This window comes from Arthrobacter sp. ES3-54 (assembly GCF_029504395.1).
Lineage (GTDB): Bacteria > Actinomycetota > Actinomycetes > Actinomycetales > Micrococcaceae > Arthrobacter.
In genome coordinates this window covers 1-56817 of record NZ_JAQFIF010000004.1, presented here as the reverse complement: position 1 = coordinate 56817, position 56817 = coordinate 1, and the positions used below count along the sequence as shown (strand labels likewise).

Annotated in this window: 55 protein-coding genes, 1 tRNA gene and 1 other RNA gene (1 of these 57 only partly in view); 29 read left to right on the top strand and 28 right to left on the bottom strand. The window is 65.0% G+C overall.

Going from position 1 to position 56817, the window contains the following annotated elements; all coding sequences use genetic code 11:
- Both M2428_RS08755 and def read left to right on the top strand, forming a co-directional pair.
- On the top strand, positions 1 to 370 hold the 3' portion of the coding sequence (locus M2428_RS08755; protein ID WP_277525584.1) for an acyl-CoA dehydrogenase family protein. The gene continues 785 nt to the left of window position 1, outside the view; 370 of the gene's 1155 nt are visible here — the last part of the coding sequence; its start codon lies off the left edge, out of view; its stop codon occupies positions 368 to 370.
- 40 nt (positions 371 to 410) lie between these two features.
- Positions 411 to 983 carry a peptide deformylase gene (gene def / locus M2428_RS08750; RefSeq protein WP_277525583.1) on the top strand — a complete coding sequence of 191 codons (573 nt, stop codon included), beginning with the start codon at positions 411 to 413 and terminating at the stop codon, positions 981 to 983.
- A 153-nt stretch (positions 984 to 1136) separates the two neighbouring features.
- Here the strand turns inward: def and M2428_RS08745 are convergent, their stop codons facing one another.
- The 7 genes from M2428_RS08745 to rnpB form a co-directional block, all read right to left on the bottom strand.
- Entirely contained in the window at positions 1137 to 1847 is a 711-nt protein-coding gene (locus M2428_RS08745; RefSeq protein WP_277525582.1) for an alpha/beta hydrolase, read from the bottom strand.
- 9 nt (positions 1848 to 1856) lie between these two features.
- Complete coding sequence (locus tag M2428_RS08740; RefSeq protein ID WP_277525581.1) at positions 1857 to 2315, bottom strand: DUF1579 family protein; 459 nt, start codon at positions 2313 to 2315, stop codon at positions 1857 to 1859.
- An 82-nt stretch (positions 2316 to 2397) separates the two neighbouring features.
- A complete protein-coding gene (locus M2428_RS08735) occupies positions 2398 to 3204 on the bottom strand; it encodes an HNH endonuclease family protein (protein WP_277525580.1) in 807 nt (268 codons plus the stop codon).
- Positions 3205 to 3313: 109 nt separating this feature from the next.
- Positions 3314 to 3523 (bottom strand): hypothetical protein, encoded by a 210-nt coding sequence (locus M2428_RS08730; protein ID WP_277525579.1) that lies wholly within the window; start codon positions 3521 to 3523, stop codon positions 3314 to 3316.
- Positions 3524 to 3625: 102 nt separating this feature from the next.
- Positions 3626 to 5116, bottom strand: a complete 1491-nt coding sequence (locus tag M2428_RS08725; protein WP_277525578.1) for a glyceraldehyde-3-phosphate dehydrogenase — start codon at positions 5114 to 5116, stop codon at positions 3626 to 3628.
- A 297-nt stretch (positions 5117 to 5413) separates the two neighbouring features.
- A complete protein-coding gene (locus M2428_RS08720; protein WP_277525577.1) occupies positions 5414 to 7027 on the bottom strand; it encodes a GMC family oxidoreductase N-terminal domain-containing protein in 1614 nt (537 codons plus the stop codon).
- Positions 7028 to 7175: 148 nt separating this feature from the next.
- Positions 7176 to 7570, bottom strand: an RNA gene (gene rnpB, locus M2428_RS08715) — RNase P RNA component class A.
- A gap of 109 nt (positions 7571 to 7679) precedes the next feature.
- On the opposite strand from rnpB, the gene M2428_RS08710 reads away from it, so the two are divergent.
- The 3 genes from M2428_RS08710 to M2428_RS08700 all read left to right on the top strand — a co-directional run bounded on the left by M2428_RS08710 (position 7680) and on the right by M2428_RS08700 (position 10299).
- Complete coding sequence (locus tag M2428_RS08710) at positions 7680 to 8537, top strand: slipin family protein (RefSeq protein ID WP_277525576.1); 858 nt, start codon at positions 7680 to 7682, stop codon at positions 8535 to 8537.
- 29 nt (positions 8538 to 8566) lie between these two features.
- Positions 8567 to 9460, top strand: a complete 894-nt coding sequence (locus M2428_RS08705; protein ID WP_277525575.1) for an alpha/beta hydrolase-fold protein — start codon at positions 8567 to 8569, stop codon at positions 9458 to 9460.
- Between the two features lie 74 nt (positions 9461 to 9534).
- Complete coding sequence (locus tag M2428_RS08700; RefSeq protein ID WP_277525574.1) at positions 9535 to 10299, top strand: peroxide stress protein YaaA; 765 nt, start codon at positions 9535 to 9537, stop codon at positions 10297 to 10299.
- Here M2428_RS08700 and M2428_RS08695 read toward each other — a convergent pair.
- Together M2428_RS08695 and M2428_RS08690 are read right to left on the bottom strand one after the other, a co-directional pair.
- Entirely contained in the window at positions 10283 to 11044 is a 762-nt protein-coding gene (locus tag M2428_RS08695; RefSeq protein ID WP_277525573.1) for a C4-type zinc ribbon domain-containing protein, read from the bottom strand. The two genes, M2428_RS08700 and M2428_RS08695, sit on opposite strands and share 17 nt — an antisense overlap.
- Before the next feature lie 62 nt (positions 11045 to 11106).
- Positions 11107 to 12036 carry a Nif3-like dinuclear metal center hexameric protein gene (locus tag M2428_RS08690; RefSeq protein WP_277525572.1) on the bottom strand — a complete coding sequence of 310 codons (930 nt, stop codon included), beginning with the start codon at positions 12034 to 12036 and terminating at the stop codon, positions 11107 to 11109.
- Between the two features lie 99 nt (positions 12037 to 12135).
- On the opposite strand from M2428_RS08690, the gene msrA reads away from it, so the two are divergent.
- The 3 genes from msrA (at position 12136) to epsC (ending at position 14285) form a co-directional block, all read left to right on the top strand.
- A complete protein-coding gene (gene msrA, locus M2428_RS08685; RefSeq protein WP_277525571.1) occupies positions 12136 to 12660 on the top strand; it encodes a peptide-methionine (S)-S-oxide reductase MsrA in 525 nt (174 codons plus the stop codon).
- A 65-nt stretch (positions 12661 to 12725) separates the two neighbouring features.
- The gene (gene cysK, locus M2428_RS08680; RefSeq protein ID WP_277525570.1) at positions 12726 to 13661 is read left to right on the top strand and encodes a cysteine synthase A; all 936 of its coding nucleotides are present in this window, start codon (positions 12726 to 12728) and stop codon (positions 13659 to 13661) included.
- A 39-nt stretch (positions 13662 to 13700) separates the two neighbouring features.
- A complete protein-coding gene (epsC, locus tag M2428_RS08675) occupies positions 13701 to 14285 on the top strand; it encodes a serine O-acetyltransferase EpsC (RefSeq protein WP_090953239.1) in 585 nt (194 codons plus the stop codon).
- A 6-nt stretch (positions 14286 to 14291) separates the two neighbouring features.
- Here the strand turns inward: epsC and M2428_RS08670 are convergent, their stop codons facing one another.
- Complete coding sequence (locus M2428_RS08670) at positions 14292 to 15125, bottom strand: oxidoreductase (RefSeq protein WP_277525569.1); 834 nt, start codon at positions 15123 to 15125, stop codon at positions 14292 to 14294.
- Between the two features lie 106 nt (positions 15126 to 15231).
- On the bottom strand, positions 15232 to 16668 hold the full coding sequence (gene gndA, locus M2428_RS08665; protein ID WP_018773415.1) for an NADP-dependent phosphogluconate dehydrogenase: 1437 nt from the start codon (positions 16666 to 16668) through the stop codon (positions 15232 to 15234).
- Positions 16669 to 16944: 276 nt separating this feature from the next.
- Between gndA and M2428_RS08660 the strand changes: the two genes are divergently transcribed.
- Positions 16945 to 17673, top strand: coding sequence for an FCD domain-containing protein (locus M2428_RS08660; RefSeq protein WP_277525568.1), 729 nt, complete (start codon positions 16945 to 16947; stop codon positions 17671 to 17673).
- 68 nt (positions 17674 to 17741) lie between these two features.
- Here the strand turns inward: M2428_RS08660 and M2428_RS08655 are convergent, their stop codons facing one another.
- From M2428_RS08655 to M2428_RS08645, 3 genes are read right to left on the bottom strand one after another with little or no spacing between them, the layout of a single operon-like run.
- The gene (locus tag M2428_RS08655; protein ID WP_277525567.1) at positions 17742 to 18806 is read right to left on the bottom strand and encodes an L-idonate 5-dehydrogenase; all 1065 of its coding nucleotides are present in this window, start codon (positions 18804 to 18806) and stop codon (positions 17742 to 17744) included.
- A complete protein-coding gene (locus tag M2428_RS08650; RefSeq protein ID WP_277525566.1) occupies positions 18806 to 19576 on the bottom strand; it encodes an SDR family oxidoreductase in 771 nt (256 codons plus the stop codon). Before M2428_RS08650 ends, M2428_RS08655 begins: the two co-directional genes overlap by 1 nt.
- A gap of 13 nt (positions 19577 to 19589) precedes the next feature.
- Positions 19590 to 20513, bottom strand: a complete 924-nt coding sequence (locus M2428_RS08645; RefSeq protein WP_277525932.1) for an NAD(P)-dependent oxidoreductase — start codon at positions 20511 to 20513, stop codon at positions 19590 to 19592.
- 83 nt (positions 20514 to 20596) lie between these two features.
- Here M2428_RS08645 and M2428_RS08640 point away from each other — a divergent pair, with 83 nt between their 5' ends.
- Positions 20597 to 21661, top strand: a complete 1065-nt coding sequence (locus tag M2428_RS08640; RefSeq protein ID WP_346780732.1) for a D-2-hydroxyacid dehydrogenase — start codon at positions 20597 to 20599, stop codon at positions 21659 to 21661.
- Positions 21662 to 22027: 366 nt separating this feature from the next.
- Here M2428_RS08640 and M2428_RS08635 read toward each other — a convergent pair whose 3' ends face one another.
- From M2428_RS08635 to M2428_RS08600, 8 genes are all read right to left on the bottom strand, one after another.
- The gene (locus tag M2428_RS08635; protein ID WP_277525564.1) at positions 22028 to 23377 is read right to left on the bottom strand and encodes an MFS transporter; all 1350 of its coding nucleotides are present in this window, start codon (positions 23375 to 23377) and stop codon (positions 22028 to 22030) included.
- Positions 23378 to 23543: 166 nt separating this feature from the next.
- Positions 23544 to 24341 (bottom strand): IclR family transcriptional regulator, encoded by a 798-nt coding sequence (locus M2428_RS08630; RefSeq protein ID WP_277525563.1) that lies wholly within the window; start codon positions 24339 to 24341, stop codon positions 23544 to 23546.
- 169 nt (positions 24342 to 24510) lie between these two features.
- Entirely contained in the window at positions 24511 to 25341 is an 831-nt protein-coding gene (locus tag M2428_RS08625) for a fumarylacetoacetate hydrolase family protein (protein WP_277525562.1), read from the bottom strand.
- Between the two features lie 260 nt (positions 25342 to 25601).
- Positions 25602 to 25892, bottom strand: coding sequence for a hypothetical protein (locus M2428_RS08620; protein ID WP_277525561.1), 291 nt, complete (start codon positions 25890 to 25892; stop codon positions 25602 to 25604).
- 194 nt (positions 25893 to 26086) lie between these two features.
- Positions 26087 to 26162: transfer RNA gene (locus tag M2428_RS08615), tRNA-Val, on the bottom strand.
- Positions 26163 to 26252: 90 nt separating this feature from the next.
- Positions 26253 to 27197, bottom strand: coding sequence for an NAD-dependent protein deacetylase (locus tag M2428_RS08610; protein ID WP_277525560.1), 945 nt, complete (start codon positions 27195 to 27197; stop codon positions 26253 to 26255).
- A gap of 4 nt (positions 27198 to 27201) precedes the next feature.
- Positions 27202 to 27699, bottom strand: a complete 498-nt coding sequence (locus M2428_RS08605) for a peroxiredoxin (RefSeq protein WP_277525931.1) — start codon at positions 27697 to 27699, stop codon at positions 27202 to 27204.
- A 29-nt stretch (positions 27700 to 27728) separates the two neighbouring features.
- Positions 27729 to 28148 carry a DUF3052 domain-containing protein gene (locus M2428_RS08600; protein ID WP_018773429.1) on the bottom strand — a complete coding sequence of 140 codons (420 nt, stop codon included), beginning with the start codon at positions 28146 to 28148 and terminating at the stop codon, positions 27729 to 27731.
- Positions 28149 to 28559: 411 nt separating this feature from the next.
- Here M2428_RS08600 and aceE point away from each other — a divergent pair, with 411 nt between their 5' ends.
- From aceE to fabF, 6 genes are all read left to right on the top strand, one after another.
- A complete protein-coding gene (aceE, locus tag M2428_RS08595; protein ID WP_277525559.1) occupies positions 28560 to 31340 on the top strand; it encodes a pyruvate dehydrogenase (acetyl-transferring), homodimeric type in 2781 nt (926 codons plus the stop codon).
- Positions 31341 to 31581: 241 nt separating this feature from the next.
- The gene (locus tag M2428_RS08590) at positions 31582 to 32826 is read left to right on the top strand and encodes a helix-turn-helix domain-containing protein (protein ID WP_229996014.1); all 1245 of its coding nucleotides are present in this window, start codon (positions 31582 to 31584) and stop codon (positions 32824 to 32826) included.
- 87 nt (positions 32827 to 32913) lie between these two features.
- Complete coding sequence (locus M2428_RS08585) at positions 32914 to 33843, top strand: ACP S-malonyltransferase (protein ID WP_277525558.1); 930 nt, start codon at positions 32914 to 32916, stop codon at positions 33841 to 33843.
- Positions 33840 to 34901 carry a beta-ketoacyl-ACP synthase III gene (locus M2428_RS08580; protein ID WP_277525557.1) on the top strand — a complete coding sequence of 354 codons (1062 nt, stop codon included), beginning with the start codon at positions 33840 to 33842 and terminating at the stop codon, positions 34899 to 34901. Before M2428_RS08585 ends, M2428_RS08580 begins: the two co-directional genes overlap by 4 nt.
- Before the next feature lie 202 nt (positions 34902 to 35103).
- Positions 35104 to 35349 (top strand): acyl carrier protein, encoded by a 246-nt coding sequence (locus M2428_RS08575; protein WP_079554778.1) that lies wholly within the window; start codon positions 35104 to 35106, stop codon positions 35347 to 35349.
- A 168-nt stretch (positions 35350 to 35517) separates the two neighbouring features.
- Positions 35518 to 36753 carry a beta-ketoacyl-ACP synthase II gene (gene fabF, locus M2428_RS08570; RefSeq protein WP_277525556.1) on the top strand — a complete coding sequence of 412 codons (1236 nt, stop codon included), beginning with the start codon at positions 35518 to 35520 and terminating at the stop codon, positions 36751 to 36753.
- A 121-nt stretch (positions 36754 to 36874) separates the two neighbouring features.
- On the opposite strand, the gene M2428_RS08565 is transcribed toward fabF, so the two are convergent.
- From M2428_RS08565 to dprA, 3 genes are all read right to left on the bottom strand, one after another.
- On the bottom strand, positions 36875 to 37378 hold the full coding sequence (locus tag M2428_RS08565; RefSeq protein WP_091561164.1) for a DUF3145 domain-containing protein: 504 nt from the start codon (positions 37376 to 37378) through the stop codon (positions 36875 to 36877).
- Between the two features lie 303 nt (positions 37379 to 37681).
- Positions 37682 to 38581: a tyrosine recombinase XerC gene (locus M2428_RS08560; protein WP_277525930.1), complete on the bottom strand. Its 900-nt coding sequence runs from the start codon at positions 38579 to 38581 to the stop codon at positions 37682 to 37684.
- 117 nt (positions 38582 to 38698) lie between these two features.
- Positions 38699 to 39886, bottom strand: a complete 1188-nt coding sequence (dprA, locus tag M2428_RS08555) for a DNA-processing protein DprA (protein ID WP_277525555.1) — start codon at positions 39884 to 39886, stop codon at positions 38699 to 38701.
- Positions 39887 to 40067: 181 nt separating this feature from the next.
- Between dprA and M2428_RS08550 the strand changes: the two genes are divergently transcribed.
- The 4 genes from M2428_RS08550 to M2428_RS08535 all read left to right on the top strand — a co-directional run bounded on the left by M2428_RS08550 (position 40068) and on the right by M2428_RS08535 (position 44281).
- Positions 40068 to 41498, top strand: a complete 1431-nt coding sequence (locus tag M2428_RS08550; RefSeq protein WP_277525554.1) for a recombinase family protein — start codon at positions 40068 to 40070, stop codon at positions 41496 to 41498.
- Positions 41499 to 41898: 400 nt separating this feature from the next.
- Complete coding sequence (locus tag M2428_RS08545) at positions 41899 to 42210, top strand: helix-turn-helix domain-containing protein (RefSeq protein ID WP_277525553.1); 312 nt, start codon at positions 41899 to 41901, stop codon at positions 42208 to 42210.
- Between the two features lie 178 nt (positions 42211 to 42388).
- Positions 42389 to 42832, top strand: a complete 444-nt coding sequence (locus M2428_RS08540; RefSeq protein WP_277525552.1) for a hypothetical protein — start codon at positions 42389 to 42391, stop codon at positions 42830 to 42832.
- A 954-nt stretch (positions 42833 to 43786) separates the two neighbouring features.
- Positions 43787 to 44281: a hypothetical protein gene (locus M2428_RS08535; protein WP_277525551.1), complete on the top strand. Its 495-nt coding sequence runs from the start codon at positions 43787 to 43789 to the stop codon at positions 44279 to 44281.
- 312 nt (positions 44282 to 44593) lie between these two features.
- Here the strand turns inward: M2428_RS08535 and M2428_RS08530 are convergent, their stop codons facing one another.
- Entirely contained in the window at positions 44594 to 45661 is a 1068-nt protein-coding gene (locus M2428_RS08530) for an IPT/TIG domain-containing protein (RefSeq protein WP_277525550.1), read from the bottom strand.
- 93 nt (positions 45662 to 45754) lie between these two features.
- On the opposite strand from M2428_RS08530, the gene M2428_RS08525 reads away from it, so the two are divergent.
- The 7 genes from M2428_RS08525 (at position 45755) to mobC (ending at position 52259) form a co-directional block, all read left to right on the top strand.
- The gene (locus tag M2428_RS08525; protein WP_277525549.1) at positions 45755 to 46537 is read left to right on the top strand and encodes a hypothetical protein; all 783 of its coding nucleotides are present in this window, start codon (positions 45755 to 45757) and stop codon (positions 46535 to 46537) included.
- A gap of 337 nt (positions 46538 to 46874) precedes the next feature.
- Positions 46875 to 47933: an HNH endonuclease gene (locus M2428_RS08520; protein ID WP_277525548.1), complete on the top strand. Its 1059-nt coding sequence runs from the start codon at positions 46875 to 46877 to the stop codon at positions 47931 to 47933.
- Between the two features lie 125 nt (positions 47934 to 48058).
- The gene (locus M2428_RS08515) at positions 48059 to 49174 is read left to right on the top strand and encodes a hypothetical protein (protein WP_277525547.1); all 1116 of its coding nucleotides are present in this window, start codon (positions 48059 to 48061) and stop codon (positions 49172 to 49174) included.
- Between the two features lie 49 nt (positions 49175 to 49223).
- Positions 49224 to 49562 (top strand): hypothetical protein, encoded by a 339-nt coding sequence (locus tag M2428_RS08510; protein WP_277525546.1) that lies wholly within the window; start codon positions 49224 to 49226, stop codon positions 49560 to 49562.
- Complete coding sequence (locus M2428_RS08505; protein WP_277525545.1) at positions 49562 to 49876, top strand: hypothetical protein; 315 nt, start codon at positions 49562 to 49564, stop codon at positions 49874 to 49876. The genes M2428_RS08510 and M2428_RS08505 overlap by 1 nt, the downstream gene beginning before the upstream one ends.
- A gap of 190 nt (positions 49877 to 50066) precedes the next feature.
- Positions 50067 to 51527, top strand: coding sequence for a hypothetical protein (locus tag M2428_RS08500; protein ID WP_277525544.1), 1461 nt, complete (start codon positions 50067 to 50069; stop codon positions 51525 to 51527).
- 570 nt (positions 51528 to 52097) lie between these two features.
- Positions 52098 to 52259: a plasmid mobilization relaxosome protein MobC gene (gene mobC / locus M2428_RS08495; protein ID WP_277525543.1), complete on the top strand. Its 162-nt coding sequence runs from the start codon at positions 52098 to 52100 to the stop codon at positions 52257 to 52259.
- Between the two features lie 42 nt (positions 52260 to 52301).
- Here the strand turns inward: mobC and M2428_RS08490 are convergent, their stop codons facing one another.
- Positions 52302 to 52688 carry a hypothetical protein gene (locus M2428_RS08490; RefSeq protein ID WP_277525542.1) on the bottom strand — a complete coding sequence of 129 codons (387 nt, stop codon included), beginning with the start codon at positions 52686 to 52688 and terminating at the stop codon, positions 52302 to 52304.
- Between the two features lie 1100 nt (positions 52689 to 53788).
- Here M2428_RS08490 and M2428_RS08485 point away from each other — a divergent pair.
- Entirely contained in the window at positions 53789 to 54658 is an 870-nt protein-coding gene (locus tag M2428_RS08485) for a G1 family glutamic endopeptidase (RefSeq protein ID WP_277525541.1), read from the top strand.
- A gap of 72 nt (positions 54659 to 54730) precedes the next feature.
- On the opposite strand, the gene M2428_RS08480 is transcribed toward M2428_RS08485, so the two are convergent.
- On the bottom strand, positions 54731 to 55999 hold the full coding sequence (locus tag M2428_RS08480) for a PASTA domain-containing protein (protein WP_277525540.1): 1269 nt from the start codon (positions 55997 to 55999) through the stop codon (positions 54731 to 54733).
- 555 nt (positions 56000 to 56554) lie between these two features.
- Here M2428_RS08480 and M2428_RS08475 point away from each other — a divergent pair.
- On the top strand, positions 56555 to 56817 hold a 263-nt coding region (locus tag M2428_RS08475; RefSeq protein ID WP_277525539.1), incomplete at its 3' end, for a hypothetical protein.

Genomic DNA, 56817 nt, shown 5'->3' with positions numbered 1-56817 from the left:
CTACGAGGCGACCGTCCGCTACACGAAGGACCGCAACGCGTTCGGCGAGCGGATCATCGACTTCCAGAACAGCCGCTTCGAACTCGCCGACATCCTCACGGAGGTCGAGGTCACCGAAACCTACGTGGACCAGGCCATGCTGGCGTTCAACGCCGGGGAGCTCGACGCGGCCGGCGCTGCCCGCGCCAAGCTGTGGGCGTCCGAGCGGGCCAAGTCCGTCACGGACCGCTGCCTCCAGCTCCACGGCGGCTACGGCTACATCATGGAATACCCGGTGGCCCAGGCCTACCTCGCCGCCCGGCTGCTGACGATCTTCGGCGGCACCAACGAAATCATGCGCGACGTCGTCGGCCGCACCATCGCCGGCTGAGCCGCCGCACCCCCAACAGCACCTGAGGAACTTTACTGACATGACCGTCCTGCCCATCACGATCTGGGGCGAGCCCGTGCTGCACCGCCGGGCCGCGGAAGTCGAAGTCTTCGACGACGAGCTCCGCACCCTGATCGCCGACATGTTCGAGACCAACGACGCCGCCAACGGCGTCGGGCTGGCTGCCCCCCAGGTAGGGGTCGGCAAACGGCTCTTCGTGTACAAGTACGACAACGACGACGGCGCCCCGCCCACCGGCGTCGTGGTCAATCCTGTCCTGACGCTCTCCAAGATCTCCGGCGCGCTGCCGGACCCCGACGAGGAAGAGGAAGGGTGCCTGTCCTTCCCGGGCGGCCAGTATCCGCTCAAGCGGGCGGAGTGGGCCAGGGTCCAAGGTTTCGACGGTGACGGGAAGCCGGTGGAATTCGAGGCAACCGGCTGGTTCGCCCGGGTCATCCAGCACGAGTACGACCACCTCGATGGCAAGCTCTACGTGAACCGGCTGATCGACCGTTATGCCCGCAAGGCCATGAAGCAGGCCAAGCGCAGCGGCTGGGGCGTTTCCGGCCTGACCTGGATGCCGGGCGTGGATCCGGACCCGTTCGGCCACTGACGGCAGGCAGTTAGGCGCGGCTGTACGCGGATTTTCCCCACCTTTGACGCCGATGCGCAGGAAATCGCCGGCGGTTTGGCGGGACGCGCCGGCGGCGGGTCCCAAAGGTGGGAATTTCGGCGGAATTTCCCCAGTTCAGAAGCTGCCCGTCGGCTAGCCGCCCGAGGTGCGGTCGACGGCGGCCAGGATGGCGGCGCCGAGCTCGGCCGGCTTGGTGAACTGCGGCCAGTGACCGGTGGGCAGGTCCACGTAGTCGACGTCGCGGATCCGTGCGAGTTCCGCCACGTACGGGTGGCCCCCGGCAATCATTTCCTTGAGCATCGAGGACGGGAATTCGCAGGCAATGACGGTGGCCGGGACGTCGAAACGGCGTTCATCCTTGAGCTGCTGCCGGTCCTGGGCCACGCCGCGGGGCTGCGGGACGGCACGGGCGCGGAACATGGCACGCAGGCTGTCGGTCAAGTCGGTGAGGTCCGCGTCCTCGAAGAGCTCCCACGGCGGCAGCGGCACGTCGTCGCCGTCGGCCGGGAGTTCGTCGTTGATGACGCCACCGTCGGCGAGCGGACCGCTGTCCACGTAGATTGCCCGGGCCACCCGGTCCGGGCGGGCATCGACGGCGCCATGGATGATGGCTCCGCCGCCGGAGTGGCCCACAAGGACCACGGGCGCATCGAAGGAATCGATCTTGGCCACGACGGCGTCGATGTGGGTGCGCAGGCCGATGCCGGCGCGCGGCGCGTCGGCCGACTCCAGGCCCGGCAGCGTCAGCGGGTAGACCTTATGCCCGGCCGCGGCGAGCGGCGGGGTGACGACCGCCCACGATGAGGCGTCCAACCAGAATCCGGGTACGAGGATGATGTCCATGCCGGTACCCTACCGTTCAAGTACCAGCTCCACCACCTGATAGGGGTCCTCAGCTGGGACGACGTTGTGCATGGTGATGCGGCCGCCCTGGCCCTCCCCCGGGTGGATGTGGATCTGCCAGCCCCAGTCCGGGCCGGTCGGTGCCGCGTAGGAGCCGTTGAGCCGGAGGACACCGTCCCCGTCCACGGTCCCGGAGAACTGCATCAGTGCCTTGCCCGTGTGCCAGGAGTCCACCCACACCGCAGCGGCGGGCTCCGCATCGGACGCTCCGCCGGCCACGAGCAACAGGCCTTCCTGCGGGCTTTCGCCGTCCGACCAGGTGTAGGCGAGGCTCGCGAAATACGCCGCGGTCACCTGCACTGCGGCGGTGGCCGCCGAATCCCTGTAGTCGTCCGTGGGCATGATCCGGGAGCGGTTCTGTCCCTGCCACGTGCCAAGCAACGGCGTCATGTATCGCACAATGTCCATGCTGCAGTCTACTGAGCAAGTCAAAGAAGCACCGTCAATGAAGCACCGCCAATGAAGCACCGTCACCCCGCTTCCCGGTCCCTCAGCGGGCCCGGCGCGGCACGATCGTCCCTTGCCCGGGGCAGGACGTGAGGATCCGTTTCATCGCCTCCTTCTCCGCGGGCGTGACCCACAGCCGGTAGGCGGCCTTGACGGAAATCTGCCGGGCCACGTAGTGGCAGCGGAACGCCTTGTTGGGCGGCAGCCAGGTGGCGGCGTCGGAAGCGCTTTTGTCCTGGTTGGCGGGACCGTCGACGGCGATCAGGTTGAGGGGATCGTTGGCCAGGTGTTCGCGCTGTTGCGCGGTGAGCTGCTGGGCGCCCTTTTGCCACGCGTCGCCCAGCGCCACGACATGGTCGATCTGCACCGCTGCGCTGGTCTCGGCGCCGCGCCGGAACGCGATCATGCGCCCGGTGTAGGGTTCCTGGAACGTGCCGCCGGCCACCTGGCACCGGGAGCCGCTGACAAATTCGGCGGCCGCCAGGTCGCGGCGGAGGATGTCGTTGCGCGTATCGCAGCCGTTGCGGTCGACGTCTAGCCAGGCCTGACCGAATGCGCCCCGGTCATAGTTGTCCTTGGCCGACCGCCCCTTGACCGCAAGGATGTCGAGCACGCCGGCGGCACTTCCCTCCGGCACGGCCCGGACGGGGTCCACCGCGTTCATCCATCTGCCGGCAAGCACGGGGGCCTCGCTGGGACCCGTGGTCCGCGGCTCCGCGGCGGCAAACTGGCCGGCCGTGAAGAACCAGGCCAGGCCGACGAGGACGGCCAGGCCGGCTGCGGCCAGGAGAATCCAGGCCTGGCGGGAGCGGCGCCGGGCGCGGCGGAATTCCGTCCAGGTGACGGTCATGAGGGCGGCCGCTGGCGGCGTTCTGGCTGCACGCCCTGAGCCTACGCGGGCGCTCCGACACCGTGGAGGTTGTCCACAGTGTTGGGGACCGGTGGCGGAAGGCCGGGGGCTATTGTTCCCGCGTGACCCGTTTCAGGTCTTCGTTGGCCAGTTCCAGCAGGTTCTGGAGCTGGGTCACCCGGTCGTTGTTGACTTCGCCGGCGTCGCGTTTAACGATCGCGTCGTCCAGCAGCCGCTTCGCTTCCTTCGCGTTGCTGCGTGCAACGTCCAGCGCGTGTTCCAGGGTGGTCTCGTGTTCAATTGCCGGGTTCTGTTCCATGGCTACATTGTGGTTCCCATTCCCGGCCGATTCCAGTGCATCGGCCGGGAATCAGCCGGGAAAAGAGAAACATGTCCCGGTCAGGGACATTGCGCCCGCGGACTAGACCTCTACGGGCAGCCCGGCGGCCTCGAGGATGGAGGCGGCGTCCTTGGCGGGGAAGGACGGCGGGTTGACCCCGGCCATTTCCTCCATGACGCGGACCACCTGGCAGCTGTAGCCGAACTCGTTGTCGTACCAGACGTACAGCACGAGGTTCTTGTCGTTGGAGATCGTGGCCAGGCCGTCGACGATCCCTGCCCGGCGCGAGCCGACGAAGTCCGTGGAGACAACCTCGGGCGAATCGATGTAGTCGATCTGCTTGCGCAGCTCGGAGTGCAGCGACATTTCCCGCAGGTAGTCGTTGACCTCGTCCTTGGTGGTGCCGTTCTCCAGGTTCAGGTTAAGGATGGCCAGCGACACGTCGGGGGTGGGGACGCGGATGGAGCTGCCCGTCAGCTTGCCGAGCAGTTCCGGCAATGCCTTGGCGACGGCCTTGGCGGCACCAGTCTCGGTGATCACCATGTTCAGCGCGGCAGAGCGTCCACGGCGGTCGCCCTTGTGGAAGTTGTCGATCAGGTTCTGGTCATTGGTGAAGGAGTGGACTGTCTCCACGTGCCCGTGCACCACGCCGTAGCGGTCGTTGATCGCCTTGAGCACGGGGGTGATGGCGTTGGTGGTGCAGGAGGCCGCCGAGACGATCGTGTCCGAGTCGGCGATGGTGCCGTGGTTGATGCCGTGCACGATGTTCTTCAGCTCACCCTTGCCCGGGGCGGTGAGGAGAACGCGGGCAACACCCTTGCTCTTCAAGTGCTGGGACAGGCCCTCGGCGTCGCGCCAGCGGCCCGTGTTGTCCACAACGAGTGCGTCGTGGATGCCGTAGGAGGTGTAGTCCACCGTGGAAGGGTTGTCCGAGTAGATGACCTGGATCTGGACGCCGTTGGCTGTGATGGTGTCGTTTTCGAGGTCCACCTTGATGGTGCCTTCGAAGGAGCCGTGGACGGAGTCGCGGCGCAGCAGGCTCGCGCGCTTGCTGAGGTCGTTGTCGGACCCGCGGCGGACCACGATGGCGCGCAGGCGCAGGCCGTGGCCGCCGCCTGCCTTTTCGATCAGGAGCCGAGCCAGGAGCCGGCCAATCCGGCCGAAGCCGTAGAGGACGACGTCGGTGCTGGTGCGGTCGTCGCCGCCGCGCTTGCCGACAACCTCGGCGAGTTCCTCGCGGAGGAACGCATCGAGGCTGGCGCCGTCGCCCTCGGCGCGGTACTTCTCGGTGAGGCGGGCAATATCGATCGCCGCTGCGCCGAGGTCCAGCTTGGTCAGGGCCTCCAGCAGCGGCGCCGTCTCCTCGAGGCGCAGTTCTTCCTTGCTCATCCGGCGGGCGAAGCGGTGGGCCTTGAGGATATTCATGGTGGACTTGTTGATCAGGCTGCGTCCGTGGATGGAGGTCACCACGTTGTTCTCGCGGTACAGCCGGCCGATCACCGGGATCATGGCCTCGGCGAGCGCCTCACGGCCCATCCACGTATCAAGACAAGAATCTGACGTCTGGCTCACAGAACTACCTTCCTAGAATCCACCCCCTACGTCCTCGTAGGGGGAAGTCGGCCGCCGGAGGGTGTCCGGTACCGGGCACCGGCAGGGATTCGGTCCACCCCGGGCGCCTCATCGAGCGCAAAGAAAATCCGCCGGCTGCGAACGCAGACCCGGCGGCAGAACTTCTACGTTCACCATCAATTCTACGGGCGACCCGGCAGGGTCAGGTGCCCTGCTGCGCGTGAAATGACTCACACACGCCCCCGGGCCCCGGAGGAACCGCGGAAACCGGGGAAGCAAATGATGCCGGGACGTCGCCTAGCGTGCGTCCTCGAGGATCATGTCAACAGCCTTTTCCGCGATCATGATGGTGGGCGCCTGGGTGTTGGCACTGATCAGGCGGGGCATGATCGAGGAGTCGACCACCCGCAGTCCCTCAAGCCCGTAGACCTTCAGCCGCGGCGAGACGACCGAATCATCAGAGATTCCCATGGCACAGGTGCCGACCGGATGGTAGGAGGTCCGTCCGTAGGAGCGCACGAAATTCACGTACTCGTCACGGGTTTTCACCCGTGAGCCGTCGCCGATGTGCTCCGCCTTGATAAACGCTGCCATCGAGGACTGCTCCATGATCTGTCGGCTCTGCTGTACGCCGACGATGGTCATCTCGAGGTCGTAGTCGTCGGCGAGGTAGTTCGGATCGATGAGGGGCGGCTTGGTCGGGTCCGAGGACGCCAGCCGAAGGGTTCCCCTGCTCCGCGGCCGCAGGAAGTACGAGTTCAACGTCGCCCCGAATCCCGGCCGCAGGGACGTCATGGCCGCCTCCGCCCGGGCTGCGGGCAGGAAGTGGAACTGCAGGTCCGGCGTCGACTCGTCCGCGTTTGCGTAGCTGAAGCCACCGGCCTCGACCAGGTTCGAAGCGAACGGTCCCGTGCGGAAAGCGAGGTATTCGAGCCCGGCAAGGGCCGTTGCCGGGCGGACGCGGTTAAAACGGTCCAGGCTGTGGCCATACGTGAGTTCGTAGATGATGTCGAGGTCGCAGTGGTCCTGCAGGTTCTTACCGACGCCGGGCAGGGCGTGGACGGTGTCGATGCCGGCGGCGGCAAGGTCCGCGGGGTCGCCGACGCCCGAAAGCTGCAGCAGCTTGGGCGATCCAAACGCGCCGCTGGCGATGAGCACCTCACGCCTGGCACTGTAGGTTCGCGCGACTCCGCGTTCAATCGTCTGGATGCCGACGGCCCGGCCATTCTTGATGATCACCTTGGAAACGGTCACGTTGACGCGGACCGTGAGATTGCGGCGCTTGCGCGCGGGTTTGAGGTAGGCCACGGCCGCGCTGCAGCGGCGTCCGTTCTTGGTGGTGGTCTGGTAGAAGCCGACGCCGTGCTGTTCGGCGCCATTGAAGTCGCTGTTGTATGGCAGCCCGAACTCCTGCCCGGCCCGCACGAAGGCCGCCGAGAGCTTGTGCGGACGCTTGGGGTCCGAGACTCCGAGCGGCCCCAGGGTTCCGTGGTGGGGTCCCGAGAGTCTGCAGTTGGACTCCGAGCGCACGAAATACTCGAGCACCTCGTCGGCGGACCAGCCGTCGCATCCGCACTCTTTAGCCCAGCTGTCGTAGTCCTGGGCCACGCCGCGGGTGAAGACCTGGGAGTTGATGGAGCCCCCGCCACCGAGCCCGCGGCCTTGGGCGAGCGGGATGCGACGGCCTTTACTGTGCTCTTGCGGGACGCTCCGGTACTGCCATTGGTACGGGCCTCCCTTTAGTCTTGGGAAGCCCGCGGGCATATGGATGAACGGATGGCGGTCGGATCGGCCTGCCTCGAGCAGCAGCACACGGACTGCTGGGTCTTCACTTAATCTCCCGGCCAGGACGCTGCCGCCCGTGCCGCCCCCGGCGATCACATAGTCGTACTCTGCATCGTCCGGCACCATGACTCCTCAACCATCGCCGAAACCGCCGCCCCAAAGCGTTGAGTGAAGTCTCTAGTTTCGCGGGGATGATGTCAAGCATCTGGATTTACCTGCAACGGCGCAGGTAGGAGGCACGCGGTAGGGAGGACAGGACTACTTGGATTGTGGGTGGATGGGTTGACCGATACGCCGGGTTCTGTGTTCCCGCGCTGTTGCCGGCGCGGGAGTAGCGGCCATCCATCTACGGACGCCGTTGCCGACGCCCTCCAGCGGCCTACCCGAACACTCGGGCGAGCAGCCCTCAAACGTGTCCTGTCTGGCCTTGCTCCGGGTGGGGTTTACCTAGCCTTCCCGGTCACCCGGGAAGCTGGTGGTCTCTTACACCACCGTTTCACCCTTACCTGCCGTGCGGCCCTGTGCAAGCACACGCCGCACGCAGGCGGTCTGTTCTCTGTGGCACTGGCCTGCGGGTTACCCCGAGTGGGCGTTACCCACCACCCTGCTCTGCGGAGCCCGGACGTTCCTCGAGCCACTTGCGTGACGCGCGGCCGCCTGGTCAACCCATCCGCTGTTCATTCTACGTTCTCCCGGCCGGCGCAGCCGCACCGGCTCTTTTGGGGCGGCCGGTGGGAGAATTGGAGCAGGATTCCTACTAGTCAAGGAAGAGATCCCGATGAACTGGACCGCCATCATCATCTGGCTGCTCGCGATCATCCTGGTGGCTGTTATCGCCAAGATGTCGATCAAGATTGTGCGCCAGTACGAACTGGGCGTCCTGTTCCGGCTGGGTCGGGTGGTCGCAGTCCGGATGCCCGGGTTACGGTTCATCATCCCGGTAGTGGACCGGCTTCAGCTGGTGAGCCTGCGGATCGTGACGATGCCGATCCAGTCGCAGGGCATCATTACCCAGGACAACGTCAGCGTCGACATCTCGGCAGTGGCCTATTACCGGGTGATTGACGCCGTGAAGTCAGTCGTGGCGATCGAAGACGTGGCGGCGGCCATCAACCAGATCGCCCAGACCACCCTGCGGAAGGTCGTGGGCCGGCACAGCCTGGACCAGACGCTGTCCGAGACCGAGCGCATCAACAGCGACATTCGGGAAATCCTGGACGCCCTGACCCTGGAATGGGGTGTCGAAGTGACGCTCGTCGAACTCAAGGACATCCAGCTTCCGGAAAGTATGAAGCGGGCGATGGCCCGGCAAGCGGAGGCCGAACGGGAGAAGCGGGCCAAGATCATCGCCGCTGAAGGCGAGGCGATCGCCGCCACGGCTCTCGGCCAGGCGTCCGACACGATGATGGCCCACCCAGTCGCCCTGCAGTTGCGGAATCTTCAGTCTCTCGTGGAAATCGGGGTGGACAAGAACTCAACCGTCGTCTTCCCGGCGCCCCTGATGAGCACAATCGCGGAGCTCGCGGCCTTCCTGGCACGCGAGGACAAGGTGGCCAGAGCCGGCACGCCGACGTCGGCGCCTGCTCCGGCAGCGCCACCGGCCGAGTCCCCGGCCCCGCCGATCAAGGCCGCGTAGGCCCCGGCCACCGCGCCTAGGCTCAGGGTATGGAGAGGCCGCTGCTGGGACGGCGCCGGCTGCTCGAGTTGGCAGGAATCGGCGTTGGCGCGTCCGCCCTCACTGCCTGCACTGACGGCATAGCGCCTCCCGAGACGCCTCGGCCCGTGCCACCTGGCCCGACGGCGACAGCACTGCCGGCTCCCGCGGCCCCGTTGACGGTCCGGACCAGCTCAGGGTCATTCGTCTCGGCTTTCCGCCCCGGGATCGCCAGCCACTGGTCGCTGGCTGCACCCGAACTGCCGCCCGGCGGCGCGCAGCCCGAATTGCCCGTGGCTGTCTTCCTCCACGGGCTCAACGGCAGCCACGCCGTCCTGCTCGAGGACTTGGCGGCCCATGAGCCTCTCCAACGGCACTTGGACGCCGGCGGCACACCCTTCGCGATCGCTGCAGTGGATGGCGGAAACACGTGGTGGCACCCACGCGCCGACGGCAGCGACGCCCAGTCGATGCTGGTGAAGGAGTTTGTTCCGTTCCTGGGCAGCCAGGGCTACGACCTTGGCAGGATCGGCCTGTTCGGCATCTCCATGGGCGGCTTCGGTTCCCTCCTGCTCGCCTCGCAGGGCCGGCTGCCCGGAGTCCGCGCCGTCGCGGCCATGAGTCCGGCGGTCTGGAACCACTACGACCCACGCCAGGACTCCGCCTTCGACGGCCCGGCCGACTTCGCGGCCCATGACGTGTTCGCGCTCCGGCCCCGGCTCGCGGCGGTGCCCAAGCGGATCGACTGCGGCACCGGGGACGACCTTGCCGCCACGGTTCGTGCCTACCGCGCAGGACTGCCGGGCGAGGTCGAAGGTGGGTTCCGGCCCGGCGGCCACGATTACAGCTATTGGCGGTCCGTCCTGCCCGAGGTGTTGTCATTTTTGGGTTACAACCTCGCCTGAACCGGTCGCCGGTAAGCCGGACTGCAGCACCACACCCCGGCGCCCGCGGCACCCGCCGCCGGTAGGATCGTACGGTGCTAATTCTGTTGCCGCCCTCCGAGGGCAAGACTCCCGCTGTCGGTGCGGACGCCGCCGACTGGAGCGCTTTAAGCTTTCCCGCCCTCAACAGCTCCCGGGCCAGGGTCCTGGAGGCGCTCGGCACCGTCAGTGCCCACGAGGACGCCCTGGCGCTGCTGGGCGTCGGCGCCTCGCTGAGTGCCGACGTCGAACGCAACACCCGGCTGCACGCGGAACCTGCCGCCCCGGCCCACCAGGTGTATTCCGGGGTGCTCTTCGACGCCCTCGGCTACGACTCCCTGACCCCGGCGCAGCGGAAGAAGGCCGACGCTTCGGTGCTGGTGGTCTCCGCCCTGTGGGGTGCCATCCGCTTCGCCGACCGCGTGCCCGCCTACCGGCTGTCGATGGGGATCTCGCTGCCCGACGTCGGACGGCTCGCCTCGTTCTGGAAGCCGCAACTGGGCGACGCCCTGGCGGCAGCCACCACAGGTGAGCTACTGGTGGACTGCCGGTCCAGCACCTACGCCGCGGCCTGGACTCCCCCGCCGGAACAGACGGTGGCCGTGAATGTCTTCACCGAGACCGCCGGCGTGCGCAAGGTGGTCAGCCACTTTGCCAAGCACACCCGCGGCGAGCTCGCCCGGCATTTGCTCAGCCGCAGGGGCAAGGCGCCCCAAACCCCGGCGCAGCTGCAGCGGGCAGCGGCGGAGAAGTGGGCTGCCGAACTCGTTGAGGGCACGGCCCGGAAGCCGCACACCCTGAACATCATCCTGCCGGGCTAGGAGCCGGTCCGGCCCACTCGGCCGAGCGGACCAGGATGCAGCCGGAGTCCGGGCAGAACACGATCTCGTCCTCGGCCGCGGCCTGGATCTCGGCCAGGTCGCCGGGGCTGAGGTGCATGCCGGAGCCCTCCGAGGTGCCGTGGAAGAGCCGGGCAGCGCCGACGCCGCGCTTGGCCAGGGTCTTCTCGTAGACGGCGAGCATTCCTGCGTCGAGTCCGGCAGCAAACTCGGCACGCTGCCCGCGCACCACGGTGGCCTCGGCGGCGATCTCGGCCAGCTGCTCGTCCAGTTCCGCACGGATGGAGCCGAAGGAGCCCTGGATGTCGTCCACGATCTGCTGCTGCGCCGCTTGGCGGGCGCGGAGCGAGTCGAGCCGTTCGAGGACTTCGAGCTCAACGTCCTCGAGGTCCGAGCGGCGCTTGTTCAGCGAGACGAGGTCCCGCTGCAGGGCCACGAGGTCCTTGGACAGGCCCGTACCGCTGTTGAGCCGCGCCTCGTCGCGTTCGATCCGCGAGGCAACCTGCTCGACGTCAGCCTCTGAGCGCTTGAGCTCGAGCTCGGCGTCGTGGACGGCCACCTTCGCGGCGCCAAGTTCGCCGTTGGCCACGCTGAGGGCGGCTTCCAGGTCGGTGATCCGGGAGTCGCTTTCAAGGCTTCGTCGGCGGTTGGACAAGGACTTGAGCTTGGCATCGAGTCCCTGCAATTCGAGCAACTTCAACTGTTCCGCCGGTGCTGCCTTGGCCACTATTTACCTCCGCTAAATCCAATCCGGCCGAAGCCGGGCACCGTATCGGCGCTCCCTAGACTCTAGTCCCCGCCCGGAGTCAGAATGAAGTCCCACGGGTCGCTGTTGGTGTTACTGACCCGGATCTCGACGTCGTGGCCCTGGTCGGTGAGCACATTGCCCAGCGCTTCGGCGGCCGCAGGCAGCCACAGCCATTCGCTGGCGAAGTGGGACACATCGATGAGGTAGGGCCGGTCGTTGACTGCCGCCTCCCGGGCTTCCGATGCCGGGTGGTGCCGCAGGTCCGCCGTCACGTAGACGTCCGCGTTGCTTGCCCGGACCTCGCCGAAGAGGGAATCGCCGGCGCCGCCGCAGACAGCCACCCGCCGGATCAGCCCGTCCCGGTCGCCCGATACCCGGACGCCGCCGGCCACCGAGGGCAGGATGCCAAACACGCGGGCAGCGAAATCACCCAGTGTCAGGACCTCTTCGAGGTCGCCGACGCGGCCGATGCCTTCCTCCGGGAGCCCGTTTGCCGCGGGGGTCAGCGGGGCCACGTTCTGCAGGCCCAGAGCGTCAGCCAGGACGTCGGAGACGCCCCCGACGGCGGAGTCACCGTTGGTGTGCACGGTCATCAGCGCGGTCCCGGACTCGATGAGCCGGTGCACGGCCTTGCCCTTGGCCGTGTTCGCGGCGACGGACGTCACGCCCTTGAGCAGCAGCGGATGGTGCGTGATGAGCAGCTCGGCACCGAAGTCGATGGCTTCCTCGATCACATCGATGGTCGGATCGACTGCGAACATGACCCGGTGCACCTCGGCGCCCGGGTGGCCCGCCACGAGGCCCACCTCGTCCCAGTCCTCGGCCAACGACTCGGGCCAGAGCTCCTCCACGGCCAGCTGGATCATGCCCAGCGTCGCGGCGCCGGAGGCCTCACCGGCGCCCGTATCGCCGTCGACGGCGGCAGCAGGGCCGTCGGATTCCGCTGAAACATCGGTGTTCACAGGTTCCATACCCCCATTTTTACCCTATCCGCGGGCGGCCCGGTCACTCGTAACACTCTCGTAAGGTGGGTGGGGAATCATCGGGGCCCTCGAACCATTGAACAGTGCATGAGAACTTTTGTGCTCGGCGGAGGCTGCTTTTGGTGCCTCGACGCTGTCTACCAGAAAACCAAGGGCGTCAGCTCGGTCGTCTCGGGCTACACCGGCGGCCATGACCACAGCCCCGACTACTACTCTGTGTGCTCCGGGACCACAGGCCACGCCGAGGTGGTGGCGGTGACGTTCGACGAGGACATCATTCCCGCCGAAGTCATCCTGGACATGTTCTTCGCCCTGCACGACCCCACCACGCTGAACCGGCAGGGCTACGACGTCGGGACCCAGTACCGGTCCTCAATGTTCTACGAGACCACCGAGGAAAAGATCCTGTTCGAGGAGGCGATCGAACGGAACCAGGCCCTGTGGAGGCACCCGATCGTCACCGAGGTCAGCCGGCTGCCGAAGTTCCATGTGGCCGAGGAAATCCACCAGGACTTCTTCGCCAAGTACCCCGAGGAGGGCTACTGCCAGGTCATCATCAACCCGAAGCTGGCTAAGGCGAGGAAATATTACTCTGCATGGCTTAATGCTTAGCTAGGGCCTGTGACCGCTCGTTAGGCTGACCTCAGTCAACCCTCTTCAAAGACAGGCATACATACATGGCACCGATCTATGACGATGTAACCCAGCTGGTGGGCGGAACTCCGCTGGTCCGGCTGAACCGGCTGACCGAAGGCCTGGACGCCACTGTGGCGGTCAAGCTGGAGTTCTACAACCCGGCCAACAGCGTCAAGGACCGGATCGGCGTCGCCATCATTGATGCTGCCGAGAAGTCGGGTGCCCTCAAGCCCGGCGGCACCATTGTCGAAGGCACGTCCGGCAACACCGGAATCGCCCTGGCCATGGTGGGCGCGGCCCGCGGCTACCGGGTCATCCTGACTATGCCGGAAACCATGTCCACCGAGCGCCGGGTCATGCTGCGCGCGTACGGCGCCGAGATTGTCCTGACCCCCGGCTCCGAGGGTATGCGCGGTGCCGTGGAGAAGGCCCAGGAGATCGTGGCCAACACGGAGAACTCCATCTGGGCCCAGCAGTTCGCCAACGAGGCCAACCCGGAGGTCCACCGCCGCACCACGGCCGAGGAAATCTGGGTCGACACCGACGGCAAGGTGGACATCTTCGTCGCCGGCGTCGGCACCGGCGGCACCGTTACCGGCGTCGGCCAGGTCCTGAAGGAACGCCGCCCGGACGTGCAGATCGTCGCCGTCGAGCCGAAGGACTCCGCCATCCTCAACGGCGGCGCCCCGGGCCCGCACAAGATCCAGGGCCTCGGCGCGAACTTCGTCCCGGAAATCCTGGACACCAATGTCTATGACGAGGTCATCGACGCCACGCTGGAAGACTCCGTCCGCGTCGCGCGCGAGCTCGGCATCAAGGAAGGCATCCTGGGCGGCATATCCTCCGGCGCCATCGTCTGGGCGGCCCTGGAGCTCGCCAAGCGCCCGGAGAACGCCGGTAAACTCATTGTTGCTGTGGTTTGCGACTTTGGTGAGCGTTACATCTCCACCGTGCTGTACGACGACATCCGCGGTTAAGTCCCTGCCGCTGTCCCACGATTCCCCAGAAAGGTCTTTGTGAGCTTCTTCGCAAGACTGAAGGAAGACCTCGACGCCGCCCGGTCCCACGACCCGGCGGCTCGAGGTTCTTTTGAGAACTTCTTTGCCTATTCCGGCCTGCACGCGATCTGGTTCCACCGCCTGACGCACCGGCTGTGGCAAAACCCGGCCCTGCGGTTCCCGGCGCGGCTCATCTCCCAGCTCGCCCGGTTCCTCACCGGCATCGAGATCCACCCCGGCGCGACCATCGGCCGGCGCTTCTTCATCGATCACGGCATGGGCGTGGTCATCGGCGAGACCGCCGAGATCGGCGAGGACGTCATGATCTACCACGGCGTGACCCTCGGCGGCCGCTCGCTTGCCAAGATCAAACGCCACCCCACCATCGAGGACCGGGTGGTGATCGGTGCCGGGGCCAAGGTTCTGGGTCCCATCACCATCGGCCGGGACAGCGCCGTCGGCGCCAACGCCGTGGTGGTCAAGGATGCCCCGGCTGAATCAATCGTCACCGGCGTGCCGGCCACCTGGCGGCACCGCGACGCGCAGCGCGAGACCAAGCCCGCCGTCGACCCGGCCGAATACCTGATCGATTACCACATCTAGGGCGTCTTAGCCGGGGAACCGCTTGTAGATGTTCCAGAGGACGGCGTCGAACGCCCGGTCCGGCAGCAGGTGGCGCAGCAGCAGGATCCCCCGGGCGCTGGCACCCACCGGGTACCGTGTCTTGGGCCGCCTCGCGGTCGCCGCGTGCAGGATGGCCTCGGCGGCGAGCTCCGGCCGCGCCGAGGTGGCAGCGTTGTCCGTGGTGGCCAGCGCGGCCGCCACCACCTTGGCCTGGGCCCCGTACGGGCCACTCCCGGAGCTGGCCAACAGCCCCTGCGCCGCAATGGCGCCCCACTCGGACTGCGTGCCGGCGGGCTCGATGATGGCCACGTCAATGCCGTGCGGCTTGAGCTCGAGCCGCAGCGAATCGCTCAGGCCCTCCACCGCAAACTTCGTCGCGTGGTACCAGGCGCCCAGCGGCTCGTACATCTTGCCGCCGATCGATGAGATGTTGATGATCCGGCCCGCCCGCGCGGCCCGCATGGCGGGGATCACTAGCTGCGTCATCCGCGCCAGGCCGAAGACGTTCACGTCGAACTGCCGCCGCCCCTCGGCCAGCTCCACCTCCTCGAGCGAACCGTACGTCCCGTAGCCGGCGTTGTTGACCAGGACGTCGATCCGGCCGTGCGCGGCCAGCACTTCCCCGACGGCGGCGCTCATCGAGGCCTCGTCCGTCACGTCCAATGCCATCACCTTGACGCCGGAGGCTTTCAACGGCTCCATTTTTTCCACCCGCCGGGCCCCGGCATAGACCGTGAAGCCGGCCGAGGCAAGCTTTTTCGCGGTTTCAAAGCCGATCCCGGTGGACGCACCGGTGACGAACGCTACTGGCTGGGGCATGAGCAAAACTCCTTGGGCGCTGAACTCCTTGGGCAGGAGCGGCCGGAGACACGGACGGCCGGCGCCTCCCAGAGTATCTGGAAAGGGCCGGCCGTCCGTGGTGCTGCTAGTGGGTGTCGACTGCCTCGATCTCGGACTTGTCCTCGCCCCAGAGGGTGTGGAACGTGCCCTCGGCATCGACGCGGCCGTAGGTGTGCGCACCGAAGAGGTCGCGCTGGCCCTGGATGACGGCGGCCGGCAGGCGCTTGCGGCGCAGGCCGTCGTAGTAGGCCAGTGAGGAGGAGAACACCGGCACCGGGATGCCGAGCTGAACCGCGGTGGACACTACCCGGCGCCAGGCCGGGAGGACCTCGGCGATCGCCTTGGTGAACGCCGGCGCGAAGAGCAGGTTGGCCGGCTTCTCCGCCGCGGCGTAAGCCTTGGTGATCTCCTTGAGCAGTTCGGCGCGGATGATGCAGCCGCCGCGCCACAGCGAGGCGATCTCATCCAGCTTCAGGTCCCAGCCGTATTCCTTGGCCGCGGAGGTGAGCATGTCGAGTCCCTGGGCGTAGGAGACCAGCTTCGAGGCGTAGAGCGCCTGGCGGACGTCTTCGACGAAGCTCTCGGGGACCTCGACGGCGGCCTCGCCGCCGGCCAGCAGTTCCTGGGCCAGCACACGCTGCTCCGCCTGGGAGGACAGGGCCCGGGCGAAGACGGACTCAGCGATGCCCGACGTCGGGGAACCGAGCTCGAGCGCGGAGATGACCGTCCAGCGGCCGGTGCCCTTCTGGCCGGCAGCATCCACCACGACGTCGACGAACGGCTTGCCGGTCTTCGCATCGACGTGGCCGAGGACCTCGGCGGAGATTTCGATCAGGAAGGAGGCGAGGTCGCCCTTGTTCCACTCTTCGAAGATCTTGGCCTGCTCGGCCGGTTCGATCCCGGCGCCGGAGCGCAGGAGGTCGAAGGCCTCGCCGATGACCTGCATGTCGGCGTATTCGATGCCGTTGTGGACCATCTTGACGAAGTGGCCGGCGCCGTCGGTGCCGATCCAGGCGCAGCAGGGCTGGCCGTCGACGTGGGCGGCGATCTTTTCCAGCAGCGGGCCGAGGGCGTCGTAGGACTCCTTGGAACCGCCCGGCATGATCGAGGGGCCGTTGAGGGCACCCTCCTCGCCACCGGAGACGCCGATCCCGACGAAATGCAGGTCCTTCTTGGCGAGCGCGGCCTCGCGGCGGCGGGTGTCCTCGTAGTGCGAGTTGCCGGCGTCGATGATGATGTCGCCCGCCTCCAGGAGCGGCTCGAGCTGCTCGATCACGGAATCGACCGGCTTGCCGGCCTTGACCATGATCAGCACGCGGCGCGGCTTCTCCAGCGAATCAACGAGTTCCTGGAGGGTCTCCGTGCGGACGAAGTCGCCCTCATCGCCGTACTTGGCGAGCAGGGTGTCTGTCTTTTCCACCGACCGGTTGTGCAGGGCAACGGTGAAGCCGTTCCGGGCCAGGTTGCGTGCGAGGTTGGCCCCCATCACGGCGAGGCCGGTAACACCGATGTGTGCTGACATCAAAACTCCAATTCATTTCTGTACACCATGATTTGTAGACCATGGATGCACGGGGGTTCATCTAAGACGTTCATCTAGGACTCGGCAGGTTGCGCCGCAAAGGGCAGAACCCGCTCTTGAGGATTTGTGGCTGTCCATAAACCATATGTATTTCCGCGGGCTGCGGGAAAGCAGCGCCCACGTAGCGGAATACTGCGCGTCATAAACAGTCTATGATCACCGGCGCCCGCCACGCCGGTCGGCCCGGAGCAGCCCCGCAGCATTATGCTTACGACTATGTCAACCAGCCTCCATCATCGTGCCATTGAGCACCTCGGGACCCGGATCGTGGCCGGCGAGCTGCCGCCCGGGCACGTCATGCTTGCCGAGCACCTTGAGGACGAACTCAAGGTCTCCCGCTCGGTGGTGCGGGAGGCGGTCCGGGTCCTCCAGTCCCTGGGCCTGGTGGAGACCATCAAGCGCGTCGGCATCCGGGTGCTGCCCTCGAACCGGTGGAACCCGTTCGATCCGCTCGTAATCCGCTGGCGCCTGGCCGGCGAGGGCCGCGGCGCCCAGCTGCGCTCCCTGGCCGAACTCCGCACCGCCGTCGAGCCGGTGGCCGCCGAACTTGCAGCGGCCAACGCCCCCCAGGCACTCCGCCGGGAGCTCGTGGAGATCTCGCACGCCATGCGCGACGCCGGGCAGGCCGGGGACGTGCCCCGGTTCCTTGAGCTGGACATCCTGTTCCATTCCCTGTTGCTGACCGGCTCCGGCAACGAGATGTTCGCCAACATGGTGGGCCAAGTGACCGAGACCCTGACCGGCCGCACCCTCCACGGCCTGATGCCGGACCACCCGCGGGAGACGGCGCTGCAGTGGCACGTGGAGGTCGCCGAGGCCATCGCCGCCGGGGATGCCGCCGCCGCGCGCGAGTCCTCCAACCGGATCATGCGGGAGACCATCTCGGAGATGGAGCCGAGCTGGAAGAACCAGCCGCGGGTGTTTGTCCCGGTCGAGCGGCACTAGCCCGCTGGTCGCCCCCTGGGCGGACCGGATCCCGACGACGGCGGATCGGATCCCGGCGACGGCGGCGCTCACTCCGTGGCCGGCCGGAAGTCCAGCAGGACCTTCCCGGAAACAGCCGCGTTCCTGGCGACGTCGAACGCTTCCAGTCCGCGGTCCAGCGTAAAGGCGTGGGTGACCACGGGATCCACCAGCAGCGATCCGTCGGCCAGTGCACCGAGAACCTCGTCGATTTCGTCGTTGAAGCGGAACGAGCCCACGAGCTCCAGCTCGCGCGTGATGGCCAAGGAGATCAGCACGGGCTGCGGGCCCGAGGGCAGGAGTCCCACCATCACCACCCTGCCGCCGCGGACCGCACCCTTGATCGCCGAGGCCAGGCCCTGGTGGCTGCCTGAGGACTCGATGACGACGTCCGCCTCCACCGCCGCGATCGCCTCGCCATCGTCCCCCTTGAGGACAGCGTCGGCTCCCACGGCACGGGCGATTTCCAGCGGCCTGTCGTGCATGTCCACCGCAACGATCCGGCCTGCGCCGGCGCGCTTGAGGACCGCCACCGCCAGGGCGCCGATGGGGCCGCTGCCGATCACCAGCACCGTCTTTCCCGCCACGTCCCCGGCCCGCAACACGGCGTGCCAGGCGACGCTGGCCGGTTCCGCCAGGGCCGCGGTCCGCAGTTCCAGCCCCGCCGGCAGCGGCCGGAGCATCCTGGCAGGCAGCGTGGCGTAGCGGCTGAAAGCCCCGTCCGTGTGCGGAAAGCGTGCGGCGCTGCCCAGGTAGGTGCACCCCGGTGACAGGTTGGGCCGGTCTTCGGGGTACCGGGCGCTGCCCGGACCGGGCGTGGCGGGATGCACCGCGACGGGCGTGCCGGGCGCGGGCCCCGAGCCGTCCGCGGCGGCCCGGACCACGGTTCCCACGATCTCGTGGCCCAGGACCAGGGGTGCCCTCAGAACGGATTCGCCTGCGGCGCCGTGCAGCCAGTAGTGCAGGTCGGAGCCGCAGATCCCGCCGAAGGCCACTTCGATGACGGCTTCATCGGGTGCCGGTGCGGGCACGGGAATGTCCTCGATCCGCAGGTCTCCCGCCGCGTGGGCCACCACCGCCGGGGCCGTGGCCGGGAGTGTTGCCAGGGCGCCCATCAGACCACCACCGTCATGCCGCCGTCGATGAAGATGGTCTGGCCGTTGACGAAGTCCGAGCCGGCAGAGGCCAGCCACACCGCGGGGCCGGCCAGGTCCTGCACGGTCCCCCACCGGTGCGCGGGGGTCCGGCCCAGGATCCAGGCGTTGAACGCCTCGTCATCGACGAGGTTCTGCGTCATCTCGGTGTGGATGTAGCCTGGCGCGATGCCGTTGATCTGTAGCCCGGAACCGGCCCATTCCGCGGTCATGGCCCGGGTCAAGTTCCGCAGCCCGCCCTTGGCCGCCACGTAGGGGGCGATGGTGGGCCGGGCGAGGTCGGTCTGGACCGAGCAGATGTTGATGATCTTGCCCCGGCCGCGGGGGATCATGTGCCGGGCCGCCGCCCGGCCCACCAGGAAGGCGCTGGTCAGGTCGGTGGCGATCACCCGGTCCCAGTCCGCGACGTCGAGCTCGAGCATGGGGACCCGGTGCTGGATGCCGGCGTTGTTCACCAGGATCTCCAGCGGCCCCACGTTTTCCTCCACCCAGGCGACGCCCCGGGCCGCCTCGGCGTCGCTGGTGACGTCGAAGGCGCAGCTGTGCACCCGCCCCGGCGGGTAGTCGGCGGCCATCGCGGCCTCGGCGGCCTTGAGCCGCTCCGGGTTGATGCCGTTGAGCACCACGGTGGCGCCGGCGTCGGCCAGGGCCCGGGCCAGGGCGTTGCCGATCCCCCGGCTGGAACCGGTCACCAGGGCTACGCGCCCTGTCAGGTCAAATAGTCCATTCATGGTTTGCTGATCCTCATTTGGTCTTGACTGTTGTGTTGACTGTTGTGTTGTCACTGAGGTTGGAGATGGTTTGCCGCACGACTGCGAGGTCCCGGTCCCCCAGCCCTTGGCGTTTGAGTTCCGCGTAGAGCTCGACGCCGGCGGCCGCCATCGGTACGGCGGCACCGGCCGCCGCGGCGCTTTCGAGCACGAAGGACAGGTCCTTGTGCATGAACCTGGCGGGTCCGGTGGGCTCGTAGTTTTTGGCGGCGAGCCGTGGCCCCACGATGTCCAGGACCCGGCTGCCGGCCAGTCCGCCCGCGAGCACTTCGTAAAGGGCGGCCACGTCCATGCCGGAGCGTTCGGCGAGCTCCGCGGCCTCGGCGAGCGCCGCCGTCGTGGTTCCCACGATCAGCTGGTTGCACGCCTTGGCGAGCGACCCCGCACCCAATGGTCCGAGCCGCCGCACGGTGCTGCCCATCGCGCTGAAGAGCGGCAGGAGCCGGCGGAAGTCCTCTTCGCTGGCGCCGGCCATGATGGCGAGGGTTCCGTCCACCGCACCTTTCGTGCCGCCGCTGACGGGCGCATCGACGACGACGGCGTAGCCGCCGCTCGCCTCCGCGACGCGCGCCCCGAATGCCTGCACCGCAGAGGGCGAGACGCTGCTCATGACCACCACGGCGGTTCCGGGGGCGGGTGGCCTGGCGGCCCAGCCGGCCAAGAGCGCGGCGCTGGCATCTTCAATGTCGGACAGATCCGGGAGCATGAAGACAATGACGGGCAGGTCGCGGAGAGCCTCGACCGCGGCCACGCTGGATCCGCCCCTGGCCTCGAAGGCATCCAGGGCCGCCGGCGACCGGTTCCAGGCGCTGACGGCCCACCCCGCCGCGAGGAGGTTGGCGGCCATCGGCGCACCCATCAGTCCGAGGCCGACAAAGCCGGCCTCCTTGCGGTCCATCTCCATGCTGCCTCACATCGTTGTGGCTTATCTTTACAGTGGTAAATATTTGAAACTGTTCAGCATTCTAGCCTCCATTCAGTATGATGAACACTATGACGACCCAAACCACCGTCGCGATCGCCGTCCCGCTCGAAGCAGAGCTGGTGGAACGCATCCGCGCCGTAGACCCGTCCGTGACCGTCCTCTACGAGCCCGAGCTCTTGCCGCCGGAACGTTTTCCCGCCGACCATGCGGGCGATCCGGACTTCCGCCGGACGCCGGAGCAGGAAGAGCGCTACTGGGACATGCTCAACAAGGCCCAGGTCCTGTACGGGCTCCCCAACGAAAACCCGGCGGGCCTCGCCAGGATCGCCGGCAGCAACCCCCGCCTTGAGTGGATCCATGCCATGGCGGCAGGTGCCGGCGGTGCCGTGAAGGCCGCAGGACTGGACGCCGCGACGCTGCAGAAGTTCAAGGTCACCACCTCCGCCGGGGTGCACGCCCTGCCGCTGGCCGAATTCGCCGCCCTCGGCATCCTCAACGGCTTCAAGCGCAGCGCGGAACTGGCACAGGACCAGGCCGCCAAGGTCTGGCCCGAGCTCCGCACCCCCACCCGCTTGGTCAACGGCTCCCGCCTGGTGGTCACCGGGCTGGGCGAGATCGGGCTCGAGACCGCACGGATTGCCCGCGCCCTGGGCATGATTGTCAGCGGCACCAAGCGGACCGTGGAGCCCATCGACGGGATCGACGTGGTCACGGACAACGACGGCCTCGCCGGCCTGCTCGGCGCCGCAGACGCCGTCGTCAACACTCTTCCCGGCACGCCGTACACCGAGAAACTCTTCGGCCGGGAGGTCTTCGCTGCCATGAAGCCCGGAACGGTCTTCGTCAACGTGGGCCGCGGCACGGTGGTGGATGAGGAGGCGCTCCTGGAGGCGCTCGAGAATGGCCAGGTCTCCTATGCCTGCCTGGATGTGTTTGCCGTGGAGCCGCTCCCGCAGGACAGCCCGCTATGGACCCACCCCAGGGTGATGGTGTCCCCGCACACCTCGGCCCTCAGCGCAGCCGAAAACCGGCTGATCGCCGAGCGCTTCTGCAGCAACCTGCGGACCTACCTCGACGGCGGCGAACTCCCCCACCTCGTGGACACGGTCCACTTCTACTAAGCCCCGCTTCCGCACCAAGCACCCAGGGCGGCCCCACCGGAAACGGTTGGGCCGCCCTTTGCTGTCCGGCGCCGCGCTGGGCCGCGTGGGGCCGCATATCCGGCTGGCGACGCGCATTCACCCTGACGCCGCACCTCCGGGTCCCGCGATGCGCATCCCTGCCGGCGAGGCGCACTCGGCTCAGCGACGCGGGTCCCGCTCAGCGACGCGCATATTGTCCCTCGACGCCGGTATTCCGGTAGCGCCGGGTATTGTGCGCGTCGCCAGGCGCTTGCCGTGTCGCAAAAGGCCGTGGCCCCTTCCTGAGCGGAAGGGGCCGCGGCCTGAAGTGTCCCGCAGGGGGCGGGCGGAGAAGGGCGGGTGCGCCTAGCTCGCGTCCTCAATGAGGAGGAGGTCGCGTCCCACCGTCTCGGGAGTGAAGAAGGTGGTGACGAACGAGATCAGTGCAAGCACCAGCGAGTAGATGGCAAGCACCAGCCAGGAATGGTCCGTGGCGGCCAGAAGCGCGGCGCCTACCAGCGGTACCAGTCCGCCGGCCAGGACGGCCGAGAACTCGCGGCTCATGGCCACGCCGGTGAAGCGGTACTGCGAGCCGAAGAGTTCAGGCAGCAGCGGGCACTGGGGGCCGAGCATAGACTGAACGCCGAGGGCGATGCCCACTACCATGACAACCCAGACGAGTGTGACGTTGCCCAGGGTGACCAGGTAGAACGCCGGCAGCGCGATGAGCGCCTGGAAGAGGGCACCGTAGCGGTAGACCGGCACGCGGCCGAACCTGTCCGAGAGCGCGCCGAACGTGATCACCATGACGGCGGCGAACCCTGCTGCAATGAGCAGGCCAACCGGACCGATGAACTTGTCGCCGGGAAAAACGCCGTCCTTTGACGCCAGGAACGCGATCAGCAGGGCGGAGTAGATCGAGGAATTGCCGTTCTCACCCATCCGCAGGCCGATGCCGATTAGCACGTTCTTCTTGGAGTGCTTCCACAGCTGGCCGATGGGGTTCTTGACCACATTCTTGTGCTTCTCCAGCTCCTGGAACACCGGCGTTTCCTTCAGCCGAAGCCGAATGAACAGGGCCACAACAACCAGGAGCACACTGGCCAGGAAGGGCACCCGCCACAGCCAGCCTTGCAGGGTGGCCTTGTCGGCCATGGCAATGAGGGCAAACGTGCCGGCGCCGAGCAGGGTACCCAGCTGGATGCCGACGAACGGGAGAGAGGCGAAGAAACCACGACGGCGACGCGGCGCGACTTCGGAGATCAACGTGGTGGCGCCCGCCTGTTCCGCACCGGCACCCAGCCCCTGGCAAATGCGCAGGAAGACCAGGAGCACGGCGCCCACCATGCCTGCCTGTTCGTAAGTCGGCAGCAGGCCGATGGCAAAGCTGGCGGTCCCCATCAGGCCGATGGTGAGGATGAGGACCATTTTGCGGCCGAACCGGTCGCCGATGTAGCCGAAGACCATTCCGCCAAAGGGCCGGGCCGCGAAACCTACGCCGTACGTGGCGAAGGAAGCGATCAGGGCTCCGTCCTCGCCGAGCGGCGCGAAGAACAGCGGGCCGAAGATCAGGGCCGAAGCCAGGCCATAGATGTAAAAGTCGTAGTACTCCAGAGCGGAGCCTACAGAGCTGGCAAGCGTTGCCCGTCGCAGCTGTTCCGGATCGACGACGGCGCCGTCCGCTTCAGCGAGCGGTGTATTAGTACGAGTTGTCACAAGCACTCCCTCAAGAACACTCCAGAACCCCGTTGGCCTGGTGGGATGTGAGCAACCCCTCAAAGGAGTCGATCATCATGCTGAACAGCGTACAGCATGATGGTCGCCTAGCCAATGAATAATCAGATTTATCGTGGCGACCCGGGACGGCCCGGCGTTACGGGCACTAGCCCATGGGATTGCCCAGGGACCGGGCGAGGTCCTGGAGTTCCTTGACCATCATGGCGCCTTGCTCCTGCGAGTACGTCGCCTTCAGTGCTGTGACCGAGAGGCCGAGGCTGGGGCCGTGTGCACCCCGCGTCGGGACGGCCACGGCCAGGCACACGACACCGGTGGTGGATTCCTCATCCTCGAACGCGTAGCCCTGCTCCCGGATGACGGCGAGTTGCGCCTTGAGCTCAGCTCCGGTGCGCAGCGACTTAGGCGTCAGGACCGGCAGTTCGGCCTCGTCGGCGAACATCTCGTCGACGTCGTGGTCATGCAGTCGCGCTATCAGCGCCTTGCCCACGGCGCAGAGGGAAACCGGCATCTTGTCGCCGATGTTGGACGTCAGGCGCACCGCCGGGTGTCCTTCGTAGCGGGCGAGATAGATGACGTTTGTTCCATCCAGCATGGCGATCCGGACCGTTTCTCCCGAAAGCGTAGGAGCCTGTTCACAGAAACGGTAGAACTCCTGGACCTCGTCGAGGCGGCTGAGGTACGCCGCACCCAGCTCAACCAATTTGCGGCCGAGCGTGAACTCCGCGCCCTGGCGGTTGATCAGCCTGGCCTCCTCGAGTGCGAGCAGGAGGTTGGAGGTTGAGGACTTCGGAATTCCTAGCTCCCTGGCCAGATCACTGAGCGTCAGGCGTCCGGTCGCAGATGCGGCCAGGGCGTCCAGCACAGCGGCGGCGCGGGTGACGGCCGGTGCGGGTGACGCGCTCCCCAATCCGTCGGAGGTTCGGGAAACTCGGGAATCGGCCATGATTCTCCTTCAGGTATCGCGCGCAAGTCGCCGCGCCACTCATTCAAATGCCGTCCAGTCAGCTGAACACTAACCATCATAATGTCTGGCGCCGCGATGCGGGACCTTGCTGGCCCTCGTCTACCCGGCGCTCCTCTGTCAGCGCTCCTCTTTGTGGACCGCCGGTCTGTCAGGCGGCGGACACAACGGGATTGGTCAGCTGGCCGATGCCTGCAATGTGGCAGGTGACAGTGTCGCCGGGAACGATTGGCGCACACTCGGCAGGGAATCCCGTCAGCACCAGGTCGCCCGGGTGAAGCGTCATGAAGGAGGTCAGATAGGCGAGTATTTCCTCCACCCTCCAGCCGAGATCGGCGGAGCTGGCCGCCTTGAGATCCACCCCGTTGTGGTTGATGCCGATCGCCAAGTCGTCCCCCGTCAGGTCCGTGACAATCCACGGCCCCACAGGCGTGAACGTGTCCTGGCTCTTGGCACTGATCCACAGGACGTCGGATTCCTGCAGGTCCCTGGCGGAGACGTCGTTTCCGATGGTGTAGCCCAGGACTGCGCTCCTGGCGTTGCCGGGCGTCAATCCGCGGACCTTGCTCCCGACGACGATTGTCAGTTCGGCCTCCGGCTCGACGCGGCCCACCCCCGGCCGGAGTTCAATTGCGTCGCCCGGGCCGACCACGCTGGTGGCCGCCTTGTGGAAGGCCTGCGGCGGAAGCTCGCGGCCCGCCCGGCCGGTATTGTGCGCCATGCCCAGGACGTTGGCGGGGGCGCTGGGGGCGAGGAACGTAAATGATGTCTCATCCACGGTCGCGCCGATTTCCCAGCCGCCGCGGGGCGGGCTGCCGGCATTAGCCGCAGAACCGGGGAAGGGGGAGGTGGTAACCGTCCACACTCTGCCGGCCGCACTGCCAAAGTCCGGTGCGTCGTTGGTGACGAAGAAGTGTTCGTCCTCGGCCGCCCGGGAAAGGGGGCGGACTCTGGCGATTCGGCGGGCAGTCGTGGCGGTCATGAAAACATCCTAGGCGGCAGGGTCCTGCGGCCCGGAATTAGGCCATCGAATAGCCTAATTCCTGGCGCGTCGAAACGCCGTCGGTGTTTCACATTTCCAATCGTTCACGGTATATTCGTAACAAGCCTTCCACCGCGGCATCCCCCAATAGTCGCGGTGGAAGGCTTTTCCAATGCCCGGGTGACGCCGGTATCCGGACCACCAACAAGAGCCGGCGGGGCCGCCCATCGACGTCGGCCCGACACCCCAGGCCCGGCACTCTATGCGGCGTCCGCAACCGCCCCCCGCAGCCGCCAGCCGCCGCCGAGGCCGTCCCGGATCAATTCCATGGTGGTCAGGGCCGATCCACGGTTACGGCCAAGCCTTGCCTGGATCTGCCAGACCTCGACGTCCACGCGGCTCAGGCCCTTGGGCATCCGGCGCTCGGCCTCCCACCAGCTGACCCGCTCGAACCAGCGCACCGGCTCGGCCCCGACCAGCCACTCCCTGCCCCCGCGGACCACGGCCAGCGGCCGCCCGTCCGGACCCATCTTCACCATCACGTGCTCCATGCCCCACACGCTAGGGTGGGGCTCGGACATTTTAGAGGCACGGACAAATTAGGGCACGGGCAAATTCGGAGAACGTACATTTAGAGGACACAGACATCTCACTGAACCGACGGCCGAAAAGCGCCCGAACGGATCACCGGACGCACAAAACCCCGCCTTGCGGGCCAGATGGTCCGACATGACGGGGTTTCTTGTGGTGGGTCCTACCGGGATCGAACCGATGACATCCACGGTGTAAACGTGGCGCTCTACCAGCTGAGCTAAAGACCCAAACCGCGGTATCCGCGCCTCAGCGCTTCAACCAACGAACAGCTACTGTACCGGATATCACCGGCCAAGCGCCAATCGGCCAGGCCATCCCTACAGTGCCGGCAGCTCGGCGGCGAGCCAGGTCAAGGCCCCGCTGACCCCTGCGTCCAACTTGATGGTGGCGAGGTTGTCCCCGCGCGTCGGTCCCCTGTTGATGATGACCACGGCTTTGCCCTGTTTCGCCGCGTGACGGGCAAAACGCAGGCCGCTCATCACGGTGAGCGACGAGCCAGCCACAAGGAGCGCCCGGGCCGCGTCAACCATGGCGTAGGAGCGCTCCACGCGGTCCTTGGGTACATTTTCCCCGAAGTAGACGAAGTCCGGTTTCAAAGTTCCCGCGCAGGCGGGGCAGCGGGCGACGACGAACGATTCGATCAGTCCAGCGTCCTCGACTGTGGCATCGGCGTCGGGGGCCATCTCAACCACCCCGGCGGCCTGCGCCCGTTCCAGGAATCCGGGGTTGAGTTCCTCCAGGACACTGGCCAGCATCCGGCGGCTGAACAGCCGGCGGCAGTCCAGGCACACAACCTGGTCGAACCGGCCGTGCAGGTCCACGACATTGACGCTGCCGGCGTCCTCGTGGAGACGGTCCACGTTCTGGGTAATGAGTCCGGTGAGCAGTCCCCGCTGTTCCAGCCGGGCTACCGCGGCATGGCCGTCATTGGGATCCGCCCGGCGCAGATGCGACCAGCCGATGTGATTGCGGGCCCAGTAGCGTTGCCGGTTTCCGGGTTCGCCGATGAATTCCTGGTAGGTCATGGGGGTCCGCGGAGCGGCGCCTGGTCCGCGGTAATCCGGGATGCCCGAATCCGTGCTCAGACCAGCACCGGTCAGCACGGCAAACTGCCGCCCGGACAGCAGGGCGTGGATGTCCTGCAGAATCCCGGTTTCGCTGTGTTGGAGCTCCGCGGCGGTCTGGGCGGCACTCTCGGCTGCCGTGGCCGGCGGGAGGCTGGCAAACCCGGTCATTCCGATTCCTGGCCGCCGCTGCCTCACCGGCTCAGTTCCCGCCGAGTCCCGCGAGGGCTGTCCGGTATTCGGCAAGGTCCCGGGCCTGGCCGCGGGGATTCACCACCACGTAGCGGACGATTCCTGCCGCATCAATGATAAAGGTGCCGCGCAGTGCCATGCCGCTTTCAGAGTCGAACACCCCGTAGGCCGAGGCCACGGCGCCGTGCGGCCAAAAGTCGGCGAGCAGGTCGAAACCGTAGCCTTCCTTCTCGGCGTAGGCCCGTTGGGCGAACTTGCTGTCCACCGAGACAGCCAGCACGGCGGCATCGGCATCTTCGAACAGAGCCAGGTTGTCCCGGATTTCGCAGAGTTCCCCGGTGCAGATGCCGGAGAAAGCGAAGGGATAAAAGACAATGACTACATTGCGGCCGCGGAAGTCTGAAAGGCGCACCGGTTCGCCGAATTGATTGGCAAGCTCGAAATCCGGGGCGGAATCGCCGACGCCGGGAACGGGCGCAGCGGCGGCGGGCAGCGCAGCGGCAGACACGGCAGTGGCCTCGTGCTGGACCGCTTGGGTCACTTGTTCTTCCGCGTAACCAGCCGGGTGGCGCTCCAGTCCTTCGAGACGCCGGCGGAAGTGGTGTAGTGGAGCCCTGCTGTGGGGGCGGCATCCTGGATGTCCGCCGGCGACACATAGCCGTCCCGGCCGGACTTGGGAGTCAGGACCCAGACAACGCCGCCCTCGGTGAGAGTGGTCAGCGAATCGACCAGCGTGTCAACAAGGTCTCCGTCACCTGCCCGCCACCAGAGAATGGCGGCATCGACCACCTCGTGGTCGTCCTCGTCGAGAAGCTCAGAGCCCGTGAGATCTTCGATATCGTCTCGCAAGTCGAAGTCGACGTCGTCGTCATAACCGAATTCCTGAATCAGGTCCCCGTCTTTGAAACCCAGTTTCTCCGCCACATTTACCGAAGTGGCGGCGTCGGCCTCGCTCACGTGTTGCTCCTATGCTTTGTGAATTGCTTCATGTTTTCAATGGCACTAGTGATTTCCATTACTCCAAGCCAACACCCTTTGGGCTCTCGCTTCAAGCTGTTGGCACCGCGATCCGCCATATTCTGCGTCACACAGGGCGATCCGAAGGCTGCCGGGCAGCGCTTCGTCACACAACCAGTATGCCCGTGAAATACGGCGGCGGGTCCATGCGGCGGCTACGCATCCATCTGCCAGCACGACTAGAGTGGCTGATGACGACTACGCCTGCCCGGGCAACCGCCCGGCTATTTACAGGCAGGCGTACCGTGATTGGACCTTTGCCCGGCGCATACGACCGGGCTGTTGTAACCGATATGTCGCACACGTCGCGTTCACGCCTGGCAGTCACCCTGCCCGGAGCTGAGGGTGCCGATGGATGCGCTCAAAGAGAGGTTGGACGTGGCTGCAGGAGAAGATACCTCCCATATCCTCAGCGGGTTGACAAACCAGCTGCCTGATCGTGATCCGGAAGAGACCGCCGAATGGCTGGAGTCCCTGGATACCCTGATTCAGGAACAGGGCACGGAACGTGCCCAGTACATCATGCGCAGTCTGCTCCAGCGGGCCGGGGCGCAGAGCGTGGGTGTTCCGATGGTCACCACCACGGACTACGTCAACACCATCCCGGTGGACCAGGAAGCGGAGTTCCCGGGCGATGAGGAGATTGAACGCAAGTATCGGGCCTGGCTGCGCTGGAATGCCGCCGTCATGGTGCACCGGGCGCAGCGGTCGGACATCGGCGTCGGCGGGCACATCTCCACCTACGCCGGTGCCGCAACGCTCTACGAGGTCGGGTTCAACCACTTCTTCCGCGGCAAGGACCACCCCGGCGGCGGCGACCAGATCTTCTTCCAGGGCCACGCCTCCCCCGGCATGTACGCCCGCGCCTTCATGGAAGGCCGGCTGAGCGAAGAGGACATGGACGGCTTCCGCCAGGAGAAGTCCAAGGAAGGCCATGCCCTTTCCTCCTACCCGCACCCGCGCCTCATGCCGGAGTTCTGGGAATTCCCCACGGTTTCCATGGGCATAGGCCCGATGAACGCGATCTACCAGGCGCAGTCCAACCGGTACCTGCACAACCGCGGCATCAAGGACACCTCGGACCAGCAGGTCTGGGCGTTCCTGGGCGACGGCGAAATGGACGAGCCCGAGTCCCGCGGCCTGCTCCAGCTCGCGGCGAACGACAAGCTCGACAACCTTAACTTCGTCATCAACTGCAACCTCCAGCGCCTCGACGGACCCGTCCGCGGCAACGGCAAGATCATGCAGGAGCTTGAGGCCTTCTTCCGCGGCGCCGGCTGGAACGTCATCAAGGTGGTCTGGGGCCGCGAGTGGGATGACCTCCTGGCCAAGGATGAGGACGGCTCGCTCGTCAAGATCATGAACGAGACCGTCGACGGCGATTACCAGACGTACAAGGCCGAGTCCGGCGCGTTCGTCCGCGAGCACTTCTTCGGCAAGACCCCGCAGACCAAGGAAATGGTCCAGGACCTGTCCGACGACCAGATCTGGAACCTCAAGCGCGGCGGCCACGACTACAACAAGGTCTACGCCGCTTACAAGGCCGCCACCGAGTTCAAGGGCAAGCCCACGGTCATCCTGGCCCACACGGTCAAGGGTTACGGTCTGGGCACCCACTTCGAGGGCCGCAACGCGACCCACCAGATGAAGAAGCTCACGATGGCCGACCTCAAGGCCTTCCGCGACCACCTGCGCATCCCGATCACGGACGAGCAGCTGGACGCGGACCTCTACCGGCCGCCGTACTACCACCCCGGCATGGACTCCCCGGAGATCCAGTACCTGATGGGCCGCCGCAAGGAACTGGGCGGATTCGTCCCCGAGCGGCGCTCCATGCACGTCGACGTCACCCTCCCGGATGAGAAAGTCTACGAAGTCGCCAACCGCGGCTCCGGCAAGCAGCACGCCGCCACCACCATGGCGTTTGTCCGCCTGCTCAAGGACCTCATGCGGGACAAGGAGTTCGGCAAGCGGATTGTGCCGATCATCCCGGATGAGGCCCGCACCTTCGGCATGGACGCGTTCTTCCCTACGGCGAAGATCTACAACCCGAACGGCCAGAACTACCTCTCCGTGGACCGCGAGCTCGTCCTGGCGTACAAGGAGTCCATCTCCGGCCAGATCGTGCACGCCGGCATCAACGAGGCCGGTTCCGTGGCAGCCTTCACCGCCGCCGGAACGTCCTACGCCACCCACGGCGAACCGCTCATCCCGGTCTACGTTTTCTACTCGATGTTCGGGTTCCAGCGCACGGGCGACTCCTTCTGGGCAGCTGCCGACCAGATGACCCGCGGGTTCATCATCGGCGCCACGGCCGGCCGCACCACGCTGACCGGCGAAGGCCTGCAGCACGCGGACGGGCACTCCCCCATGCTTGCGGCAACCAACCCGGCGGTCATCACCTACGACCCGGCATACGGCTACGAGATGGGCGTCATCGTGCGCGACGGCCTCAACCGGATGTACGGCCCCGGCCCGGCCGACAACGACCCGTCGAGGAACGTGATGTACTACATCACTGTCTACAACGAGCCGATCGTGCAGCCGCCGGCACCGGCGGAACTCGATGTCGAGGGCATCATCAAGGGCATCTACCTGCTGGCGCCGGCCAAGATTGACGGCCCGCGCACGCAGATCCTGGCCTCGGGCGTGTCTGTCCCGTGGGCCCTCGAAGCCCAGCGGGTCCTCGCCGAGGACTGGGGCGTCTCAGCCGATGTCTGGTCCGTGACCTCTTGGACCGAACTGCGCCGCGACGCCATGGCCGCCGAGGAAGACGCCTTCCTCAACCCCGGCCAGCCCGCCCGCGTTCCGTTCGTGACCCAGCAGCTCGCCGGCGCCACCGGTCCGATCGTGGCAGTCACGGACTACATGAAGGCCGTGCCGGACCAGATCCGCCAGTTCCTGCCGAACGAGTTTGCCTCGCTCGGCGCGGACGGCTTCGGCTTCTCGGACACCCGCGCCGCGGCACGCCGCTTCTTCAAGAACGACATCCACTCAGTTGTGGTCCGTTCCCTGGAGATGCTGGCCCGCCGGGGCGAAGTGGATGCCCAGGCGCCTGCCCAGGCCATCGAGAAGTACCGCCTGCACAATGTCAACGCCGGCACCACCGGCAACGCGGGCGGCGACTCCTAACCGCGCTCCAGCGCAAGAGCGAACGTTCGACGGCGGTTCACACCTGTTGGTGGGGGCCGCCGTCGGGCGTTTAACCGCTCGGAGTCCCCCGGCCTCCCTCTGTCTCCGTCCGCTGCCTCCCACCGGGGGTGGGCAGGGAGCCGGACCGGGAACCGGGCCGGGGACGCTGTGACCTAAGGCAAAGCGAGTTGTAGCCTTCGCACAAATGGAGCTTGGACGGCGCGCCCCGTATGCTCAATGCATGGCAGAGCCGATCACCACTCCCGAAAAACGCAAGCCGGCCTCGAGGGCGATGACTCCGGAGAAAGCCGAGACCCTCAAGAAGCTCCGGGCCAGCGTGGGCCAGTTGTCGACGACGACGCTGCGCCAGCTGGAGAAGTCCCTACCGTGGTACGGCCGGCTGAACTCGGATGAACGTTCCGCCCTGGGCATGGTGGCCCAGAACGGCATCGCAGCCTTCGTCACCTGGTATGAGCGGCCGAGCTCGCCGTCGTGGATCCTCTCCGACGTCTTCGGCACCGCGCCCACCGAGCTGACCCGCTCGATCAGCCTCCAGAAGGCGCTCCAGCTGATCCGGATCGTCGTGGAAGTCGTGGAGGACCAGGTCCCGGTGATCGCCCCGGAGGCGGACCAGGGGGCCCTCCGGGAAGCCGTGCTGCGCTACTCGCGGGAGGTCGCGTTCGCGGCCGCCGACGTCTACGCCCGCGCCGCGGAATCCCGCGGCTCCTGGGACACCCGCCTGGAGGCCCTGATTGTCGATGCCATCCTCCGCGGAGAAAACACGGACGCTCTGCGGTCCAGGATCGCGGCCCTGGGCTGGAAGGCGCAGGAACGCTTCACCGTCATGGTCGGCAATTCCCCGTCCGAACCCAGCGCCAGCTACGTCAGCGAACTGCGGCGCACGGCGGGGCGCTTCGCCGAGGACGCCCTCGTGGGGATCCAGGGCGACCGGCTCATCCTGATCCTCGGCGGCGTCCACGACCGGGAGACCGCGTACCTGAAGCTCAGCGAGCTCTTTGCCCCCGGCCCGGTGGTCTACGGCCCGGAGGCCGGCTCCCTCCTCGAAGCCAGCGGCTCCGCCCAGTCAGCCTTTGCCGGCCTCACCGCAGCCCGTGCGTGGCCTTCCGCGCCGCGCCCAGTGGCGGCCGATGACCTGCTCCCCGAGCGCGTGATCTCCGGCGACGACGCCGCCCGCCGCTCGCTGGTCAAGAACATCTACCGCCCGCTGCTGGCCGCCTCCAACGGGCTGGTGGAGACCCTGGGCACATACCTCGAGCTGGGTCATTCGCTCGAGGCGACGGCCCGCGAACTCTTCGTCCACGCCAACACGGTGCGCTACCGGCTCAAGCGCGTGTGCGACGTCACAGGCTGGGATCCGCTGCTGCCGCGGGAGGCGTTCGTGCTCCAGACCGCCCTCGTGGTGGGCCGGCTTTCGACCCCGCCGAAGGCCCCCACCGAGCGGCAGCCTCCCCGCAACGGCTCCTGAACCGTTGTAGACTTCCTACAAACTGACCCAGTGAGCTTGGTGCATGAAAACACGAATGTTCACGCGGTAATTTGGAAAGCTGGTTACGTGCTTGCAATCGTCTGCCCTGGACAGGGCTCCCAGACCCCTGGTTTTCTGGCCCCCTGGCTGGAACTGCCACCCGTCGCAGGCCTCCTGGCCTCCCTCAGCGAAATAGCAGGCATCGATCTCACCGCCCACGGCACCACCTCCGATGAGGAGACCATCAAGGACACTGCGGTAGCGCAGCCCCTGATCGTGGCCGCAGGCCTGGTGACCGCAAAGTCACTCTTCGACGTCGAGCTCGGCACGCTGCCGGTCATCCTCGCCGGCCATTCCGTCGGCGAAATCACCGCCGCCTCGCTCGCCGGTGTGCTGACGGAAACCGAGGCCATGACGTTTGTCCGCGAACGCGCCAACAGCATGGCCGCCGCTGCTGCCGCCACCCCCACCGGCATGAGCGCCGTAGTGGGCGGCGACCCCGCGGACGTCCTGGCAGCCATTGGCGCTGCCGGAGCCACCGCCGCCAACGTCAACGGGGCCGGCCAGACCGTCGCCGCCGGCACCATGGAGCAGCTCAAGGCCCTGGCCGAGAACCCGCCGGCCAAGGCCCGGGTCATTCCGCTGAAGGTCGCGGGCGCGTTCCACACCTCGCACATGGCCCCCGCCGGCGCGGCCCTGCAGGCCCTGCGCCCGTCGCTGCACCCGCAGAACCCGCTGGTTCCGCTGCTGTCCAACTTCGACGGCGCGGAAGTCACCGACGGCGCTGCCGCCGTCGACAGCCTGATCGCCCAGGTCTCCCGTCCGGTCCGCTGGGACCTCTGCATGGAGACGATGGTGCAGCGCGGGGTAACCGGCGTGATCGAACTGGCTCCCGCCGGAACACTAGCCGGCCTGGCTAAGCGCGGCATGCCCGGCGTCAAGACCGTCACCGTCAAGACCCCGGACGACCTTTCCGCGGCCCTGGCCCTATTTGCAGAACTGGAGGGAGGGGCATGAGCGTTCCCACTTTGAAGCAGGCGCCCGTGCAGGAGAACACCCGCATCATGGGTGTCGGCGCCTACCGACCCAGCGTGATCGTGACCAACGATGACGTGTGCCAGTGGATCGATTCCTCGGACGAGTGGATCCGCCAGCGTACGGGCATCGTCACCCGGCACCGCGCGCCCGCCGACGTCAGCGTGATTGACATGGCCGAGGGCGCCGCACGTGAGGCGCTGCAAAAGGCCGGCATCGAGGCCTCCCAGCTCGGCGCCGTGATCGTTTCCACGGTCACCCACCCGTACGCGACCCCCTCTGCTGCCGCGAGCCTCGCCGACCGCCTCGGCGCGACGCCGGCGCCGGCCTTCGACATTTCCGCGGCGTGCGCCGGCTACTGTTACGGCATCGCCCAGGGTGACGCCCTGGTGCGCTCCGGCGCGGCCGCCTACGTCCTGGTGGTCGGTGCCGAGAAGCTCTCCGACGTCATCGACAACACGGAACGGACCATCTCCTTCCTGCTCGGCGACGGCGCGGGCGCCGTCGTGATCGGCCCCTCTGACACGCCGGGCATCGGCCCATCGGTGTGGGGATCGGACGGCAGCAAGTGGGATGCCATCGGCATGACCCACTCCATGCTGGACATCCGCGAGCTCGCCCTGACCGGCAAGCGCGGCGCCGCCGTCAGCGATGAGGAAGCGGCCCTGACCGACGCGTCCCTGTGGCCGACCCTGCGCCAGGACGGCCAGACCGTCTTCCGCTGGGCCGTATGGGAGATGGCCAAGGTGGCCCAGCAGGCCCTGGACGCCGCCGGCATCCGGTCCGAGGACCTTGCCGCGTTCATCCCGCACCAGGCCAACATGCGCATCATCGACGAGATGGCCAAGAAACTGCAGCTGCCCGAGACCGTCAAGATCGCCCGTGACATCGCCGACGCCGGCAACACCTCCGCGGCGTCCATCCCCCTGGCCACCCACCGCCTGCTTGAGGAAAACCCCGAGCTCAGCGGCGGGCTGGCGCTGCAGATCGGCTTCGGAGCCGGACTGGTCTTCGGCGCCCAGGTGGTCGTGCTTCCTTAGGCAGCCACCGCTTTTCCGAACTAAATACGTTCCGCCCGTTTTACCTTTGCACCGCATGTCCTTCACTTTTAGGGCTCGCCCCCAATGCTGTGCTCAGCAAGCATTCCCGCACCAAGCCGAACCCTCGGTTTGAATCATTTCCGCCCGCGGCTGCCGGTATTCCACCGGCGGCCGCGGGCAACAACCAGAAAAGGAGCCATCAATGGCTAGCAACGAAGAAATCCTGGCCGGCCTGGCTGAAATCGTCAACGAAGAGACCGGCCTGGCCACGGAGGCTGTCGAAATGGACAAGTCCTTCACCGAGGACCTGGACATCGACTCCATCTCGATGATGACCATCGTGGTCAACGCCGAAGAGAAGTTCGGCGTCCGCATCCCGGACGAAGAGGTCAAGAACCTCAAGACCGTCGGCGACGCCGTCAGCTTCATCTCCAACGCCCAGGCCTAGTCTGGCTTCCGCCGGCAACGGCGGACCCCGGTGCCCGGTCCGGGCGCTCCAGCAGTGCCCGGACCGGACCACCATCAAGTGCATGACCCCAAAGTTTTCCCCTCGCAGGCCCCGGCCATCCCGTTCGCGGTTCCGGATACGGCCGGCGCACCGACAGAGAGTGATCCCATGGCACGCAAAGTAGTCATTACCGGTTTGGGTGCCACCACACCCATCGGCGGCGATGTCCCCACGATGTGGAAGAACGCGCTTAAGGGCGTCTCCGGCGCGCACACGCTTGAGGACGACTGGGTGGCAAAGTTCGAGCTGCCTGTCCACTTCGCCGCACGCGCCTCCACGCCCGCCCTCGATGTCCTGACCCGGGTCGAGGCTAAGCGCATGGACCCGTCCACCCAGTTCGCCGTCGTCGCCGCCCGCGAGGCGTGGGCCGACTCCGGCATCACCGAAATCGACCACGACCGTCTGGCGGTTGCCTTCGCGACCGGCATCGGCGGCGTCTGGACCCTCCTGGATGCCTGGGACACCCTGCGCGAAAAGGGACCCCGCCGCGTCCTGCCGATGACCGTGCCCATGCTGATGCCCAACGGCCCGGCCGCGGCGGTTAGCCTGGACCTGGGAGCCCGCGCCGGCGCCCACACCCCCGTTTCCGCCTGCGCATCCGGCACCGAGGCCGTGCACGTTGGCCTGGACCTGATCCGCGCCGGCAAGGCGGACGTCGTCGTCTGCGGCGGCGCCGAAGCTGCCATCCACCCGATGCCGATCGCCGCGTTCGCCTCCATGCAGGCGCTCTCGCGCCGCAACGACGATCCCGAGCACGCCTCACGCCCCTACGACCGTGACCGCGACGGCTTCGTGATGGGCGAGGGCGCCGGTGCCCTGGTGCTCGAGGCCGAGGAACATGCCCTGGCCCGCGGCGCCCGGATCTACGCCGAACTGGCCGGAACCTCGGTCACCGCCGACGCCTACCACATCACCGCCCCGGATCCCGAGGGCCTCGGCGCGACCCGTGCGCTGAAGGCCGCCATGTTCGACGGCCGCATCCAGCCCGAAGACATCGTGCATGTCAACGCGCACGCCACCTCCACCCCGGTCGGCGACAAGCCCGAGTACGCGGCCCTCAAGGCCGCCCTGGGCAAGCACGTGGACAGCGTCGCCGTCTCGGCCACCAAGTCCCAGATGGGGCACCTGCTGGGCGCCTCCGGTGCCGTGGAAGCCGTGCTGACCGTCATGGCCATCTACGACCGCAAGGCGCCGGTGACCATCAACCTTGAGAACCAGGACCCGGAAATCCCGCTCGACATCGTCACGACGGCCCGCGACCTGCCCGCCGGCAGCATCGCCGCGCTGAGCAACTCGTTCGGTTTCGGCGGCCACAACGCCGTGATCGCGGTACGCAGCGTGTAGCTCCACCTCCCCGCAGCACGCCGAGACGGCAGATGGCGGCAATGTTCTTCGTGAACATTGCCGCCATCTGCCTTTTGGCGCCTAGCTATGGAATTGCTGCGGTGTAACGCCGGGTGAGGCCCTAGCCGACCTGGTGGAGCCAGCGCACGGGGGCGCCCTCGGCGGCGTGCCGGAAGGGCTCGAGTTCCTCGTCCCAGGCCTCACCGAGGGCGAGCGAGAGTTCGTGGTAGACGGCCGAAGGGTCTCCGGCGCCGGATTCGTAGGCGTAGCGGATGCGGTCCTCGGACACCATGATGTTGCCGTGGACGTCGGTGGTGGCGTGGAAGATCCCCAGCTCCGGGGTGTGCGACCAGCGGCCGCCGTCGACTCCCTGGCTGGGTTCTTCGGTGACTTCGTAGCGCAGATGCGCCCAGCCGCGCAAAGCGGACGCCAATTGAGCCCCCGTGCCCGGCGCTCCGGTCCACGACAGCTCGGCCCGGAACATTCCGGGCGCGGCAGGCTGAGCGGTCCACTCCAAGTCCGTCCGCTTGTCCACGACAGACCCTATGGCCCACTCAACGTGGGGGCACAAGGCAGTCGGGGCTGAGTGAACGAACAACACACCTCGGGTCAGTGCAACAGACATTCCATCCTCCATAGCTGTAGGTACGTCTTCCCCAACGACCTGTGCCTGGATGTCTGTCTGTTGCGCGGATCCGAAATTATGCCGGCGGTCCCTGCCAGACTACTAATATACAACCGGGTTCGAAGCTGGGACGTGGTGCATTCCAGCTTCAAGTTCAACTTGAAACTTCCCGGGCGTGAGTTTTATTCTGCCCTACCCCTCCTAATTACGCCAGTGCGATTCGGCGCGTCTTTTCCGGCGCGCCGCGCCCTTCTCCGCGGACCGGTGTCCGGCCGGGCCGCACACCGCTATGCCGGGCGATTCTCAGGCCCGGGGGTGCGCCTGCTGATAGCTCTGCCGGAGTCTCTCGACGGACACGTGGGTGTAGATCTGGGTGGTGGCCAGGCTGCTGTGCCCGAGGATTTCCTGCACCGCACGCAGGTCCGCCCCGCCGTCGAGCAGGTGGGTCGCGGCGGAGTGCCGCAAGGCGTGCGGTCCGGTGGCGGCGGTGTCCCCCAGCCGTTCCAGCATCCCCTTGACCACGCTGCGGACCTGGCGCTGGTCCACCCGTCCGCCGCGGGCGCCCAGGAAGAGCGCGGGACCGCTGGTCCCGGTGGCGAGGGCCGGCCGGCCGCGGCGGAGCCAGTCGTCCACGGCGAGCGCCGCCGGCAGCCCGTAGGGCACCGTGCGTTCCTTGTTGCCCTTGCCGAGCACCCGGAGGGTCCTGCGGTCCTGCTCGAGGTCGTCGACGTCCATGCCGGCCAGCTCGCCAACCCGGACACCGGTGGCGTAGAGCAGCTCCACGATGGCGCGGTTGCGCAGGGCAAGCGGTTCCCCCTCGGCCGAGGCTGATTCGGCGTCGTCCACGAGCCGCCGGACCTGTTGCTGATGCAGGACGCCGGGCAGGGACTTCTCCCGCTTCGGCGCCTTGAGCCGCAGGGCGGGGTCGGCTTCGATCAGCTCCTCGCGGACAGCCCAGGCGGTGAAGGCCCGGGCGGTCGCGGCGTGGCGGGCCAAGGTGGCTCGGGACTTGCCGGACTCGCTCTGGGCGCCAAGCCAGCGCCGCAGGGTCCCGAGCTCCAGCCCGGATAGGTCCTGGACCCCCTCGCTTGCGGCGTGCGCCAGCAGGCTTTCGACATCGGAGAGATAGGCCCGCACGGTATGGGCGGACCGGCCCCGCTCCGCTTCCAGGTAGCGGCCGAAGCGTGCGGCGGCAAGCTGCATGGCGGCAGGCAGCGCGGCGGGGGGATCCTGTGTAGACACCCTCCTACTGTGGCAGTATTCCCGGGGCTTTCAAGGAGCCGGTCGGCGAGCCGCGTCTTCCCGGCGGCGCTCATCAGGTCAGTCTGCTTTTCCGGAGCGTTTCCAGCCGCCGTGCCGGGATTCGGCCAGGCCCAGCAGCCCCAGCCGGCCAAGCCCGGCGCGGACCGAGTCGGGGCTCAGTCCGGCCACCGTGGCCAGCTTCTCGACCGAGGTGGTGGTGCGCAGCGGCAGGGCATCGAGCAGGATCAGGTCCTCCAGGGTCAGGCCGTCGTGGACCTCCGCCCGGCCGGCCTTGTCCGGGGGCATCGCCTCGCCGCTCGGGGAGGCGAGCTCGGCGATTTCCCCGGCATCCGTGACGCACACGGCGCCGCCTTCGCGCAGGAGCCGGTGGCAGCCGGCGGAGTTGGCGCTGTGGATGGATCCGGGCACGGCGCCCACGGCCCTGCCGAGCGTTTCGGCATGGTGGGCCGTGTTGAGGGCTCCGGAGCGCCACCGGGCCTCGACGACCACCGTGACGGAGGCCAGCGCCGCAATGAGGCGGTTCCGCTGCAGGAACCGGTAGCGGGTGGGCGCGGATCCCGGCGGGACCTCGGCCAGGACTGCGCCGTGGTCCGCCACCGCCCGGAGCAGGGCCTCGTTGCCGGAGGGGTAGAAGCGGTCCACTCCCCCGGCCATGACGGCAATGGTGGGCATGCCGCCCGTGCTGCCGGCCAGAGCGGCCCTGTGGGCGTGGGCGTCAATCCCGTAGGCACCGCCGGAGACGATCGTGAAGCCTCGCTGGGCCAGCGAGTAAGCGAGGTCACCCGTCACCGAAGCCCCGTAGCTGGTGCTGTCCCGGGAGCCCACCAGGGCTATGGCCCTGGCCGCCGGGGGCAGCTCCTGCTCGACGCCGCGCCACCACAGGCAGAGGGGCTCCTGCAGGCCGAGGTCCGCCAGCTGCCGCGGCCACAACTCATCCGTGGGAATGATGATCCGTCCGCCGAGCCGCTGCATGGTGGCCAGGTCCCGCTCCGGTGCGAGGTCGGGCACGCGCGGGGCCCAACGCTTCAGTGCCTCGGGGAGTCCTGACCAGCCGCTGCCGGAGCCGCTGTCCGCCAGGATTCCGGTGATCTCCTGCTCGAGCTCGGGACCGGCCGCGAGCCCGCCGCTGGCAATCCGCAGGGCGTCCTGCGCTCCCGCGGCCTGCACCAGTGCCAGCGCCGCCGCGTCCTGCGGTTCGAACAGCCGGGACAGGGCGGCCCGGGCTGTTCGTTCGTCATCGATCATGGTGGTTCCTTTCGCGGAGACTAGGGCGACGCGGTGTGTGCGGGCGGACTCAAGGGGAGGCCGCGGCGGCCTGGCGGAGGCCCAGCGCCTGGCCGACGTCGTCCCCGTCCGGCACGTCGCGCCGGGAGAGGTCCGCAAGGGTCCAGGCGAGCAACAGGACAGCGTATTAGCATTAGTGCTCATGAGAGCCGCGATATATCTGAGACAGTCACTCGACGCCCAAGAGGGGATTGATCGCCAGCGCCAACGAACGTCGTCAATCGCCACGGCCCGCGGATACCAGATCGTCAAGACGTACGAAGACAACGCCTCGAGCGCCACTAGGTCACGGGTGGCCTCCCAATGGGGGCAACTGCTTGCAGATGCGTCGAACAAGGAGTTCGAGATAGTCATCGCAGTAGATGTGGATCGATTGTTGCGCTCAATTACCGATCTTTCCGAACTGATAAAGACCGGCGTGAAGGTCCTCACCGTAGACGGAGAAATCGACCTGACTACCGCCGATGGCGAGTTCCGTGCTTCGATGCTGGCCGCCATCGCCCGGTTCGAGGTACGCCGGAAGAGCGAACGGCAGAAGCGAGCCAATGAAGCCCGCGCGAAACGCGGCAAGCGTGTCGGCGGACGCCGCGCGTTCGGGTATGAGCCGGACGGCGTGACCGTTCGGGAGCCGGAAGCGGAAGCACTGCGAAAAGGCTACGGGATGGTGGCAGGCCAGGAATCGGTATCGGCCGTTGCCAGGTACTGGAACGGATTGGGCTTCACCACTGGACAAAACAGGCGCCTGAGCAAGGAAGACAAGATTGCTGGCAAGAAGCCGACGCCGTCGCAGTGGACGCGGAGCGCTGTCCGCGATGTCCTGCTGAACGAGCGAAACGTGGGCCGGATGGTTTACCTCGGGGAAGTTCAGGCCGTGGCCGCCGAGTGGAGGCCCGTCGTCGATGACGACCTTTTTGAAACTGTGCGTTCGATACTCCTCAACCCTGAGCGTCAAAAACCTGGTCGGAATCCCGTCGGACTTCTTACCGGCATTGCCCTCTGCGGTGTTTGTGAGGGCACGGTCCACGCTGGCGGTAGCGCACGCTCCGGATACAGAGGGTACCGCTGTTCAGGCTCGACCGGCCATTTTGCGCGCCTCGCTGAACCAGTAGAGGAGTATGTACACGGGATCATGGTCAGCCGGCTGGCCGACCGGGACGCAAAGACGTTGCTGCAGCCCTCCACAAGCACCGGCGCCCGGCAGCTACGCGGGGAGCAAGGTCGGCTTCGTGAACGACTGGAAGCGCTTGCCGTGGAGTTTGCCGACTCGGATGACGACGATGCCCCGCTCGCAGTGTCGCAGCTAAAGACAGCGACGAAGCGCATCAATGAGAGGTTGACCGCGATACAGGCCGAGCTTGCCGATGCCGGCCGAATCGATTTGCTGGGCGGCCTCGTGAATCTCGGCGGCAGCACGACGCAAGAACGCGAAGCCGCGGTCCGGGACGCTTGGCACAAGATGCCTGGCGAACGGCAGCGCGCCGTCATTCGTGAACTGCTGCATATCAAGCTTCACCCACCTGGACGAGGTACAAGAAATTTCCGGCCCTCGACAGTGGCAATTACCTGGCTGTAGTGCGGAAAATTTGCGCACCTCTCAACAGGGTGCTATTTTTTCTCTACCCGGGACAAACTCGGGTCACGACTAACGTCACCCATCCCCGTCGGCAGACGGAGTTGCGAGAATTTCATGCGGCCTTCCGGGGCTAGGCCAATACGTCGGCAGGCGTCTTCGCTGAAATAACAGTGCAGCCTTTTGGGGCGAGGTTCACACGCTGGCAAGCACGTGAATTGAAAAATAGTGCAGACGCTGCCCATCCTGTCTCGGGACAGCGTCACCTTATGTAGGCCGGTAGGCAACATGAGGGAACGTCATACGGCCCCTACTTATCGGGGATGGGCCCGCATGCTGGCAAGTGTGTGAGCTGACAAATCGTGCAGACTACTCGGTTGTGTTCATCTCTCCCGGAGCGAACATGTCTACCAATCTTCTCGAATCCCCCCGTCTGGACCTGCAGTCCGCCGCTAAGCACAGCCGCCGCAGTATAGGCACCATCCGGCGCCGGATTTACGATGGCAGCCTCCCTTCCGTCAAGGACGGAAACAAGCATTTCATCGCTGTCTCCGAACTGGACCGCGTTTTTGCCCCTGCGCCTGGCGCACCGACGGGTCACTTGGATGATGACCTTGAGGCCGCTATTGCCGAGGTCGTTTCCCGCGCTCCGAAGTTTACGCCCGCGCAGATTGCCCGCCTCTCCGCGATCTTCAACGGTTGCGTGCAACCATGAGGGAAGGAGTAGACCGCCCGTCGGTGACGAAGCCCGGTGGACAGCCCCGGCGGGGCCGGGCGACCCCAAGCGCCCCGATACCATGAGCGGCCATCTGGGAACCGGACTGTACCTCTGCGGCCTTTGCGACAGGCGTGTCGAGACACAATCGGCGCGATACAGCTGCGCAGGGCACATCATGCGCAGTCGCGAACACGTCGATCAATTCGTTCTTGACGTCGTGCGGGCCAGGCTCGGCATGGCAGACGCCCACGACCTGCTCCCCAGCCAGGACGAGCCTCGGATCCGCACCATTAAGAATGAAGTCGGCCAGCACCGCGCCGAGGTAGAACGACTGCAGCGCGACAACGACGCCGAAATCACAGATGGCCGCGAACTGAAGCGCATACGCGAGCACGAGGAGGCAGCCATCACAGTTTTGGGGGCCGAAAGCATGCGCCAGACCGCCGGCTCAAACGTGGGTCCGGTGCATGGCGCGGAGAACGTGGTGTCCGCGTTCGATAACCTCGACTTTGGAGCTCAGCGCGCGGTAATCGACGTTCTATTCGAGGTGAGGTTGTACCCCCAACCTCATGGCGTCAAGGCATTCAACCCCGAGACTGTGCAGATCAAGTGGCGTTGATTTCTCCATCTCCATCTTTCTCGGTGGACAGGTTGTCAACAATGGAGCGTCATCGACATTCATGAAAGCAAAGCGATGATCCTCAAAGGCTCCAAGAGGACGTCCATCTCCTTACGTGGGTTCAAATCCCACCGTCACCGCCAAATAGCGAGGCCCCTGGTTCCCTTTGTTGACAAGGGAACCAGGGGCCTTCGCTTTGCCCATGGGTGGCTCATTGGCAAAAAATTGGCAAACTTAACTATGGCGCCTCCAGAGAGCCAACAACTTTGCGCTCCCGCCCCGACGACAAACCTCCATGTCCGGCCTGCAGCGTCGGACAAGCCGTGACGGCCTTCCGTCGCACCGGGATGATCAACGGGACTGCGGCGAAGGCCTCCGATCCGCGAGAGCAACCCCTCGAATACGCAAATGAGTCGAGTAAGAGTACTGCTCTTTCGGGGGTTTCTGCGGGCTATCAGCATCTTCGATCGCCGCAGGTCAGGGCTGTTTTCTGCTGTCATCCGCTTTCGTCCGTTGTCAGCGAATCTGCGGGATAGATGCGGGGTTCGATGGCAGTCTCAGGTGCGCGCATCGTCCAAGATCATGTGCTTTGTCCGCATTCATCTGAAGGGAAACAGGGATCACCGTGAGCATATGAAGAGTAACCAATCCATCAATCGGGCCTAGGGCCAGCCTCCAGCTGGGTTGAACCCTGGTCCCGCAGTTCCACCTTGCAGGCAATCCCCACCAGGCTCTGAGACGAAGTAGATCACGTCTACATTTCATAACGTCCGTTATCGGCGTTTAGCGAAAGTGAACAGAAGTAGTAGTCGTGGCCGTCCTGCGGACTCCGTCGATATTGCGGCACAAGCGCTCTGAATCAACAAGCCAGGTGCAATAATGCACCGATTGACAAACTTGATTTAGGAAACCCTTGGGGGCTCAAGCGTGAACTGTTTTTGCTGCGACAATCCGATGAAACCGACCATGGCTATGAGGCACTCAATCGATGACTTCGAACTGTTGTCGGCATCTCATTTGAAGGGCATGGCGCTGGAACAGCCCTTCATCACTGCTGGGGAGCGCTATCCAGTTTGGGCCGAAGATCCATATTACGACGAGCATCGCTCGAGGTGTCAGTATGTGGCCGATACCGACTGGAGCGTTGCCCTTGTAATCTCAACCGAAGTCATTGAGCGTGCGAAGCAGCGAGGCTACAAACGCTTCCCAGAAGACTGGACGCAACAGGAAGTCGAAACAGAGGTTCGGTCGTACTCATCACCACCCAAAACGGAGAGGGCTGCAATAAGTTTAATCATCGAGCCCATTCACATATCAACGTCCACTCAAGACAATTCCTTTCAGAACGGAAACCACCGGGCGATTGTTCTCGGCTCAATTCTGCCTGATGCGCTTGTTCCAACACTCGTCAACGGTGTACGTCGAGGTCTAGGAACCTCCCACAAATAGCGGAGTCGCATGCGACACCGCATGCCGGCCGCGAAACCGGCCGTCGGATCGTTCTGGTTCGGCTTCCCTGACAACAGGTTCGCGGCGCTGGCGTGTCAGCCGTGAAAGTCGAGCTCAACATGGATGGGACGACCGCTCCCCCTCCTCATGCCTGTACGTCGCATTCACCTATACCAGATATTATGTAAAGCTGGTTGCCTGAGGCAACCACTATAGTCGTTCAAGGCAGGCTGTGGCGATGCCCTGCTCAGGCTCGATGCTCCACACCCGAGAGCGCGACCAGGTCCCTAGCTGTAATGCGGTCACGCGACATTAAATTGAGAAGCCTTGGGTACCGGACGATGCTTGGCCCAGACGGTATCCGCTGAAATTACGGCTCCAGGTCCCGGATGTCCTGACCGTGGCTACAGCTTTGGCATCGACTTGGCGGTTCGGGAAGTTTTGATTGTGCTCGGCCACTAGTCGCGGACTCAGTGAGGCGATTCCTCGGATCAGGCAGACGGGAAGGGTGACGACCGTACTCTGACCAACGGCAAAAGTGCCGAGGAAGGCCCCACCTAGGTCCTCTCCATTAATCAGAAAGGCGTTTACTGCTTCGGTTGAATTGTTGATGATAAAGAAACTCGTTGCTGACGGCGCCGGCGACCCGGCTGGAATGTTCAGAGGACCACTGGTGACGACGTCGCCGAGGGGGTTGAAAGCGCCCAAGGTATAGCTCACGCCGGCGGCCGTGATAAGAGGCACAGTGTCCGTCACGCTGTCCGTTACCTGTTGACAGGGGTCGTAATTTCTTTCGGTGACAAGGACGTTTCCCCGGAACAGCCGGATCATGGATGCAGCTCGGACCTGCCACGTCAGTGTAATCGCCGGCGTGCTGCACAATAGGACACTGGTTACATTCGCGGTCAGCGGCTTGGCGATTATCGGCGGGCTGTGCATGATCGTCAAGGGAACAGGCCCGTAATCGATTCGCCCACAGTTCGACAACGCGATGTCGTAGATTCCTGCCGGCAGCGGCCCGTGGGTGAGGACTACCTCTGTCTGAGGAGTACGGATGGTCGTCGTGGCGTGATATTCACCGTCGGGGCCCATCAGGGTCGCTTGCGGATTCGTGTCGGAATCTCCGAGGCAGTCCCCGGTTAGGACCAGGTTTATCCCGTTGCAGGTGGTGCCAGAGTTGGGGCTGATAGCGGTGATGTGCGGCGCGGCGGCCACCAGGAAAAAAGTCTCTGTTGGGGCATGGCCTGGTGCCTGAAACGTCAGGCCAGCCCGCCCGCACTGCATTCCCGAAAACAAGTCAATTGTCGCAGATGCAGAGCCCTCATCCACAGTAAAGGTTGCATTGGCAATCCGGTTGGGGTGGCTCGAGGTGACACTCACGGGTAGGCCCCCCGGCGGAGCCGGACACGAGAGGGTCAGATCGACTGAAACAGTGGATCCCGTCTCAACGCATCGATCGATGACTGGACCAACATGAAGACGCTTTTCGCGAACGATCACAAGCCCTCAGTTATCAGCCGGCTACTGGACGAGGTGTCCTGGGAAGGCAGGAACGTGAAGCGTTACCGCGACGGCGGTCGCGGCATGGAAAACCCGCTGACCGCAGAGGTTTTTCAGGGCCTGTCCAACCTCCCGCGAGACCTGTTCCTCGGGGAAGTCCTGCGTGGCGCCCATGGCGCCGACCAAACCCGGCTTGCGGCCGCCAATGAGGCTGAACGTGCTGACCTCGACGTGCTGCCGGGCAATCTCCTGCTGCCTGCCCTCAAAATTGATGTCCAGCCGGACGCGTGGGTGACCGGCCCGTCGGTCCAACTTTTAGTTGAAGCCAAAGGCTTCAGGAAAGGCGCCGTGTTCAATGTCGAGCAGCTTCCTCGGGAGCTGCTCTGCCTGCAGGCTCACAGCGGAAACCGCACACCCTTGCTCCTGCTGGTCCTGACCACTCCCCCACCCATCAGGCTCGCCGGCAGCGGCCGCCACGAGGTCGACGCTGGTGTTGCCGTGGGTCTTGAGTCCCTGTGCGCCCGCTCGGGAATGACTGCTGAAGACTATGAGGCTTTGCTGGCCTCCATTCCGTCCTGTGTCGCATGGATAACCTGGTCTGAGATCCACACCATTGTCATGCGACAGAAAAGCGCCCTATCGGGTCTCCCCTCCAGCATCGCTGCGTCCCTCCACCGGACTGCCGACGGCGTGGCCCAGGCCATCAAATGGCACTCGGGCGGCCTCGTATTCGAATCTGTGGCGGTCGTTGATTAGCCCTTGGGTTGACCGATTAAGCTTGAAACTCGGAAGTCTGTTACGGGAGTCTGCCAGTCGCTGCCTGCAGTCCGATAGCGGATCTTATGTAAAGCTGGTCGCAAAGGGGCGCTGAAAAAGGCCAGGGGCTACCAGAAAACGTGCATATTACTCGGATCGCATCTACGACCAGCGGGTCCACGAGTACGGCGCGCAGTTCACCCCCTGAGGAAGCTAACTTCGCCATCCAGAACCTCCCGATATAGCCACACCACAGCAAGCCTTCCGAAAGGGAGCTCTCTGTTGTAAGCCGTGGCGTAATGAGTGATTGTCACAGCCGTCTGCTTTGCTGCGTTGTATGGCAAACAGGTCGAAGCTCACGGACTACGAGCGGTTCTATGCAAAAACCGTCCGGGCGGACAACGGCTGCCTGTTATGGACTGCGGGCAAGAACGACTTCGGACATGGGAGGTTTGTGCTGCGTGGCAAAACGATCCTGGCCCACCGGGCGGCGTGGCTCATCGAGTACGGCGAAATTCTCCTCACCGAGCAATTCTTACTACATGCATGCGACACACCCGCTTGCGTGGAGGTCGCCCACCTGCGGGTCGGAACGCATGCCGAAAATATGGCCGATCGCGCCGCCCGGGGCCGCTATGGAAACACGGCCCCCCCGAGCAGATTCACGGAAGCGGACTTCGAACGCATGCGGGAAATGCTCGCTGCGGGCGTCCTTCAGCGCACGATCGCGCAGTTCTTCGGATGCACGCAGTCATACATTTCAAATGTCAAGCGTGGAAAGGCCGGCGTCTCCGGTCCCCGGCCGGAGCCTTCCCAAGGGCTGATGGCCAAGCGAGCGGCCGATGCAAGAGCGCGGGCCAATCGGCTGAGAATTGCGGAGATTGCTTCGGTCGTCCACCCGGATGATGAGATTGACGGGGAGGTATGGCGCGAGACGCGGTTTGAGGGCTACTGGGTAAGCTCCCTTGGCCGGGTCAGGGGGAGGACGATGAGGATTCTCAAGCAGTTCATAAACCCCAGTGGTTATGCCGTGGTGCATTTCGGATCCAGGAACCCCAGGAGGGTGCACATGCTGGTGTGCGAGGCATGGCATGGTCCCTGTCCCGCCCCAGGGATGCACGCCGCCCATGGCAATGGAGACCCTGTGGATAACCGGCCGGAGAATCTTCGCTGGGCCACGCCTCTGGAGAACGCCCAAGATAGGATCCGGCTTGGAACGGTAGCCCGGGGCGAAAGGGTCGGTGGTTCCAAGCTCACTGAGAACGATGTCAGAACCATTCGGGCCAAACTTACGGGCACGCAAGGCGAGGTCAGCCGCCTCGCCCGGGAGTACGGCGTGGAACGCTACACCATCAGGTGCATCCGCGATAACGTAACATGGCGCCACGTGGCCTGACGGCCCTGTATGCCGTCCTAATGACGCTGCGGTCCGGACGGGAACCACCGGCTGGGTCGCAACACCCGTAACCTGCTGGTGGCTGCAACGTCGAGCACGGTGGCGAAACACCGCAGCACCAGGCCATGAAGACTGCGTTGCGCGACCGTATCGATGCTATCCCCGGCTGGCGCGCCTATCTGGAATACCCTCATCCGTCCCGTGACTGGATCATCGACGTTTTGGCGGAGTCGGACGCCAAGGACCGTCGTATTGCTTTCGAGGTCCAGCTCTCCTCACAGATACCGGCGAAGTATCAGATCAGGAGCCAGCGCTACTTCAACGACCAGGTCTTTCCCGTCTGGGTCGTCCCCCGCCAGCTTGAGTACGACCCGATTGAGGTTCCGGTAGTCGTGACGGGATTCGGTAAGAGCTCGGATGTTCCCGCAAACCCCGCAGAGCTGCTGCAGCTGGGGGCACGTTGTTCCTTCTCCGACGCGAAGTTCCTGGGCGATTTCGTTGACAGCATCCTCACTTACCCGCCGCACTGGCCAAAGGGTAGCCCGGAGGACCAGCTCGCCAGGCTCCGGAAGGCAGAGGAACGGGCGCATCGGGAACGCCAGGAGGCCGAGCTCAAGCGACGGCAGCTCGAAGAACGCATCGCCGAGATGAACCAAAACAGCGCCGCTCCGGAAACAGCGTACGGAGCCCACACCGTCCACACCGACGGCGGGCCATTCGTGTGGGCAACGCTGACCCAATGCTGGTTCTGTGAACCCCCGATGATGCTGTGGGAGGCGAACGAGGGCCGAGACAGTGTGCAGTACAGCGTTACTCCCCCGTTGGAGGTCAAGAGCGACATACGGTCCAAGCGGTACGAGAACCACCCGGACGTGCACAAGGCGCTCAACAGGTGGATCGGGAAAACCCGCGCCGATGTCAGAAAGGCCGACCTCAAAATGCGGCGCAGCAAAATGAAAGGCACCGAGTACAGCGCCTTCGTCTGTCCACGGTGCGAAGCCCTCATGGGCCAGATGTTCGTCTCGTGTATCCGCACGGAGAAGTGGTCGCTCATCAGCGCCCCTCTGCTGAAAAACTCGCGGGCCACCTACCCCGCCGGCAAACCCCGCGCCGCGGATCCGAGGCGGGGCAAGCCGCAGAAACAACGGACCCCGGTCCAACCGGTCGAGACGCCAGCCGGGCAGCAATGCATTCCATACCCACATCCTCCAGCTATAACTATTGATGGTGTAAGGGAATAGGTCCAGACTGATCATTTCAAACCCTCCATCAGACAGGACGGCCCCCACCATGACGCTTTCAAGCATCTATCCGCACTATTTGAACCAGAGTGCCGGCTTGCTGCCGAAAAAGTCTTCAGTCACTATCCTCAACCCCGAGGGTCCCGGCTGGGCCTTCGCCGAGACCAGCATCGCCGGTATCAACGGTTCCGGGATCGCTAATGCTTGGATTTCAGCGACCCGGCGACGGCCGAGCCTCGACCAAGTACTAGTTGGCATCGACGAAACACCCGGCGGCCCATACGACAGCGCGCGTTGGGTTCCGGACTGCCTCTCCGTGACCTTCTCGCTCTCAGTGTGGAGCCTGTCCGCCTACGCAACCTGCAAGCTCTCTACTTGGGTCGCCTGATGAGTAAAAATGCGATCCACGGCACTCCTGGAGAACTCCTGCTACTGCGGACGCGGGCTTATTTTGACCCGCAGACAGGGGAAGTGGTCCATTTGCATAGACTCCTTGCGCCGGCAGGGATGTCTGTAGATACCAAACGCATCGAGGAGGAGACATCCGCGTTTGAAGAAATGCTGGCGAGGAGTCACGACCAGGTACTGAAATCAGTTGAGGTTAGTGCAGAGGACCTGCAACGAATGGATGCCAGTACGACGGTCAGGGTGGACCCCAACTCAGGTGAGCTTGCCTTTGAGAGGGCTGAATCAGGAGAGTAATCGGCTCTTCACGTATCGAGGAATCCCTGGCTCCGGGAGCATTTACGCCGCCGTATTGGCGGCACTGACACACAAGACATGTCACCGGTTCCATGTTTCCTGTTTCCGCGGCGCATGTGCTTGATGTATGTGACATGCCGCTTCTGTTGCCGGGCATCCGGCAACTACAAGTTATCAATGGTCGAGCCTCATGGAGGCAACAATGGGCTTGTTTGGTAAGGTCGCTGGTGCTGTTGGCGGTGCTATTAAGGATGGTGCAGAGGCCCTCGGGGATGCTGTTGGCGAAGCAGCTGACGTGGCAGAGAGGGTCGGCGACGCGGGCGGGTGGATCGCGAATCGGGCCTGCTCTGTGGACGGCAAGGCCCTATGCGGAGGGGGCTCTGTGCTCGGAGGGATCTGGTCAGGAGCGTTCAATTCACTCGGCGGAATGGTTCGAGGCACGGGAGAATTTTTTGAGGGCGGTTTGTCGGCCGTTGGGAACTTGCTCCAGGGACGGTTCCAGGACGCCGCTCACGATGCTGCTGCGGCCGTCGGTGGTTCCATTAGTGTCACTCTCTCAGGGATCAGCATCGTGGGGACGATCGTGGATGAGGCATGGCGACACTGGGACCGAAATCAGCTCCGCTACCTGGTAAGCGATCTCATCAATGACAAGTTCGCCCACGACGCCCAGTTGCGGAGCGATGTCAGGCAGGCAGCCGGCTTGGACAAGACGGATTGGGGTATGAACGTCAAGGCTACACACCGTCTGCTGACCTTCCATACCGAGGGCGATAAGCATGTAAATCTAAAAAAACTGCACGACAACGGAATCATTAATCTCTACGAGCTGTCTGGGCACGACCACCCCGGCTGGAAGACGCTTACTTATCCGACCGCAGTCGTTTACACCGAATCCCCGACCGTGGGGCTAGCGAGCAGGGATGAAATTGACGACTATCTCCAGAGCGGCAACCCAGGATTGAAGATGGCGGCCATGCATCCAAAGCATTGCAACAGGTCGAAGCGCTACGCCTCTAGGGTCACCCCGGATGTCGGCATACGGCTCTCGTGGGACGACAACCCGTTTTTCGTTGAGGGCACCACCCCGAATCGATTCCCCATCCGCTGGCCAGACCGGTTCCTTGCTGACCACGCTCAACTCCTTCGAGACAATGTATTCCGGGATGGAACGATCGCCACGGAATGCACTATCGAAGCCTTCGGAGTTCTGTTCCCCTTTGATCACCTTCGGAAAAAAGTGGCGAGGGGTATTACTTTGGGAATGAGCGGGTTCAATGCAACGGGTGGCTGCGGCAGAGACGACGACTGCTGCACAAGTATAGAGACGGGGTTGCCGAACTCTGGAACGTCAGTGTCCTATATGTGGCCCCGCAACGCGGGTGCCCGATTGTCGAACGAGTTTATCCTCGCCCACGAGATAGGCCACTGGCTAGGCCTATGTCATAAAGGCCACCTAAGGTTCTCAGAGATCATGTTCACGGCGGAAGGCACAGGTCCCTTTGACATCTTGAATGCGGCAGGATCACTGTTTTTCAACGGGCCGCGACACCCCCGTTTCACGAAACGAGATGGGTTGAATATCTGGAAGTTCATACTCGAAGAGCGGGCAGGAAAGTGTTTTGCCGTGCAGCAAGGAGGCGTTGAGTGAATCAATCACTCGGCTTCATGTTCGGGCCTACTTAAGCTGCCCCAACAAGGGCTCCGCGCCCGTCGGTACGGAGCCCTAAACATGAGATGCTCGCGTCTTGAAGTATGGGGAAATGTTCCGTTCCCAGCACATCTTGAGAGGCTGTGCACAGCCACCGCTCATCTAAGGTTACGATCGGCCCGGTGGTGCCGTGCCCTGGTGGTTGTGTGCAGGCGTCCATTGGGTCCGGTCGTCCACATGTGTGCGGGAAAAGCCCGTAAGGAAATAACTTTTGCCGTGCACATGTGGGCGAGGGGCTACTGCTCTGAACCAGCCACTGCATGGGCCGTCTCACGGACCGGCTTCCTGCCGCGCGGCCTGCCACTGGCCCGCTTCGTGGTAGCGTCCAGGCCGAACCCTCTAAGGTCGGCCTCAGTCCAGTCCGCCCGCAGCGCGGCTGCGAGTCCTTGGCGTATTTTTGTTCGGCGGCGGCCAGCAGCTGGACTGCTTCAGTGAGTTCCACCCCGCTGGCGGCGGCCGCTCTGACGGCGTTGAAATTCAGATCGCGGGCTGTGTCAATTCGCGGAATTGATGTCTCTGCACAATCTGCTGGCCCGTTCCTCCAACAACATCAACCAACTCGCACGCCAGGCCAACGCCACGAGCGAGTTCCCCGCCGAAGCCCACGAAGCACTAACGCACATACGCTCCGTTGCCATGCGGATCGACCGCACCATTGAGGGGTTGATGTAGGGATGATCCCAAACATCACCCGCGGTTCACGCATGGGCGGACTCATGGTTTACCGATGCCAACAAGACCAAGAACGCACACTCCGATCCGCATCCGGTAGCAGGCGACGCAGCGATCATGGCGTGGTACGACGACGGTGTCTTGGACCGTGACGATGCCCTGGCAATCGCCAAGCATCTTGACCAGCCGCGCAGGGCCTATGACGTATCGGTTCAGATCAAAGACATGCAGTGGGACGCGGCCAAGAAAGAGCGCGTCCACGTCGGCTACAAGGACGCCAGCGTGTGGCACTGCTCGCTGAGCCTGCGCGCCGAAGCGGGCGCCCTCACGGACCAGCAATGGGGCGATATCGCCGATGATTTCGTGGACTCCATGGGCTTTACCGAAACCAGCGGAAAGGCCCGCTGCCGGTGGGTCGCGGTCAACCACGGCACGAGTGAGAACGGCAACCACCACATCCACCTGGCCGTATCCCTTGTCCGTGAGACGGCACCAAGGCATCCACCCACGGCGATTACAAGAGGGCGCAAGAGTCGTGCCGGGAGCTCGAAGTTAAGTACGGGCTGGAGCAACTCTCCACCGTGCACTCCACCCGCGGCTACGACCGGGCAGAGAAAGCCTCCGCTGTCCGGGACGAGCGGGAAATGCACCGCGCATCATTGGTCCGGAAAGTCCGCGCCAGCGCCAGCGCCTCGGCCACCGAAAGTGAGTTCGTCCGGCGCGCCCGCGACACCGGCATGCTGGTTCGTCCGCGCTACGCGAAGAACACCACCGACGTCATCGTCGGGTACTCCGTAGCCGAACGCCCGAAGCAGGGCGAACGTCCTATCTGGTTCGGCGGCGGCACCCTCGCCTCCGACCTGAAGCTCGGTGCTTTGCGTGAAGAATGGATGGACTCACCGCACGTAGCAACCGAAGCCGCAACGGAATGGAACGCAGCCGCCCGCAACAGGCGCACCGTATCTAGGGCCGGCCCCGAAAACGGAACACCCCCGGCGGAGATGTGGGTCGAGTACACCCGGAACGCGACCGCACTGGTTGAGCAGCTGCGCACCATTCCGCGTGATGATCACGCGACCTGGGCGAAGGTTGCACGGGACGTCTCCGGGGCGTTCGCGGCATGGTCGTACCGGCTTGAACCGACCCGGGGCCGTTGGCGGCCACCGCTGCTGAACTGTCCCGCACGGCCCAGTTGCGTGCACCACGGCAGCACAGCAAACCTGTCGCTCTCCCGTCCATTACCGGTACGGCCATGCTGTTCATGGCCGCGTCGAGCAAGAACAAGACGGCCGCGCACCAGCACTGGGTCTATGCGTTTCCGGGCATCAGGACGATTCCGTCCGTTGGCTCGAACGAGCCCTTCCGGACGTTCCGTGTCGGGGTCGGCCTATTCCAGGGCGAACAAACCTCAGTGGAAGGACCTAATGCCGTAGACATCCGAGCAGGCGAAGATGCATGCTTATGTCGCTCATCCGTAGTTAGAGGCACTGTTTTCCAGTCTCCTTTGCTGGAAAGGAAGGGATCGCGTCGTGACCAACGAGGAACGCGTCGGCCGCGAGGGGAATGCATTCATCGCGCCGCCAAAGGATTTTGACCCTCTGACCGCCGATCCGAAGGATCTAGCCAGGTACGCCATCCCGCAGCGGCCCGATCCCCAGAGTCAACCCGGGCTGTCGGCTCTATGGGAGCGGCAGGCTCGCCACTATCGCACGTTCGAGCATCTGCAAGCTGAAATAAACCGGACTCCAAGACCGGAATCCGCGTTGCCCCCCAAGGCGTTCCGTCTCTACCCTCCGTTGACCTGTGGTTACTCGCTCTACAGCCCCGCTGACCCGTTTTTATCCCTGTTTGTAACGTGGACCGTGCCAAACCTGGGCTACACGTCATCTCCACAAGGCATTAACCATTTCCGCACTTTCGTAGGCTTGGGGTTCCTCGACGTTCACGTTGACATGACAGTTGACGCCACGGAAAACGTCACTTCACAACTGAGCGTGCTCGGTGCCAACGGGATGGACGTGTTAGGGCTCCCGGTCGCGCCCGGCGACGAAATTTCCGCGGGAATATGCTTGGGTAAGAATCCTCCTGGCAGGGCCACATACGTACTGGCGAACGAGACCACCTCGCAGACCGTGAACTTCGCTTTTGACTCAGGGTTTCCGGGGGCTTTCACCATCGATGCTGGCATAAGCCGCGACATGGGCGGCAACCCATCACTGAACCCACTGGCACATTTCGATGACGTCCACTTTAAGGAAATCTCCGCAGCCACGAAGAATGGTTTGACGCGCTCACTCCTCGAGGGTGAGGCCGTCACGATGGTGGACTTTGACGGCACCACATTGGCTAAAGCCATTCAACTGAACGACACAGCTTTCAAAATCGTGTCCGCCACTTGATGACCCGTGTGGGCGAATAGTCGTCGTGCCTGGAATTTCGCTTAGGCCGCACTGCTTCGGAAACGTCGGGATCTAGGAGATCGGCTGCCGACCAAGTTCCAGCTCGACTTCCGATTCCACTTCCGCCCTCCGGCCGCCGCGCGGACGTTGTTTCACTACCTTGTTCCCGCTGCCTTTAACGACGGGCTTGAGGCGAGCGTCCAAAACCCGTTGCGCCGCTTGCAGCGGGTTTAGTCCGACGACAGGTGGAACAAACGTGGTTGCCCGCACCCTCTGATCGAGCTGCACGGCGCATTCTGCGTCGCCTGCCATCAGGTCGATTTCACGCAGCCAGTTCCCGCCAGCGAAAAACTCCTGCTCAGGGGTGAGCTGCAGTGTTGGCGGCCGGAGATCATCGGGAATACGATCGTACAGGTCAGTGGCCTTCTCCGGCGGGAGGTATCTGCTCAGGAACATATCAAGAATGGTGAAAGCTGCAGCCGGATAGAAGGAGCATGCAGACCGGGTACCGCAGTTCGTGGAACTCCTGGGTAGATAGTCCCAGTGGCCAGCATTCTCGAAAGTCGCCCGGTGGCTGGGAAGAGGCATGGAGTTCCATAACCGCTCGCTAACCAGTGACATGGCATCTTTCTTACCCAAGACCAACAGCTTGGGTATCGCGAGCGTCTCCAAGATTCCAGCGAGCTGCGGCGCATCGTGCTCCCAGCTGCTGTGAAGTGTAGCCAGCGCTGCCACACTACCCACCTCTGACGCGTACCGGCCGGCTAAGAGTCCACCATAAGAATGCCCGATCACCGCTGTAGAGGGTGCAGGCAGCAGTACATCGTGGTGCTCCCATCTGCCCCGAATCCACGTTAGGAGTTGATCGATCGTGGTGAGCGGTGGCTGCCCCGCCAGAACCGACGCAATGTCCGGGATCTGGGGCATGACGGCAAGATATCCTGACTTTGCCAGGACGATCCCAAGATGCTCCCACTGCAGGTAATGATCCACTTCGCCTGACTGACAATGGCCGTGCAGAAAGACCACGACCGGATAGCGACCGCAGCCGCGCGCCATCGATGCATCCTGAGGGGTGCCGTCCACGGTGGGATAAAATACCCGCACTGGAACGGGCACGCCGTCGCTTGGCCCGTAGTCAGTGAACGCCCAAAAGACGGGACGTAAAGCGCAGGGCTGCCAGCCAACAGGACAGCTTTCCCGCGCAACACTTTTCGACACCTGCTCCGATGGCTCTATTGCGTTCATCGGAATTGTCCCCTCTCCCGGCTCCTCGAAGTGATGCCCAGAGAGTAGTCCTGCGAATAAACGCCGATCAAGAATCGATTTATCGGTGCGCATTGGTGTTTATGCCCGCTGGGCCACTCCCAGACCTTCCCGGGCGAGAACCTGACCGATCAGCACGGATCAGCTGTCGGGCGCACACCAATAAGCGTCGGCGGCTGCCGCCGACGCATCACGCCCGCGAGCTAACCCCTAACCGGTCTCTGGCCGCCATGTATGAACCGAATGCTATGGCGCTTCCTCTGCTCAAGGCACATGAGGCGTTGGACAAGGTTATGGATGGGGCCCTAGCCGGTCGCCGCAAGCTAGCCACCGAGGAAGACCGTCTCGCCGCGCTATTCAAGTTATACGTCGACATGGCCAGCTGACGCTGCGAGCTGCGCGGAGCGACTATGCGAAAGTCAAGTCAAGTTAGCGGACAACCAACTTTCGAAGAGTCTGCCCGACTTCTGCTTGGGGGCTCGTGGCCCACAGTTAGTCTCAGGGACCGTATTATGATGCGAGCCAAAGCATGTCAGAAGACAACTAGTTATTGTCACCGTCAACTCGGGCGCAGAGACATTAGCTCCGAGGATTTTGTTGGGGGATAGCTTGAAAAGAATTCGTTCTGTCATGGCTGCTGTGGCAGCCTCACTTGTCATGTTGCTCGTTGGGGGGCAAACAATCGCCAGTGCGGCGGGGACACCGGACGAGTTGAGCGTTACAGCGGTCGTTGATGCCACAGCACCGGTAATACATGGGTTTTCATTCACGCCCACGGTGGTGGACGTCAGCGAGGCGGCAGCCTCAGTGCAATACTCAACGAGGATCACCGACGACCTCTCCGGAGTCAGCAGTACGTACATCCAGTTCAGGAACGACGAGACTCGGGCCGT

Bases quoted from the DNA above. Each gene is read 5' to 3' on its own strand.
- M2428_RS08730 (WP_277525579.1), bottom strand. From the start codon at position 3,523: ATGGAACAGAACCCGGCAATTGAACACGAGACCACCCTGGAACACGCG.
- M2428_RS08505 (WP_277525545.1), top strand. From the start codon at position 49,562: ATGAGTAAAAATGCGATCCACGGCACTCCTGGAGAACTCCTGCTACTG.
- M2428_RS08575 (WP_079554778.1), top strand. From the start codon at position 35,104: ATGGCTAGCAACGAAGAAATCCTGGCCGGCCTGGCTGAAATCGTCAAC.
- M2428_RS08550 (WP_277525554.1), top strand. From the start codon at position 40,068: ATGAGAGCCGCGATATATCTGAGACAGTCACTCGACGCCCAAGAGGGG.
- M2428_RS08740 (WP_277525581.1), bottom strand. From the start codon at position 2,315: ATGGACATTGTGCGATACATGACGCCGTTGCTTGGCACGTGGCAGGGA.
- M2428_RS08690 (WP_277525572.1), bottom strand. From the start codon at position 12,036: ATGGAACCTGTGAACACCGATGTTTCAGCGGAATCCGACGGCCCTGCT.
- M2428_RS08670 (WP_277525569.1), bottom strand. From the start codon at position 15,125: ATGCCCCAGCCAGTAGCGTTCGTCACCGGTGCGTCCACCGGGATCGGC.
- M2428_RS08580 (WP_277525557.1), top strand. From the start codon at position 33,840: ATGAGCGTTCCCACTTTGAAGCAGGCGCCCGTGCAGGAGAACACCCGC.
- M2428_RS08590 (WP_229996014.1), top strand. From the start codon at position 31,582: ATGGCAGAGCCGATCACCACTCCCGAAAAACGCAAGCCGGCCTCGAGG.
- M2428_RS08540 (WP_277525552.1), top strand. From the start codon at position 42,389: ATGCGCAGTCGCGAACACGTCGATCAATTCGTTCTTGACGTCGTGCGG.
- M2428_RS08545 (WP_277525553.1), top strand. From the start codon at position 41,899: ATGTCTACCAATCTTCTCGAATCCCCCCGTCTGGACCTGCAGTCCGCC.
- M2428_RS08710 (WP_277525576.1), top strand. From the start codon at position 7,680: ATGAACTGGACCGCCATCATCATCTGGCTGCTCGCGATCATCCTGGTG.
- M2428_RS08625 (WP_277525562.1), bottom strand. From the start codon at position 25,341: ATGACCGCCACGACTGCCCGCCGAATCGCCAGAGTCCGCCCCCTTTCC.
- M2428_RS08645 (WP_277525932.1), bottom strand. From the start codon at position 20,513: ATGGACCGCAAGGAGGCCGGCTTTGTCGGCCTCGGACTGATGGGTGCG.
- M2428_RS08480 (WP_277525540.1), bottom strand. From the start codon at position 55,999: ATGCGCACCGATAAATCGATTCTTGATCGGCGTTTATTCGCAGGACTA.
- M2428_RS08510 (WP_277525546.1), top strand. From the start codon at position 49,224: ATGACGCTTTCAAGCATCTATCCGCACTATTTGAACCAGAGTGCCGGC.
- M2428_RS08515 (WP_277525547.1), top strand. From the start codon at position 48,059: ATGAAGACTGCGTTGCGCGACCGTATCGATGCTATCCCCGGCTGGCGC.
- M2428_RS08535 (WP_277525551.1), top strand. From the start codon at position 43,787: ATGAAACCGACCATGGCTATGAGGCACTCAATCGATGACTTCGAACTG.
- def (WP_277525583.1), top strand. From the start codon at position 411: ATGACCGTCCTGCCCATCACGATCTGGGGCGAGCCCGTGCTGCACCGC.
- M2428_RS08720 (WP_277525577.1), bottom strand. From the start codon at position 7,027: ATGGTGCCGGACGATGCAGAGTACGACTATGTGATCGCCGGGGGCGGC.
- msrA (WP_277525571.1), top strand. From the start codon at position 12,136: ATGAGAACTTTTGTGCTCGGCGGAGGCTGCTTTTGGTGCCTCGACGCT.
- M2428_RS08565 (WP_091561164.1), bottom strand. From the start codon at position 37,378: ATGTCTGTTGCACTGACCCGAGGTGTGTTGTTCGTTCACTCAGCCCCG.
- mobC (WP_277525543.1), top strand. From the start codon at position 52,098: ATGTCTCTGCACAATCTGCTGGCCCGTTCCTCCAACAACATCAACCAA.
- M2428_RS08660 (WP_277525568.1), top strand. From the start codon at position 16,945: ATGTCAACCAGCCTCCATCATCGTGCCATTGAGCACCTCGGGACCCGG.
- cysK (WP_277525570.1), top strand. From the start codon at position 12,726: ATGGCACCGATCTATGACGATGTAACCCAGCTGGTGGGCGGAACTCCG.
- M2428_RS08650 (WP_277525566.1), bottom strand. From the start codon at position 19,576: ATGAATGGACTATTTGACCTGACAGGGCGCGTAGCCCTGGTGACCGGT.
- M2428_RS08630 (WP_277525563.1), bottom strand. From the start codon at position 24,341: ATGGCCGATTCCCGAGTTTCCCGAACCTCCGACGGATTGGGGAGCGCG.
- M2428_RS08525 (WP_277525549.1), top strand. From the start codon at position 45,755: ATGAAGACGCTTTTCGCGAACGATCACAAGCCCTCAGTTATCAGCCGG.
- M2428_RS08640 (WP_346780732.1), top strand. From the start codon at position 20,597: ATGATGAACACTATGACGACCCAAACCACCGTCGCGATCGCCGTCCCG.
- M2428_RS08620 (WP_277525561.1), bottom strand. From the start codon at position 25,892: ATGGAGCACGTGATGGTGAAGATGGGTCCGGACGGGCGGCCGCTGGCC.
- M2428_RS08735 (WP_277525580.1), bottom strand. From the start codon at position 3,204: ATGACCGTCACCTGGACGGAATTCCGCCGCGCCCGGCGCCGCTCCCGC.
- M2428_RS08560 (WP_277525930.1), bottom strand. From the start codon at position 38,581: ATGCAGCTTGCCGCCGCACGCTTCGGCCGCTACCTGGAAGCGGAGCGG.
- fabF (WP_277525556.1), top strand. From the start codon at position 35,518: ATGGCACGCAAAGTAGTCATTACCGGTTTGGGTGCCACCACACCCATC.
- dprA (WP_277525555.1), bottom strand. From the start codon at position 39,886: ATGATCGATGACGAACGAACAGCCCGGGCCGCCCTGTCCCGGCTGTTC.
- M2428_RS08500 (WP_277525544.1), top strand. From the start codon at position 50,067: ATGGAGGCAACAATGGGCTTGTTTGGTAAGGTCGCTGGTGCTGTTGGC.
- M2428_RS08520 (WP_277525548.1), top strand. From the start codon at position 46,875: ATGGCAAACAGGTCGAAGCTCACGGACTACGAGCGGTTCTATGCAAAA.
- aceE (WP_277525559.1), top strand. From the start codon at position 28,560: ATGGATGCGCTCAAAGAGAGGTTGGACGTGGCTGCAGGAGAAGATACC.
- M2428_RS08655 (WP_277525567.1), bottom strand. From the start codon at position 18,806: ATGGGCGCCCTGGCAACACTCCCGGCCACGGCCCCGGCGGTGGTGGCC.
- gndA (WP_018773415.1), bottom strand. From the start codon at position 16,668: ATGTCAGCACACATCGGTGTTACCGGCCTCGCCGTGATGGGGGCCAAC.
- M2428_RS08745 (WP_277525582.1), bottom strand. From the start codon at position 1,847: ATGGACATCATCCTCGTACCCGGATTCTGGTTGGACGCCTCATCGTGG.
- M2428_RS08705 (WP_277525575.1), top strand. From the start codon at position 8,567: ATGGAGAGGCCGCTGCTGGGACGGCGCCGGCTGCTCGAGTTGGCAGGA.